This is a genomic window from Micromonospora endophytica, assembly GCF_003236305.1.
Classification (GTDB): Bacteria; Actinomycetota; Actinomycetes; order Mycobacteriales; family Micromonosporaceae; genus Micromonospora; species Micromonospora endophytica.
In genome coordinates, this window is sequence record NZ_POTX01000002.1 from 1 (window position 1) to 56,922 (window position 56,922).

General features: G+C 70.1%; 52 protein-coding genes (1 of these 52 only partly in view). 25 read left to right on the forward strand and 27 right to left on the reverse strand.

The annotated features are described in order from the left end of the window. The 5 genes from C1I93_RS00495 to C1I93_RS00515 all read right to left on the reverse strand — a co-directional run. The coding region (locus C1I93_RS00495; protein WP_258378245.1) for an ABC transporter ATP-binding protein at nt 1-1,083 on the reverse strand (1,083 nt) is incomplete at its 3' end. Continuing rightward, a complete protein-coding gene (locus C1I93_RS00500) occupies nt 1,080-2,015 on the reverse strand; it encodes an ABC transporter permease (protein ID WP_223256298.1) in 936 nt (311 codons plus the stop codon). The genes C1I93_RS00500 and C1I93_RS00495, both read right to left, overlap by 4 nt. Beyond that, complete coding sequence (locus C1I93_RS00505) at nt 2,012-2,956, reverse strand: ABC transporter permease (protein WP_111241184.1); 945 nt, start codon at nt 2,954-2,956, stop codon at nt 2,012-2,014. The genes C1I93_RS00500 and C1I93_RS00505 overlap by 4 nt, the downstream gene beginning before the upstream one ends. A gap of 18 nt (nt 2,957-2,974) precedes the next feature. Continuing rightward, nucleotides 2,975-4,510 (reverse strand): ABC transporter substrate-binding protein, encoded by a 1,536-nt coding sequence (locus C1I93_RS00510; RefSeq protein WP_111241185.1) that lies wholly within the window; start codon nt 4,508-4,510, stop codon nt 2,975-2,977. Nucleotides 4,511-4,586: 76 nt separating this feature from the next. Then, nucleotides 4,587-5,222: a M23 family metallopeptidase gene (locus C1I93_RS00515; protein ID WP_111241186.1), complete on the reverse strand. Its 636-nt coding sequence runs from the start codon at nt 5,220-5,222 to the stop codon at nt 4,587-4,589. A 200-nt stretch (nt 5,223-5,422) separates the two neighbouring features. On the opposite strand from C1I93_RS00515, the gene C1I93_RS00520 reads away from it, so the two are divergent. Then, complete coding sequence (locus C1I93_RS00520) at nt 5,423-6,202, forward strand: SDR family NAD(P)-dependent oxidoreductase (protein ID WP_111241187.1); 780 nt, start codon at nt 5,423-5,425, stop codon at nt 6,200-6,202. Then, a complete protein-coding gene (locus C1I93_RS00525; protein ID WP_111241188.1) occupies nt 6,199-7,185 on the forward strand; it encodes an aldo/keto reductase in 987 nt (328 codons plus the stop codon). The genes C1I93_RS00520 and C1I93_RS00525 overlap by 4 nt, the downstream gene beginning before the upstream one ends. A gap of 108 nt (nt 7,186-7,293) precedes the next feature. On the opposite strand, the gene C1I93_RS00530 is transcribed toward C1I93_RS00525, so the two are convergent. Then, the gene (locus tag C1I93_RS00530; protein ID WP_111241189.1) at nt 7,294-7,749 is read right to left on the reverse strand and encodes a MerR family transcriptional regulator; all 456 of its coding nucleotides are present in this window, start codon (nt 7,747-7,749) and stop codon (nt 7,294-7,296) included. Between the two features lie 41 nt (nt 7,750-7,790). On the opposite strand from C1I93_RS00530, the gene C1I93_RS00535 reads away from it, so the two are divergent. The 5 genes from C1I93_RS00535 (at nt 7,791) to C1I93_RS00555 (ending at nt 11,244) form a co-directional block, all read left to right on the forward strand. Further along, nucleotides 7,791-8,966, forward strand: coding sequence for an MFS transporter (locus tag C1I93_RS00535; RefSeq protein WP_111241190.1), 1,176 nt, complete (start codon nt 7,791-7,793; stop codon nt 8,964-8,966). Between the two features lie 92 nt (nt 8,967-9,058). Then, a complete protein-coding gene (locus tag C1I93_RS00540) occupies nt 9,059-9,517 on the forward strand; it encodes a GNAT family N-acetyltransferase (protein WP_111241191.1) in 459 nt (152 codons plus the stop codon). Then, nucleotides 9,514-10,506, forward strand: a complete 993-nt coding sequence (locus tag C1I93_RS00545) for a phosphotransferase family protein (protein WP_111241192.1) — start codon at nt 9,514-9,516, stop codon at nt 10,504-10,506. Before C1I93_RS00540 ends, C1I93_RS00545 begins: the two co-directional genes overlap by 4 nt. Nucleotides 10,507-10,684: 178 nt before the next feature. Continuing rightward, on the forward strand, nt 10,685-11,053 hold the full coding sequence (locus C1I93_RS00550; RefSeq protein ID WP_111241193.1) for a hypothetical protein: 369 nt from the start codon (nt 10,685-10,687) through the stop codon (nt 11,051-11,053). Next, the gene (locus C1I93_RS00555; protein WP_181444948.1) at nt 11,050-11,244 is read left to right on the forward strand and encodes a hypothetical protein; all 195 of its coding nucleotides are present in this window, start codon (nt 11,050-11,052) and stop codon (nt 11,242-11,244) included. Before C1I93_RS00550 ends, C1I93_RS00555 begins: the two co-directional genes overlap by 4 nt. Before the next feature lie 44 nt (nt 11,245-11,288). Here C1I93_RS00555 and C1I93_RS00560 read toward each other — a convergent pair whose 3' ends face one another. Beyond that, nucleotides 11,289-13,925, reverse strand: coding sequence for a DEAD/DEAH box helicase (locus C1I93_RS00560; RefSeq protein ID WP_111241194.1), 2,637 nt, complete (start codon nt 13,923-13,925; stop codon nt 11,289-11,291). Further along, the gene (locus C1I93_RS00565) at nt 13,912-14,655 is read right to left on the reverse strand and encodes a TetR/AcrR family transcriptional regulator (protein WP_223256297.1); all 744 of its coding nucleotides are present in this window, start codon (nt 14,653-14,655) and stop codon (nt 13,912-13,914) included. The genes C1I93_RS00560 and C1I93_RS00565 overlap by 14 nt, the downstream gene beginning before the upstream one ends. 86 nt (nt 14,656-14,741) lie before the next feature. On the opposite strand from C1I93_RS00565, the gene C1I93_RS00570 reads away from it, so the two are divergent. Continuing rightward, on the forward strand, nt 14,742-15,689 hold the full coding sequence (locus C1I93_RS00570) for a ketopantoate reductase family protein (RefSeq protein ID WP_111241195.1): 948 nt from the start codon (nt 14,742-14,744) through the stop codon (nt 15,687-15,689). A 181-nt stretch (nt 15,690-15,870) separates the two neighbouring features. Further along, nucleotides 15,871-16,293 carry a hypothetical protein gene (locus tag C1I93_RS00575; RefSeq protein ID WP_111241196.1) on the forward strand — a complete coding sequence of 141 codons (423 nt, stop codon included), beginning with the start codon at nt 15,871-15,873 and terminating at the stop codon, nt 16,291-16,293. Nucleotides 16,294-16,407: 114 nt separating this feature from the next. On the opposite strand, the gene C1I93_RS00580 is transcribed toward C1I93_RS00575, so the two are convergent. The 9 genes from C1I93_RS00580 to C1I93_RS00620 form a co-directional block, all read right to left on the reverse strand. Further along, nucleotides 16,408-17,394, reverse strand: coding sequence for a zinc-dependent alcohol dehydrogenase family protein (locus C1I93_RS00580; protein ID WP_111241197.1), 987 nt, complete (start codon nt 17,392-17,394; stop codon nt 16,408-16,410). After that, on the reverse strand, nt 17,391-18,233 hold the full coding sequence (locus C1I93_RS00585) for a carbohydrate ABC transporter permease (protein ID WP_111241198.1): 843 nt from the start codon (nt 18,231-18,233) through the stop codon (nt 17,391-17,393). Before C1I93_RS00585 ends, C1I93_RS00580 begins: the two co-directional genes overlap by 4 nt. Beyond that, complete coding sequence (locus tag C1I93_RS00590; protein WP_111241199.1) at nt 18,230-19,162, reverse strand: carbohydrate ABC transporter permease; 933 nt, start codon at nt 19,160-19,162, stop codon at nt 18,230-18,232. Before C1I93_RS00590 ends, C1I93_RS00585 begins: the two co-directional genes overlap by 4 nt. Nucleotides 19,163-19,214: 52 nt before the next feature. Beyond that, on the reverse strand, nt 19,215-20,576 hold the full coding sequence (locus C1I93_RS00595; protein WP_111241200.1) for an ABC transporter substrate-binding protein: 1,362 nt from the start codon (nt 20,574-20,576) through the stop codon (nt 19,215-19,217). Nucleotides 20,577-20,630: 54 nt separating this feature from the next. Then, on the reverse strand, nt 20,631-21,392 hold the full coding sequence (locus C1I93_RS00600; protein ID WP_111241201.1) for a DeoR/GlpR family DNA-binding transcription regulator: 762 nt from the start codon (nt 21,390-21,392) through the stop codon (nt 20,631-20,633). Nucleotides 21,393-21,612: 220 nt separating this feature from the next. Then, nucleotides 21,613-22,389, reverse strand: coding sequence for a hypothetical protein (locus C1I93_RS00605; RefSeq protein WP_111241202.1), 777 nt, complete (start codon nt 22,387-22,389; stop codon nt 21,613-21,615). After that, nucleotides 22,386-22,892: a sigma-70 family RNA polymerase sigma factor gene (locus C1I93_RS00610; protein ID WP_111241203.1), complete on the reverse strand. Its 507-nt coding sequence runs from the start codon at nt 22,890-22,892 to the stop codon at nt 22,386-22,388. The genes C1I93_RS00605 and C1I93_RS00610 overlap by 4 nt, the downstream gene beginning before the upstream one ends. A gap of 95 nt (nt 22,893-22,987) precedes the next feature. Further along, entirely contained in the window at nt 22,988-23,617 is a 630-nt protein-coding gene (locus C1I93_RS00615; protein ID WP_223256296.1) for an RICIN domain-containing protein, read from the reverse strand. Between the two features lie 169 nt (nt 23,618-23,786). Beyond that, nucleotides 23,787-24,200: a hypothetical protein gene (locus C1I93_RS00620; protein ID WP_111241204.1), complete on the reverse strand. Its 414-nt coding sequence runs from the start codon at nt 24,198-24,200 to the stop codon at nt 23,787-23,789. A 385-nt stretch (nt 24,201-24,585) separates the two neighbouring features. Between C1I93_RS00620 and C1I93_RS00625 the strand changes: the two genes are divergently transcribed. Together C1I93_RS00625 and C1I93_RS00630 are read left to right on the forward strand one after the other, a co-directional pair. Continuing rightward, on the forward strand, nt 24,586-24,939 hold the full coding sequence (locus C1I93_RS00625; protein WP_111241205.1) for a DUF4212 domain-containing protein: 354 nt from the start codon (nt 24,586-24,588) through the stop codon (nt 24,937-24,939). Beyond that, complete coding sequence (locus C1I93_RS00630; protein ID WP_111241206.1) at nt 24,936-26,615, forward strand: sodium:solute symporter family protein; 1,680 nt, start codon at nt 24,936-24,938, stop codon at nt 26,613-26,615. Before C1I93_RS00625 ends, C1I93_RS00630 begins: the two co-directional genes overlap by 4 nt. Nucleotides 26,616-26,852: 237 nt before the next feature. On the opposite strand, the gene C1I93_RS00635 is transcribed toward C1I93_RS00630, so the two are convergent. Both C1I93_RS00635 and C1I93_RS00640 read right to left on the reverse strand, forming a co-directional pair. Continuing rightward, on the reverse strand, nt 26,853-27,917 hold the full coding sequence (locus C1I93_RS00635; protein ID WP_111241207.1) for an LLM class flavin-dependent oxidoreductase: 1,065 nt from the start codon (nt 27,915-27,917) through the stop codon (nt 26,853-26,855). Then, nucleotides 27,914-29,047, reverse strand: coding sequence for an acyl-CoA dehydrogenase family protein (locus C1I93_RS00640; protein ID WP_111241208.1), 1,134 nt, complete (start codon nt 29,045-29,047; stop codon nt 27,914-27,916). The genes C1I93_RS00635 and C1I93_RS00640 overlap by 4 nt, the downstream gene beginning before the upstream one ends. Nucleotides 29,048-29,452: 405 nt before the next feature. Between C1I93_RS00640 and C1I93_RS00645 the strand changes: the two genes are divergently transcribed. The 10 genes from C1I93_RS00645 to C1I93_RS32170 are packed head-to-tail and all read left to right on the forward strand — an operon-like array spanning nt 29,453 to nt 42,422. Further along, a complete protein-coding gene (locus C1I93_RS00645; RefSeq protein ID WP_111241209.1) occupies nt 29,453-31,168 on the forward strand; it encodes an ABC transporter substrate-binding protein in 1,716 nt (571 codons plus the stop codon). Continuing rightward, entirely contained in the window at nt 31,165-32,193 is a 1,029-nt protein-coding gene (locus C1I93_RS00650) for an ABC transporter permease (RefSeq protein WP_212808459.1), read from the forward strand. Before C1I93_RS00645 ends, C1I93_RS00650 begins: the two co-directional genes overlap by 4 nt. A 10-nt stretch (nt 32,194-32,203) precedes the next feature. Beyond that, the gene (locus C1I93_RS00655) at nt 32,204-33,115 is read left to right on the forward strand and encodes an ABC transporter permease (protein WP_111241210.1); all 912 of its coding nucleotides are present in this window, start codon (nt 32,204-32,206) and stop codon (nt 33,113-33,115) included. Then, the gene (locus C1I93_RS00660; protein WP_111241211.1) at nt 33,112-34,791 is read left to right on the forward strand and encodes a dipeptide ABC transporter ATP-binding protein; all 1,680 of its coding nucleotides are present in this window, start codon (nt 33,112-33,114) and stop codon (nt 34,789-34,791) included. Before C1I93_RS00655 ends, C1I93_RS00660 begins: the two co-directional genes overlap by 4 nt. Before the next feature lie 11 nt (nt 34,792-34,802). After that, nucleotides 34,803-36,026 (forward strand): LLM class flavin-dependent oxidoreductase, encoded by a 1,224-nt coding sequence (locus C1I93_RS00665; RefSeq protein WP_111241212.1) that lies wholly within the window; start codon nt 34,803-34,805, stop codon nt 36,024-36,026. Continuing rightward, on the forward strand, nt 36,023-36,994 hold the full coding sequence (locus C1I93_RS00670; RefSeq protein WP_111241213.1) for an LLM class flavin-dependent oxidoreductase: 972 nt from the start codon (nt 36,023-36,025) through the stop codon (nt 36,992-36,994). The genes C1I93_RS00665 and C1I93_RS00670 overlap by 4 nt, the downstream gene beginning before the upstream one ends. Then, entirely contained in the window at nt 36,991-38,190 is a 1,200-nt protein-coding gene (locus C1I93_RS00675) for an acyl-CoA dehydrogenase family protein (RefSeq protein ID WP_111241214.1), read from the forward strand. The genes C1I93_RS00670 and C1I93_RS00675 overlap by 4 nt, the downstream gene beginning before the upstream one ends. Nucleotides 38,191-38,207: 17 nt before the next feature. Next, nucleotides 38,208-39,248, forward strand: coding sequence for an aldo/keto reductase (locus C1I93_RS00680; RefSeq protein ID WP_111241215.1), 1,041 nt, complete (start codon nt 38,208-38,210; stop codon nt 39,246-39,248). Further along, entirely contained in the window at nt 39,245-40,276 is a 1,032-nt protein-coding gene (locus C1I93_RS00685) for an aldo/keto reductase (RefSeq protein WP_111241216.1), read from the forward strand. The genes C1I93_RS00680 and C1I93_RS00685 overlap by 4 nt, the downstream gene beginning before the upstream one ends. A gap of 1 nt (nt 40,277) precedes the next feature. After that, complete coding sequence (locus tag C1I93_RS32170) at nt 40,278-42,422, forward strand: NtaA/DmoA family FMN-dependent monooxygenase (protein WP_223256295.1); 2,145 nt, start codon at nt 40,278-40,280, stop codon at nt 42,420-42,422. 135 nt (nt 42,423-42,557) lie between these two features. On the opposite strand, the gene C1I93_RS00700 is transcribed toward C1I93_RS32170, so the two are convergent. From C1I93_RS00700 to C1I93_RS00730, 7 genes are all read right to left on the reverse strand, one after another. Continuing rightward, on the reverse strand, nt 42,558-43,271 hold the full coding sequence (locus tag C1I93_RS00700) for a GNAT family N-acetyltransferase (protein ID WP_111241217.1): 714 nt from the start codon (nt 43,269-43,271) through the stop codon (nt 42,558-42,560). Between the two features lie 13 nt (nt 43,272-43,284). Further along, complete coding sequence (locus C1I93_RS00705; protein WP_111241218.1) at nt 43,285-44,253, reverse strand: ABC transporter substrate-binding protein; 969 nt, start codon at nt 44,251-44,253, stop codon at nt 43,285-43,287. A gap of 14 nt (nt 44,254-44,267) precedes the next feature. Continuing rightward, nucleotides 44,268-45,032, reverse strand: a complete 765-nt coding sequence (locus C1I93_RS00710) for an amino acid ABC transporter ATP-binding protein (RefSeq protein ID WP_111241219.1) — start codon at nt 45,030-45,032, stop codon at nt 44,268-44,270. Then, entirely contained in the window at nt 45,029-46,033 is a 1,005-nt protein-coding gene (locus C1I93_RS00715) for an amino acid ABC transporter permease (protein WP_111241220.1), read from the reverse strand. The genes C1I93_RS00710 and C1I93_RS00715 overlap by 4 nt, the downstream gene beginning before the upstream one ends. 98 nt (nt 46,034-46,131) lie before the next feature. After that, nucleotides 46,132-49,062 (reverse strand): glycoside hydrolase family 2 TIM barrel-domain containing protein, encoded by a 2,931-nt coding sequence (locus tag C1I93_RS00720; protein ID WP_111241221.1) that lies wholly within the window; start codon nt 49,060-49,062, stop codon nt 46,132-46,134. 92 nt (nt 49,063-49,154) lie between these two features. Further along, entirely contained in the window at nt 49,155-50,099 is a 945-nt protein-coding gene (locus C1I93_RS00725; RefSeq protein WP_111241222.1) for a hypothetical protein, read from the reverse strand. Further along, on the reverse strand, nt 50,092-51,252 hold the full coding sequence (locus C1I93_RS00730) for an ROK family transcriptional regulator (protein WP_111241223.1): 1,161 nt from the start codon (nt 51,250-51,252) through the stop codon (nt 50,092-50,094). The genes C1I93_RS00725 and C1I93_RS00730 overlap by 8 nt, the downstream gene beginning before the upstream one ends. Before the next feature lie 165 nt (nt 51,253-51,417). On the opposite strand from C1I93_RS00730, the gene C1I93_RS00735 reads away from it, so the two are divergent. The 4 genes from C1I93_RS00735 to C1I93_RS00750 all read left to right on the forward strand — a co-directional run bounded on the left by C1I93_RS00735 (nt 51,418) and on the right by C1I93_RS00750 (nt 56,617). After that, nucleotides 51,418-53,193, forward strand: coding sequence for a hypothetical protein (locus C1I93_RS00735; protein ID WP_111241224.1), 1,776 nt, complete (start codon nt 51,418-51,420; stop codon nt 53,191-53,193). A gap of 165 nt (nt 53,194-53,358) precedes the next feature. After that, nucleotides 53,359-54,660 carry an ABC transporter substrate-binding protein gene (locus tag C1I93_RS00740; RefSeq protein WP_111241225.1) on the forward strand — a complete coding sequence of 434 codons (1,302 nt, stop codon included), beginning with the start codon at nt 53,359-53,361 and terminating at the stop codon, nt 54,658-54,660. A 105-nt stretch (nt 54,661-54,765) separates the two neighbouring features. Beyond that, a complete protein-coding gene (locus tag C1I93_RS00745; protein ID WP_111241226.1) occupies nt 54,766-55,734 on the forward strand; it encodes a carbohydrate ABC transporter permease in 969 nt (322 codons plus the stop codon). Between the two features lies 1 nt (nt 55,735). Then, nucleotides 55,736-56,617 (forward strand): carbohydrate ABC transporter permease, encoded by an 882-nt coding sequence (locus tag C1I93_RS00750; RefSeq protein ID WP_111241227.1) that lies wholly within the window; start codon nt 55,736-55,738, stop codon nt 56,615-56,617. A gap of 20 nt (nt 56,618-56,637) precedes the next feature. Here C1I93_RS00750 and C1I93_RS00755 read toward each other — a convergent pair whose 3' ends face one another. After that, a protein-coding gene (locus tag C1I93_RS00755) for a GntR family transcriptional regulator (protein WP_111241228.1) crosses the window boundary here: on the reverse strand, nt 56,638-56,922 show its final stretch. The gene runs 453 nt beyond the window's last position; the window shows 285 of its 738 coding nt (coding positions 454-738); its start codon lies off the right edge, out of view — the gene reads right to left on this strand; the stop codon is at nt 56,638-56,640.

The following is a 56,922-nucleotide window of genomic DNA, read 5'->3' on the forward strand; positions in this document are numbered from 1 at the left end:
CCCGCTCGACCCCGCCGCATCGCTCGGCCCCGCCGCATCGCTCGGCCCCGCCGCATCGCTCGGCCCCGCCGCATCGCTCGGCCCGCTCGGTGCCGGACCCTGCGGGTCGGTCTGCTGCTGCGGGTAGAAGGTACGGACGTGGTGCTGCGCGGAAACCGGCACCAGCGGCGGCAGTTCATGCTCGCAGCGGGCGTCCCCACGTACCGGGCAACGCGGCCAGAAGGCGCAGCCGGCGGGCAGCTCCAGCGGGCTGGGCGGCGAACCCGCGATGGTGACCAGGTCACCGCCGCCGGCAGCCGGGTCGGGCCGGGCCGCCAGCAGGGCCACCGTGTACGGGTGCGACGGTGCGCCGAAGACGGCGTCGACGGGGCCCTGTTCGACGATGCGGCCGCCGTACATCACCGCCACCGTGTCCGCGATGCCGGCGACCACCCCGAGATCGTGGGTGATCCAGACGACCGCGGTGCCCAGCCGCTGTTGCAGGTCGGCGACCAACTCGACGATCTGGGCCTGGGTGGTGACGTCGAGGGCGGTCGTCGGCTCGTCGGCGATCAGCAGGTCGGGTTCGCAGGCCAACGCCATGGCGATCACCACACGCTGGCGCATGCCGCCGGAGAACTGGTGCGGGTACGCGTCCACCCGCTGCGCGGCCGATGGAATGCCGACCAGTTCGAGCAGCTCGATGGCGCGGGTCCGGGCGGCGCGGCGGGTCAGGCCGAGGTGTTCCTCACCGGCCTCGGTGACCTGCCGGCCCACCGGCAGCACCGGATTGAGCGAGGTCATCGGATCCTGGAAGACGAACCCCACGTGCCGGCCGCGCATCCGCCGACGGCGTTGCGCCGACAAGTCGGTGAGGTCGGTGCCGAGCAGCCGGACTTTTCCGGTCACCCGGGCCGTACGCGGTGCCAGGCCGGTGGCGGCGAGCACGCTCATGCTCTTGCCGCTGCCCGACTCGCCGACCAGGGCCAGGGTCTCCCCCGCCCGGACCGACCAGTCCACCCCGGCCACCGCCCGAGCCTGGCCGCTGCGGGTGCCGATGGTGACGGTGAGATCCTCGACGGCCAGTACGACGTCGTCACTCATCCGGAACTCCTGCGGGATTCGCTGACGGTGAGCTGGCGCGGGTCGAGCACGTCCCGCAACGCGTCGCCGACCAGGTTGAACGCCAGAACGGTGAGGAAGATGGCGGCACCGGGGAACACCCCCAGCCACCACGCCTCGGTGACGAAGCCCCGGCCGTCGTAGAGCATCCGGCCCCAGGCCGGCTCCGGCGGCTGCACACCCAGCCCGAGGAAGGAGAGTGCCGCCTCGGAGAGGATCGCGAAGGCAAGCGACAGCGAGGTCTGCACGATCAGCGGCGCGGCGATGTTCGGCAACACGTGCCGGACGATGATCCGCAGGTCGGAGGCGCCGATCGAGACGGCCGCCCGGACGAACACCTGCTCCCGGACCGACAGCACACCGGCCCGGGTGACCCGGGCGAAGATCGGGGTGTAGACCACCCCGATCGCGATCATCGCGGTGAGCAGTCCCGGCCCCAGCACCGCCACGATGGCCACCGCCAGCAGCAGCACCGGGAACGCGAACAGCACATCCATGCAGCGCATCAGCACGTTGTCCAGCCAGCCCCGGTAGTAGCCGGCGAACAACCCGAAGGTCACCCCCACCACCAGGGCGATGCCGACGCTGACCAGGCCGACCTGGAGCGATACGCGGGCGGCGACCATCACCCGGCTGAGCACGTCCCGGCCCAACTCGTCGGTGCCGAAGGGATGCGACCAGCTGGGCGCCTCCAGCATCCGGTCGATGTTCACCTCGTTGATGCCCGAAGGCGCCAGCCAGGGACCGGCCACCCCCACCACGACCAGCAGCGCGAGCACTGCGGTGCCGGTCAGGGCCAGCGGGTCGTGGCGCAGCGCCGACAGGGCCCGACGCAGTTGGCCGTCGCTCCGGCGGCCCGCACCGCCACCGCCGGTTTCCTCGCCGCTGCGGGTGGCTTCCGTTTCCTCACTCATTTGACGGTGATCCTCGGGTCGAGGCGGGCGTAGAGGATGTCCACCAGCAGGTTGACCAGCAGGAACAGCGCCGCCACCAGCAGCACGGCACCCTGGAGCACGGGATAGTCACGGGCCTGGACCGCGTCGTAGGTCAGCCGGCCGATGCCGGGCCAGGCGAACAGCACCTCGATCACGATCACGCCGCCGAGCAGGCTGGCCAACTGCACCGCCACCACCGTCACCACCGGGATCAGCGCGTTGCGCAGCACGTGCCGCAGCACCACCACCCGGGTCCGCAGCCCCTTCGCCTCGGCGGTGCGGACGTAGTCCTCGGAGAGCACCTCCAGCATCGAGGACCGGATGAACCGGGTCAGGATCGACGCGGTGACCAGCCCGACCGTCGCCGCCGGCAGCGCCACGTGCGAGGCCCATTTGCCCGGATCCTCGGTGAGCGCCACATAGCCCGACGGCGGCAGCCAGCCGAGCACCCCGGCGAAGAGCAGGATGCCCATGATGCCCATCCAGAAGTCGGGCACCGAGACGCCGAACTGGCTGAACACCCGCGCCGCGTGGTCGATCAGCGAGCCGCTGCGGATGGCCGACAGGATGCCCAGCGGAAAGGCGACGAGCATCGCGAACAGCACCGCGGTGACCGCCAGCGACAGCGTCGCGGGCAGCCGTTCCAGCACGATCTCGGTGACCGGCCGTCCGCTGCGGAAGCTGACCCCGAGGTCGCCGGTCAGCGCCCGCCGCAGGTAGTCGAAATACTGCACGACCAGCGGCTGGTCCAGCCCGGCGCGGGCCCGCAGCGCCTCGTACGTCTGCGGGTCGAACCGGGTGCCGAGGGCCACCCGGACCGGATCACCCGGCACCAGTTGCAGCAGCAGGAACACCACGAGGGTCACGCCGAGCAGGACGACACCCGACTGCAACAGCCGACGGAGCACGAAGCGGGCCATCTGAGGTCCCCTGCCGACTCACCGGGCGAGTGCCACGTCGCGGAACCGGATCGCCCGGTCGGTGCGTACCTCGTAGCCGCTGACCTGCCGCGACCAGCCCTGGGCGACGTCCGGGTTGTAGAGGTAGATGTAGCTGGCGTCGTCCACGATCTGCTTGGCCACCTGCTCGTACTGCTGCTTGCGCGCGCCCTGGTCGGTCTCGGTGCGGGCCTGGTCGAGCAGCCGGTCCACGGCGGGGTTGGCGTACTTGTGGAAGTTGAACGTGCCGCCGCTGTGGTGCTGGGCGTAGTAGAACTCGTCGGGGTCGATGTTGCCCAGCCAGCCGAGCATGAACGCGTCGAACTTGCCGCTGCTCTGCTCGTCGAGCCACTGCGCGAAGTCCAGCGTACGGATCTTGACGGTGACGCCGATGGCCTCCAGTTGCGAGGCGATCACCTGCGCGGCGGTGACGGTCTCCGGGTACTCGCTGGTGACCATCAGGTCCATGGTCAGGCCGCTGACGCCGGCCTGATCGAGCAGTTGCCGGGCCTGGTTCGGGTCGTGCCGGTACGGGGCGTACTCGTAGTAGAAGGCGCTGTTCTGCGGGATCGCGGTCTGGTTGACGGTGGCCAGCCCGAACTTGGCGGCCTTGGTGATCGCCTCGCGGTCCAGCGCGAACGCGACAGCCCGGCGCACGTTCACGTCGTCGTACGGCTTGCGGGCCTGGTTGAGCGCGAGGTACCAGTAGTCGCTCGACGGCACCGACTGCACGGTCGGATCGTCGCCGTCCCGCAGCGCGGGGACCTGCTGCGGCGGCAGATTGTCGGTCCACTGCACCTCGCCACCGCGAAGATTCTGCAGGGCCACCGTGGGGTCGCTGACGAAGGTGAACCGTACCCCGTCGAGTTTGGGCTGCTCACCCCAGTAGTTGTCGTTGCGGACCAGGCTGATGTTGTCGCCGGAGGTGTAACTGCCCAGGGCGAAGGGGCCACTGCCGATCGGCTTGGTGGTGATCTCGCCGGACTCCACGTTGGCCTTCTGCACGATCGCCACGCCCTTGAACCCGCCGAGGTTGGCCAGCAGATTCGGCGTCGGCGCGGAGAGGGTGACGACCACAGTGGTCGGATCGGGCGCGGTCACCGACTTCACGGTGGCGAACCGGTACGCGTTGTTCAGCTTCTCGTCGATGATCCGGGTGTAGGAGTAGACCACGTCCTCGGCGGTCAACGGCGAACCGTCGGAGAACTTGAGCCCCTGCCGGAGTGTGAACGTCCAGGTGAGCTGGTCGTCGCTGGTGCTCCACTCGGTGGCCAGCGCCGGCTTCATCTCCAGGTTGGCGTCCGGCTCGACAAGCGTGTCGTAGACGTTCTCCAGCACCTGGAAGCTGTAGTAGGCGGAGGTCTTGTGCGGGTCGAGTTGGTCGGGTTCGCCGCCGATCGCGGCGTTGAGGACCCCGCCGGCGGCCGCCCCGTCCGCCCCGTCAACGTCGACGCCCTCGCCCGTGCTGCACCCGGCCACCACGGCCAGCGTCAACGCGAGTGTGGCCCCGGCCAACCGGAATCTGGTGCTGGACATGGTCCTCCCCCTGGATTCTTGCTGCCTCGTGCCGAACCCACGCTAGTCGCAAACCCGGCGATCGGCAGGACGGCGACTATCCGGCAGGGCAGTTGTTGCTGGTCAGTCGCAGGGTGTACTCGGCGTCGTCGTGGGTGATGCCGGAGGGCTGACCGTCGAACCAGGTCTGCACCTTCTGCCAGCCCTGGCGCTGCTCGTAGTGCAGATGCGGCGCGCCAGAGTTGCCGGTGCTGCCGATCCGACCGATCTGCTCGCCCTGGGCGACCCGCTGCCCCTCCGCCACCAGCGGCGGTTCGAGCAGGTGCAGATACTGGGTCTCCCACTTGCCGCCGTGATCGATCTTGACCCAGTAACCGCCACCGCGACCCCGGGGACCGTCCGGATTCTCCGGAGTACGACCACCGAGCGAGCCGTTGATCCCGGACACGGTTACCGTGCCCGCGGCCGAGGCGAGCACCGGCTGCCCCCACGGGTCACCGTCGAGGGGGAAGAAGTCCACGTCGTACTCGCCGTGACCGGGATAGGTGCCGATCTGCCACGTCTCCCCACAGCCGACGGGCATCTGGAACAACGGTCGCGGCCCCGGCGGCAGGAGCTGCGGCACCACGAACACGGCAGCGGCGGCGAGCACCCCCGCCACACCGACACCGAGCAGCAGGCGCAGGGAACGCGTGCGGCTGCGGCGGTGGGATCGGGGGTGGCCGGTCGTCACGGCCAGAGCATGGCAGATGCCGACAAGTCCTCGACCGCCCGGCCCCCGGGCGGCGGGCGATCGATCGATGACCTTGTGAAGCGTCACGATCACCTGATAGACATCGGATGTCTTTCCGGTTCATTGCCGTTCGGTGTCTGGGGGCGACGGGTGAAGCTGCGACGAGCGGACACGTCGGGACATCCCCGGCTGGCACCGACATGACCGGCGGCTACGCGCCCGAGTTCGCCGGGCTGGCGGCGGTGGTCACCGGCGGCGCGTCCGGCATCGGCCTGGCCACGGCCACCCTGCTCGCGGAGCGAGGTGCCCGGGTGGCGTGCCTCGACCTGAACCCGCAGGCCGTACCGGAACCGATGCTCGGCCTGGCCGCCGACGTGACCGACGACGATTCGGTACGCGCCGCGATCGCCGCCGCACACCAGGCGCTCGGCGGCATCGACGTGCTCGTCAACAACGCCGCCATCGGCGCGGTGGGCACCATCGAGGCCGACTCCGACACCGAGTGGCACCGGGTGCTCGACGTCAACGTGGTGGGCATCGTCCGGGTGACCCGGGCCGCGCTGCCGCACCTGCGCGCCTCGGCGCACGCCGCGATCGTCAACATCGGCTCCATCGCCGCCTGGCTCGGGCTGCCCCAACGGGCGCTCTACAGCGCCAGCAAGGGCGCGGTCCAGGCGCTCACCCTGGCGATGGCCGCCGACCACGTCGCCGCCGGCATCCGGGTCAACTGCGTCAACCCGGGCACCGCCGACACCCCGTGGGTGCGCCGCCTGCTCGACGCCACCGGCGATCCGGCGGCGGCGCTGGCCGCCCTCCGGGCCCGCCAACCCACCGGCCGCCTGGTCACCCCGCGGGAGGTGGCCGCCGCCGTCGCGTACCTGGCCAGCCCACTGGCCGGATCGACCACCGGCACCGTGCTCGCCGTCGACGGCGGGATGCACGGCCTGCGGCTGCCGCAACCGCCAGCGGGCGCGACATGACCTGCGTACGCCTGGGACGGTCGACGGTGGCGGTGAGCCGGCTCGGGCTCGGCTGCGCCCAGCTCGGCAACCTCTACCAGGTCATCGACGACGCCGAGGCCGACGCCACAGTGGCAGCCGCCTGGGACTGCGGCATCCGGTACTTCGACACCGCGCCGCACTACGGTCTCGGGCTCTCGGAGCGTCGGCTCGGCGCCGCGCTGCGCAACCGGCCACGGGACGCGTACACCATCAGCACCAAGGTGGGGCGGCTGCTGGTGCCGGACCCGGCCGGGGCCGGTCGCCGCGACCCGGAGGGCTTCCAGGTGCCCGCCGACCACCGCCGGGTGTGGGACTTCAGCGCCGACGGGGTACGCCGCAGCCTGGAGGCGAGCCTGACCCGGCTCGGCCTGGACCGGATCGACCTCGTGCTCGTCCACGACCCGGAGGGCCATCAGTCGGCGGCGCTGACGCAGGCGTACCCGGCCCTGCACGAACTGCGGGCCCAGGGCACGATCGGCGCGATCGGGGTCGGCTCGAAAGACTGGCCGGTGCTGCACCGCTTCGTCACCGAGACCGACATCGACGCGGTCATGCTCGCCGGTCGGCACACGCTGCTGGCACAGCCGGCCCTGGCGACGCTGCTGCCCGAGTGCCAGCGTCGTGGCGTGTCAGTGCTCAACGTGGGCGTCTTCAACAGCGGACTGCTCGCCGAGGCGCGGCCGCACACCGGCCTGCACTACGACTACGCGCAGGTGCCGCCGCCGGTGTGGGACCGCGTACAGGCGATCGTCGCGGTCTGCGACCGGCACGGCACCACGCTGCCCGCCGCCGCGCTCGCCTACGCCGCCGCGCATCCCGCGGTCGCCGCCGTGGTGGTCGGCGCCGACCACCCGGATCAGGTACGCCGCAACGCCGCCCTGCTCGCCGCCCCACCCCCACCAGCGACCTTCTGGTCCGACCTCGTCAGCGCCGGCTTACTGCAAGGAGGGGCCCCCTATTAACGCCTCGTGCATATAAGGGGCCCCCTCCTAACACCTGCCCCGCGACGGCGCGTACGAAGCGGCGGCGGGTGTGGAACGGCGGGGCGGGTGTGGAGCGGCGGCGGGTGCTCAGCGGGTCGGGCCGAGTGCCGGGCCCGCCTTGCGGACCGCGCGGCGCACCACCGCGCCGCCCGGGTCGCCGGGGTGCCCTGGTCCCACCACGTCACCGCGTACGTCGGCGACGATGGTGGCGAGCAGATCCGCGCTGTGTCGCAGCGACTCGATTTTCGCGGTGAGCAGGTCCAGCTCGCCCTGAAGGGTGTCGGCGATCCGGGCCCGGTCGGCCGGTTCGTCGGGGATCGCCGCCCGGCCGTCCAGCAGGAACTTGAGTGCCTGCCCGACCACACCGGAGGGCAGCGCGGCTGACAGCATGCACCGGATGCGGGCCACCCGGTCGACGTCTGCCTCCTGGTAGATCCGATATCCCGAGTCGGTGCGTACCGGCGTCAGCAGGCCCTGCTCCTCGTAGTAGCGCAGCATCCGCACCGAAGCGCCGGTCCGCGCGCTCAACTCTCCGATCCGCATCGCTTGACTCTAACGTCGATGTCAGGCTTTAGCGTCCGCCTGTGATCCTCTACGTGCTCTTCGTGTGCTCCTTTGCCGTGGCCACCGCCGAGTTCGTGCTGGTCGGTCTCCTCCCCCAGGTCGCGGCCGACCTGGGCGTGTCGGTGCCGGCCGCCGGGCAACTGGTCACCGCGTACATGATCGTGGTGACGGTGGGCGGCCCGGTCGCCGCCGTGCTGACCCGCCGGCTGCCGCGCCGGGAACTACTGGCCGCCACCATGGCGCTGGCCACCGTGTCGGCGGTGGCCAGCGCGATGGCCACGTCGTACCCGATGCTGTTGACGGCCCGGCTGGGTTCGGCGCTGGCGCAGGCGCTGTTCATGGCGGTGGCGTCCCAGGTCGCCATGGCCGCCGTGCCACCCGAGCGGCAGACCGTGGCGGTGGCCCGGGTGTTCGGCGGTTTCGCCCTGGCCACCGTGCTCGGTCTGCCGGTCGGCAGCCTGATCGGCGAGGCGTACGGCTGGCCGGTCACCTTCGTGGTGGTGGCCGGCATGGCCGCCGTCGGGCTGCTCGGCGTGATCGTCTTCTGCCCCCGCATCGCCGCACCGCCACCGGCCGGCGTCCGGGACAGCGTGGGCGCGCTGACCCGGCCCGCGATCCTTGCCGGGCTCGGCGTCACCCTGCTGGCGCTCACCGGCTTCGTGGCCGCCTTCACCTACGTCGCACCGATGCTGCGCGACGTCACCGGACTCAGTCCCGGCTGGGTCAGCATCGGCCTGGTCGGCTACGGTCTCGGCACCATCGCCGGCAACCTGCTCGCCGGCCGGGTACGCCCCGACAGCATCACCCGCCGCCTGCCGCTCGCCGTCGGCGCCCTCGCCCTGATCCTGCTCGCGCAGCCGCTCCTGCTGCCGGTGGCACCGCTGGCCCTCGTCGGTCTGGCACTGCTCGGCGCGGCGACGTTCGTGGTCGTACCCCTGGTCCAGACCTGGCTGATGGGCCAGGTCGACGCGGCCACCACCGGCCTGGTCGCGGCGGTGAACATCTCCGTCGCCGGTGCCGCCGGCGCGCTCGGCGCGGCGCTCGGCGGCGCGGTGCTCACCGTGGGTCTCGGCCCGGCCTGGATCGGCCCGGTCGCCGCCGTCTCGGTCCTGGCCGCGACAGCCGTCGCCGCCGGCATCGCGCGGGCGTCAGCACCAACAACCGGGCGTACGTCAGCAGCGCTGCTCAGGCAGTGAGGCGGGTGGCAGCCGACCCGGCGACCGGACTCCTCGCGCGGGTGGCGAGAACCCGGTCGCCGGGCACGCCGCAGACCGCTATCGTCCGCCAGATGCGGCTGGAGCGGATCACCCCGGAGAACTACGAGGCGGCGCTCGCGCTCTCCGTCCGTCCCGACCAGGAGGATCTGGTCGAGCCGGTGGTCAAATCGCTCGCGGAGGCGTACGTCTATCCGGAGCACGCCTGGCCGCGACTGATCTATGACGGTGACGTCCTGGTCGGTTTCCTGATGGCCTTCCTGGACATCCCGTGGGATCCGGACCGTGATCCCGACGACCGACGCTCCGGTCTGTGGCGGCTGAACATCGCCGCCGACGCCCAGGGACGCGGCTACGGCAGCTTCGCCGTCGACGCCGTCTGCCAGGAGATCCGGGCCCGGGGCGGCACCCGGGCGTACGTCACCTGGGAGCCCCGGGCCGGCGGACCGGAACCCTTCTATCTCAAGCTTGGTTTCCGACCGACCGGCGAGCAGAGCGGCGGCCAGACGGTCGGCGTGCTCGACCTGTCATGACGCGGACGTTCCTGACGCCGGACGACGTGCGTCACCTGGTCGCGGAGCAGTTCGGCGGTGACCGCCGGGTCCTCGCCCTGGACCGGCTGGCCGGCGGCAGCAAGAAGGGCGTCTACCGACTGCGGCTGGACGACCAGACCACGGTGATCCTCTACGTGTGGTCGGCCGAGGAGAACTACTGGCCGCCGTCGCCGACCGTCCCCGACGACCCGTTCACCGACGCGTCCGGCGCGGAACTCTTCGCCACCAACCACGCGGCCCTGGCCGCCGTCGAGGTGCGGCTCCCCCAGCTGCTGCTGCTCGACCGGGACCGCCGCCACCTCGATGCCGACGTCGCCCTGCTGGAGGACGTCGGCGCGGTGACGCTCGAAGCGCTGCGGGAACGGGATCCGGCCGCCGCGACCGGACCGCTGTCCGCGCTCGGTGCGGCCCTGCGCCGGATGCACACCACGATCGGCCCGAGCTACGGCAAGCTCGCCGCCATCGCCAGCGGCGCGGCTACCCAGAGTCGACGCACCGAGGACGTCATCGTGGACCGGGCGCTCCGCCACCTGGACGCTGCCGCCATCCGCGACCCCCGACTGGCCGACGCGCACGATCGGATCGCCGGACACGTACGCCAACTCCGTGACGCGGTAGCCGAACGCCAGACGTACGGGCTGGTGCACGGCGAACTCGGGCCGGATCACGTCCTCGTCACACCCGACGGCGAACCCGTCATGATCGATATCGAGGGCCTGACGTACTTCGACGTCGAATGGGAGCACGCCTGGCTCCAGATGCGCTTCGGCGACGCGTACCCACTGCTGCACCCCGTGGACCTCGACCCGCACCGGCTGGAACTCTACCGATACGCGCAGGTGCTCGCCCTGATCGAAGGCCCGCTGCGGATCGCGGACACCGACTTCCCCGACCGCCAATGGATGCGGGACCTGGCCGAGTGGAACATCACGAAGGCACTCGCCGTCCTTGCGACTCCCGGCTCATGACCTCGGCGGACGACGCCACTCTCCCCAAGCCGATCTTGTTGCAAAAGTGCCCCTATAGGGGCCGAAATCGTCCAAGATTCCCTTGACGAGGGCCTTGGCGGCGACGTTTACCAGATGAAGCAGTTGGGAACGCAGCACCATCGCCCTGCGCGAGGCGGCCGTGTCACGGTCACTTCTCTTGGCCATCAGCTTTCAGCATGCGCGCTATCCGGCCCTGATCGAGCTGCTGCCCGGCCTGCTGGCCGACGCGCAGCGCGGCCACGCGCACGATCCGCGAGCGGGACGGGTGCCGCTTGTGGAGGCGTACCGGGTGACGGCGTCCCTGCTGGTGAAGCTCGGCGAGACGGAACTGGCCGCCCGCGCCTACCTCCAGCTCGACGACCCGGCCAACGCCGCGCGGAGGTTGCTCGACGCCGACCTCATCGCACCCGCCGAGGTACGCCATCGGCCGGCCGCCCGGGACGTGCTCGCTCACGCCGCGGACCATCCGGAGGCACCCAGAGCGCTGGTCGCGCTCGCCGCCATCGTCGAGGTGAGCCGGACATGACCGCGCCGTTTCTCACCCTGGCGCAGATCCTCAACCGGCTCACCCTGACCGCAGGGCGGACGTTGCGTGAGCATCATCCCGACCCGGAGGGCTGCTGCCCGCTCTGCCGTGCCCCTGACTGTGCGGTGGCGAGCGCCGCCCGTGAGGTGCTTGCCACCATCAGGCTGATCCGTTGGCGTCCGGGCCGTTGAAGCTCCGGCGGATCCGCTGACCACGATGAGGCGACAATGGTCGGTCACGTGGACAGGCGTTGGCGCTCGGCGGCCAGCACCTCACGGACGAGTTCGGCCTCCGACAGGTCCACGGCCTCCGGGCTTGAGTCGGCCGTGTCGCTGACCCGGGCGAAGTCGTCGAAGATGCGCCGCTTGCCGGCCAGCAGTTCGGTGATGCGTTTGTCGACGCCGTCCTCGGAGAGCAGCCGGTGCACCTGCACCGACTGCACCTGGCCCATCCGGTGGGCGCGGGCGATGGCCTGGGCCTCGGTCGTCGGCTTGAGCTGCGGTTCGCAGATGACCACGACGGACGCCGACTGGATGTTGAGTCCGACGCCACCGGCGACGATCTGGGCCACCAACACGGCACCGTGTTCGGCGGCGGAGAACTGATCCACCATCTGTTGGCGGTGGTTCGCCGGCACCGACCCGGTCAGCGGCCCGAACACGGGCTCGGGCAGGGCTTGGGCAACCAGGTCGAGCACCTGCCTGAAGTGGGAGAAGACGATGACGCGGCGGCCGTTGTCGGCCGCCTCGCGAACGATCTCGATCAGGCGCTGGACCTTCGTGGACCGGGCGCCCTGAAGCATGGCCGCCTGGCGCATCTCCATGAAGTTGCCGCGTACGACCGCCTCCCGATAGCCGGTGGTGTCCGCCGCCGACATCGGCAGCCACTCCTCGACCTCGATGAGTTCGGGAAGCTCGGTGAGCACGTCCTCCTGGTTGCGGCGCAGGTACGCCGGTGCGATCTGCCGACGGAACCGCTGGGGCGACAGGTCGGTGACGTCGACGGTGAGATCGGGGCGTACGTAGGAGGCAAGGTTGCCGAACTCCTCGACCCGGTTCTCCAGCGGCGTACCGGTCAGCAGGATCGCCCGGTCGGCGCGCGCGACGATCTCCTTCGTCCTGGCCGTCCGCTGGGCCTGCGGGTTCTTGATGTAGTGGGCCTCGTCGACCACGACGCACGCCAGATCGTGGTGGTCCCGCAGCGTCGACTCCCACCAGGCCAGCGTTTCGTACGTGGTGACAGCCACTCCCCCGTCACGCAGCCAGGCGCGGGCGGCGCGGTCGCGTTCCGGGCCGTGCACCCGGTGCGGGCGCAACCTCGACTTGGCGGTGATCTCGCGGACCCAGTTGGTCACCACGGCGGCCGGGCACACCACCAGGAAATGCGTGCTGCCCCGACTGCGCAGGTGCGCCAGGACGGCGATCGCCTCGACGGTCTTGCCGAGGCCCATCTCGTCGCCGATGATCACCTTGCGTTGGACGAGGGCGAAGCGGGCCGCGAAGCTCTGATAGCCGCGCAGCGACGCGGTCAGGTGGGCGCCGTCGAGCGCCTGGTCGCGTACGGCTTGGATGATCTCCTCGGGGAGATCGCCGTGCACCGCGTCCGCGTCGTCGGTGACGAACCCCAGCTCGGCGAGCATGGCGAAGTAGTCGGCGGGGCGGGCCAGGAAGTCGTCCCACGGGTCCGCCGGCACGCTGCGGCGACCGGATCCGGACGACATGCCGAGCAGTTCGGCGCGCCGGATGACCATCCGGATGCTCTCGCCCAGCCCGGCGGCGGCCAGCCCTCGGGTCGGGATCACCAGCAGGTGACTCGTCCTGCGGCTGATGGTTGCGCCCAGCGGGGCAAGCTCGGCGGCACGTTCGAGATCGGCGGCGGCACCACGGGTCTGCCGGTACGCGTCCCACTCGGCGAGGCAGCGCAGCAGGTGGGTGGCCTCCGGGTGGCGGTGGTCGATGTCGATGCGGATCGGCATCTCGTCGTACGTGTTCTGCCAGAGGGTTCGGGCCGCGCCGATCATGCGGCGGGCGGAGGTCTCCCCCACCCCCGGCAGCGCTTGCAGGGACGCGCCCGCGTGCAGCACCTCCTGCACCGTGCCGATCCGTGCCTCGGCGAGGGGCCCGAGCCGGAGTCGGTCGCGGGTGGCGGTCTTCAACACGTCCACCGGCATGTCCCGCAGGATGCGGTGCACCTCGGCCCGTCTGACCTGTTCACCCGCGTCGCGTGCCGCCGAGCGGTAGGAGGCTTCGCCGGCCACCACCTTGTCGATTGCGGCCAACGCCTCCGGCAGCCCCTCGAAGACCGATCGGTCCATCAGCTCGGGCGCGGGGCTGGTCCGTTCGGCGAGCAGGTCGAATCGGAGCATCGGGTCGAGCAGGTCCTCGACTTTGGGCGGCCCCAGGGGGTTGGTGGGGGCGCCGAGCTGCGTCAGGCGCTCAGGCACCCCGGCCGCGATCAGCTCCCCGTGGTGACCACGTAGGAAGTCGGACGCGGTGACCGCCGACTGTTTCCGGGCCGCCCCGGCGAAGAACCGACGCACGCCGAGCAGGGGGGCCACGTCGGCGACGGCGCGGGGCACCTCGCCGGTGAGCAGGCGCAGCAGCGCACGGTCGTCGGCGGTCGGCACGGGCAGCAGGGCCCGCTCCCACAGTCGCCGCACGACGTCCCGATCACTCGCCCCGAGGGCCAGCACCCGCCACGCGGCCCGGCCGGACCGAGCGACCACGACGCTGCGCGTACGCATGGCCCGTTCGTCGCTGCCAGCCGCGTCCTGCACCGTCTGATGCCAGACTCGTACGCCCTCAGCGAGGCGACTCCACTGCCGGAAGTCCGCAGCGAGGCGCCGCATCTCGTCGCGTTCAGTCCTGTCCATGCCCACCCTCAGCGTCGATGACCGGCTGTCTGAGAGCGGTGCGGTGGGTGGTGATCGTTGACGTTCTGGCTGCTGGTTTCTCGGCGTGTCGAGTCGCTCCGACGTCAACGATCATGTGGGTGGGTGCCGGCCGGCGGAGGCCGGCGAGGACGAGGGTGATGACGCCGTCCGCGTCGGTTCGGTGGGTCGGGTGGCCATAGGTCGCGCAGATGCCCTGGAGTGCCATCAGGACCGCGCCGGCGCCGACGTCGCCGCGGATGCGTCCGGTCTCGACGGCGGCGGCCAGGAGGTCGGTGACGGCCTGGCCGATGGCTTGCACGCCGTCGGCCAGTGCGCCCGAGCGGGTGGCCATGAGCGAGGCGAAGGTGCGGGCGATGCCCTCGTTGGCGTGTAGGTAGTCGACCAGCCCGCGCAGGAATGACTCCAGCGCCTCGTCGGCGGGGAGGGTGGCCCGCAGCTCGCGGGCGCGGTCGCACATCGCGGTGATTTCGTCCCGGTAGACCGCCTCGGCCAGGGCCTCCCGGGTGGGAAAGTGGCGGTAGAGCGTGCCGGTGCCCACACCGGCCAGCTTGGCGAAGTCGTCGAAGCGCAGGTTGAAGCAGCCGCCGGCGAAGAGTTCGCGGGCCTTGGCGATCAGGGCGTCGCGGTTGCGGCGGGCGTCGGCGCGCAACGGCTTGGCCTCGGCACGCAACGGCTTGGCCTCGGCACGCAACGGCTTGGCGTCGGTCACACGGCCTCCTTTGTTGACAAGTGGAGACTGTCTCCATATCTTTCCGAAGTGGAGACAGTCTCCGATTGTAGCGTGCAAGGAGCCGCGTGAAGATCTTGATGTTCGGCCGAGGCGTGATCAGCACCGCATACGGGTGGGCCCTGGAACGGGCTGGGCACCAGGTCGAGTTCTACGTCCGGCCGGGGCGAGCGGCGGCGTACGGGGAAGCTATCGACCTTGACCTGCTCGACGCCCGGCGGCGGCCGTGGGGAAAGCGGATCGCCGAGAAGTGGCCGGTGCGCTACCGCGAGACGCTGGAGCCGGACCATGACTTCGACCTGATCGTGCTCAGCGTGCAGCACTACAGCTTCGCCGAGGCGGCGGCCTACCTGGGGCCGCGCGTGGGTGGAGCCACGGTGCTCGTCTTCAACAACCTCTGGGTCGACCCGCTGACCGCGACAGCAGACCTCCCCACCGATCAGCTGGCCTGGGGCTTTCCCGGGGCCGGCGGCGGCTTCGGCGACGACGGTGTGCTGCGGGCGGCTCTGCTGCCCATGGTCTTCTTCGGCACCCTCGACCAGCCGGCGAACGAGCGCGAACGGGCCGTACGCCAGGTGTTCCGCGAAGCCGGGTTCAGAATCCAGGAAAACTCCGACTTCCGTGGCTGGCTGGCGATCCATTTCGTCCAGAACGCCGGTCTGCACACGCAGACCCTGCGGAGGGGCACCCTGGCCAAGCCGTCGACCGGCGACATGCGCGAGATGATCCTCGCCACCCGCGAGCTACTGCCGCTGGTCGAGGCGCGCGGCGTCGATCTGCGGCGGCACCGGACCGAACTGCTGCCCCTCAACGCACTCGCCTGGCTGACTGCACCGGCACTGTCCTGGCTGTTCAATCACTTTCCGCCGATGCGTACGGTGGCGGAGGCCCACGCCAACCCCGAGGAGCCGCGCGCGGTCTGCCGCGACACCCTGGCGGAAGCACGCAGGCTCGGCGTGCCGGCACCCCGGCTGGAGGCAGCCGCGCCCCACTTCACCGGCGCAAGAACGGCCTGACACCCCGCGGCGGCCGCAATGATCACCTTGCGCGATACCGTTCACCGAGCTGATCGCGACCATGCTGCCGCGAGAACTCGACTGCGTCCGGGACACCGCCGGCCTGGCCGCAGTGACGTGGCACCCCGACCGAATCGGTCACCCTATCCGCCCTCTTACCGGTGGTGGATACCGTGCGGGCATGGATCGCCGACCTGCGGCACCATGGGCGCCAGCCATCGTCGCGCTGCTGACGGTGGCATGGCTCGGCGGCGCGCTGCTGCTGATCGGGGGGCTGTTCGCCGTCGGCATCGAGGGCTGGGCACACCAAACCAGCAACAGCGACGGCGCCGCTGCCGCTCTGACGCGTAAGGGAAACCTGGTGATGCTGGCCCTGGCCACCGAGGTGGTGGCCGGCCCGATGGCGATCGCCGTCGTGGCCGTCAGCGGCCTGTTACGCCGGACCGCCGTCGTCTACCTGATCATCGCGCTCGGTCTCGGCATACTCGTAGCGCCGTTCGCCGTCGCCGTGCTTCGGGACGTCGTCCCGTCCCCGCCTCCTTCACCAGCACCGACGCGCTGCCAGGAGTACAGCGGCGGCGATAACCGCTGCCCCGGCGGGTAGCCCGGGTTTCAGGGTTCGCTGCCCTGCTCGTCGATCATGGAGTTTCCGTCGGGACAAAGGTGGCTTTCCACCTCATTACGGCGACCAAAACTCCATGATCGACGAGAGTTCGGGCTAGGTGATGAGGAGTTTGCGGCCTATGCCGGCGCGGAATTGGGACATGGCGTCGGCGTACGACGCCAGCGGGAAGCGGTGGCTGATGAACACCTCCGGGTCGAGGACGCCGGCGGCGAAGAGTTCGGCGGCGCGTTCGAAGCTGTGCAGGACCGCCATCGAGCCGGTGATGGTGACCTCCTGGTTGTAGACGCGATACGGCTCGATGGGGACCCGGGTGGCGTATTCGGAGACACCGAACTGGAGGAAGGTGCCGGCGGGGGCGACCCGGCGCAGGCCGTCGGAGATGGCGGCTTCGACGCCGGTGCAGTCGATGACCACGTCCCAGCCGCGCGGGCGGTCCAACTCGTCGGCGTTGGCGGCGCTCGCCGAGCAGCCGAGCCGGACGGCGGTGGCGAGCCGGTCGGAGTTCGGGTCGACCACGCTGACGGTGGCCGCGCCGCAGCGTTTGGCCAGTTCCAGCATCATCAGGCCCATGGTGCCGGCACCGTAGATCAGGTAGTGGTCGGCCAGTCGCCGGGGCAGCACGTCGAAGCCGCGTACCGCGCAGGAGAGCGGTTCGATCAGCGCGGCGTCGGCCGGGGCGACGCCCTCGGGGAGGACGACGCAGTTTCGGACCGGGGCGAGGGCGTACTCGGCGGCGCCGCCGGGGACGGTGACGCCGATGGCGTTCCACCGTTCGCAGAGGTTTCCTCGGGCGCGCCGGCACTGGTAGCACTCGCCGCAGTGCAGCGACGGGTCGACCGCGACCGGGTCACCGACCCGCAGTTCGGTGACGTCCGCGCCGACCTCGACGACCGTGCCGGCGAACTCGTGGCCCGGCACGATCGGGTACGCGGGCGCGAACTCGCCGTCCATGATGTGCAGGTCGGTGCCGCAGATGCCGCACCCGGCCACGTCGACGACCACGTCCCGGGGGCCGGGCGTGGGATCCGGCACGGACTCCACGCTGATCTGACCCGGCGTGACGATGACTGCTGCTTTCACTTGACCGCCCCCATGGAGAGTCCTCGGACGAGTTGTTTCTGGGCGATCCAGCCGGCCAGCACGACCGGCAGCGACACGATCGTCGCTGCCGCGCAGAGCCGGGCCAGGAAGAGCCCTTCGGAGGTGATGAAGCCGACCAGGAAGATCGGCGAGGTGCCGGCCCGGGTGGCGGTCAGGTTGACCGCGAGGAAGAACTCGTTCCAGCTGAAGATGAAACAGATCAGCGCGGTGGCGGCCAGGCCGGGCGCGATGATCGGCAGCAGGATCCGCCGGATGGTGACCAGCAGGTTGGCGCCGTCCATCGCCGCCGCCTCGATCAGCGCGGTCGGCACCTCCAGCAGGAAGGAGCGCATCATCCAGACCGCGATCGGCAGGTTCATCGCCGTGTAGAGCACGATCAGGGTCCAGACGTTGTCCAGCATGCCGAGGTTCTGCACCAGCAGGTAGATCGGCAGCAGGGCGGCGACGACCGGCAGCATCTTGGTGCTGATGAAGAAGAACAGCACGTCGCGCCACTTGGCGACGGGCCGGATGGAGAGCGCGTACGCCGCCGGGGTGGCCAGCACCAGCACCAGCAGGGTGGAGACCAGGCTGGCCATCAGCGAGTTGAGCAGGTAGGGCGTGAGGTCCCGGTCGAAGACCTGCCGGTAGCCGTCAAGGACCGGGGTGAAGAACCAGGACGGCGGGTTGCTGGCGGCGTCGACCTCCCGTTTAAAGCCGGTCAGCATCATCCAGAGCACGGGCAGGAAGAACAGCAGGCCGGCGAGCCAGGCCAGCACGGTCCAGACCGCCCCGGTGAGGCCCGCGCTCCGCCGGGCCGGGTTCGACGTACGGGTCATCGGGGGTCCTCCATCCGGAACAGGCTGGAGATCAGCCGCAGCGCGAAGGTGGCGACCAGGATGGTGCCGATCACCACCACGACGCCGGCCGCGGCGGCCTCGCCGTACTCGAACTTGCGGAAGGTGGTCAGGTAGATCTCGTACGGCAGGTTGGTGGTGGCCCGGCCGGGACCACCCTGGGTGATGGTGAAGACCGCGTCGAAGGTCTGCACCAGGTAGATCGAGCCGAGCAGCGCACCGAGTTCCAGGTAGGGCCGCAGGTAGGGCAGGGTGACCCGGGTGAAGGTCTGCCACGGTCCGGCGCCGTCGACCCGGGCCGCCTCCAGCGTCTCCAGGGACTGACCCTGCAAGCCGGCCAGGATGATCAACATCATGAACGGGGTCCACTGCCAGACCAGCGCGGCCACCACGGAGACCATCGGGTACTGCGACACCCAGTCGGTGTTGCCGCCGAAGATGCCGTTGATCAGCCCGTACGACGGGTTGTAGATGGCGTGTTTCCAGAGCAGCGCCGCCGCCATCGGCATCACCAGGAACGGGGTGATCAGCAGGGTACGCACGATGCCCCGGCCCGGGAACCTGCGGTCCAGCAGGAGGGCCAGACCGAGCCCGAGCAGCACCGAGACCAGCACCGACGAGGCGGTCAGCACCACCGTGTTGACCAGGGCGGCGCGCAACCGGTCGTCACTGAGCACCGTCGCGTAGTTGGCCAGCCCGATGAACTCGCGGCTGCCGGGCCGCAGCGCGTTCCAGCTCTGGGTGGACAGGTAGAGGGTGAACAGGAACGGCAGTTGGGTCACCACGATGGCGAAGAGCAGGGCGGGCAGCAGCGGGGCGCGGCGGGCCCAGCGTTGCTTCCGGTCCGGCCGGGTGGGACGTACGGTGCGGCGCGGTGTCGCGTCCGCACCGGTGGTGATGGTCGTGGTCATCGGTCCACCTCGGGGCAGGGTCGGGGCCGGACGAGCCGGCCCCGACACGCGACTACCGGTGTTTGCTCGCGGCTTCCTCGGCCAGGCGTTGGCCGTCGGCGAGCGCCTCCTCGACTGTCGACTGGCCGGCGATGGCGGCCGACACCTCCTGGGAGACCTTGGTGCCGAGGTCGGCGAACTCGGGGATGCCGACGAACTGCACACCGAGCGCGGGTCGCGGCTGCACACCGGGGTTGACCGGGTCGGCTTCCTGGATGGACTTGAGGGTGATGTCGGCGAAGGCGGCGGCGGACTCGCGGTACTCCGGGATCTCGTACGTGGACTGGCGTTTGCCGGCCGGCACCCGGGACCAGCCGAGCGAGGAGCCGACAAGCTTCTCGTACTCCTTGCCGGTGGCCCAGGAGATGAACTTCCACGCGGCGTCGGCGTTCTTCGTGGTCTTCGGCATGGCCAGGGCCCACACCCAGAGCCAGCCCGACGAGTCGGTCTTGCTGACCGGGGCGTACGCGTAGCCGACCTTGCCGGCGACGGTGCTGGAGTTGGGGTCCTCCAGGGTGCCGGCGGCGGAGGTGGCGTCGTACCACATGGCGGCCTTGCCCTGGCCGAAGGTGTTGAGGCACTCGGTGAAGCCGGACTGCGGCGCACCCGGCTGGCCGTGGGCGCGCAGCAGGTCGACGTAGAACTTGGTGGCCTCGGTGAACTCGGGCGCGTTCACCTTCGGCGTCCAGTCCTGCTCGAACCAGGTGCCGCCGAAGGTGTTCACCACGGTGGTCAGCGGGGCGAAGAGTTCACCCCAGCCGGGCAGGCCGCGCAGGCAGATGCCGGCGACCCCGGCGTCCTTGTCGTCCAACTCGGCGGCGAACTGGGCGACCTGCTGCCAGGTGGGCCGCTCCGGCATGGTCAGGCCGGCGGCGTCGAAGAGTTCCTTGTTGTACATCAGGAACGACGACTCGCCGTAGAACGGCGCGGCATAGAGCTTGCCGTCCGCCCCGGAGAGCGAGGCGACGGCCGGGCCGAGCAGGTCACCCTTGTCGTAGGCGCTGTCGGCGTCGGCGTACGAACTGAGTTCGTGCAGCCAGTCGTTCTGCGCCCAGATCGGTGCCTCGTACGCCCCGATGGTGGCCACGTCGTACTGGCCGCCCTGGGTGGCGACGTCCTGGGTGACCCGGTCACGTAGTTCGTTCTCCGGCAGGATGGTGAACCGCACGGTGATGCCGGTGTCGGCGGTGAACTTGTCGGCGGTGATCCGGGCCAGGTCCTCCATCTGCGGGTTGCCGACCATCAGGACGGTGATGGCGGTGCCGTCGCCGGAGGAGCCGCCGCCGGCTCCGGAGCAGGCGGTGGCGGTCAGCCCGACCGCCAGCGCGGCGGCGAGCGCCCCGCGCCATCGGCGAGGAGATCGTGTTCTGGGCACAGCGAACCTCCGTGGTGGTGTCGTGGTGAGGTGAGAAGTGGTCGGTGGCGGCGGTCAGACCCGCAGCACCACCGGTCCGAGAAGTGAGTACCGGTGTGCTTCGGACGCCGGCAGCGCGGCGTCGGTGACGATGGTGTCGACGTCCGCGACGTCGGCGAAGCGGCAGAAGCTGTGACTGCCGAACTTGGTGTGCACGCCGCAGAAGACCACCCGCCGCGACACCTGCATCACCTTGGCCTTGACCGCCGCCACGGCGGGGTCGGGTGTGGTCAGTCCGTGCTCGCGGGAGATGCCGTTGGCGCCGACGTAGGCCAGGTCGATGACGAAGCCGGCCAGCATGCCGGTGGCCCAGTGGTCGACGGTGGCCAGGGTGCGTCCCCGGACCCGGCCGCCGAGCAACAGCACCGTGACGCTGGGGTACGCGGCCATGGCCGCCGCGGTGTGCAGGGAGGCGGTCACCATTGTCAGGGGCCGGTGGGTGGGCAACGCCTCGGCGATCAGTTGCGGGGTGTAACCCTCGTCGATGAAGATCGACTCGGCGTCGCCGAGGTGTTCGACGGCGGCGGCGGCGATCCGCCGCTTCTCCACCACCATCCGGGTGGCCCGGGTCTCCAGCGTCGTCTCGAAGCGGGCGGTCTCCACCGGGTACGCGCCGCCGTGGGTGCGGCGGACCAGCCCCTGCTGGGCGAGCAGGCTCAGGTCGCGCCGGATGGTCTCCGGTGCGGTCCCGAGGTCGGCGGCGAGGGTACGCACGTCGACGTCGCCCTGGCGGCGAGCCAGCGTGAGGATGTGGTGTCGGCGCTGGTTCGCGTCCACTGTGCACCTCCCGTCGGCTCGTGTGTCTTTTTGTAACACTGTCGCCGGGGCGGTGACTGCTGTCACATCTCGGTCAATCGGGTGGTTTTGCTGCCCGCTTCCCACCGCCGAATGGGCAGTCGACAACGGGCAAATGACGTGTTGCCCACATATCGACTGCCCGATTCGCGCTGCGACTCGCCCGTTTTCCACCCGGGACGCCCGGTCGGGCACTCGGCGGTCACTCCGGGGCGGCTCCGTTGTCGACAAGCCGGAACGTCTCCGTCACGGGCACGTCGCCAGTCTCCTCGAGGATCAGTCCCCGGGTCGGCGAATTCTGCAGATAGGCCGAGTTGTTGCTGATCACGTACACGTCACCATCGCCGTCGTCGTCGGGGGCCACTGTGAACTGCTGTCGCGGTTCGTCCGGCGCGCAAGGGGCCCCCTCGATCCGCAGCGGCTCGCTGCCCGAAGAACGCACCTCCCAGCAGGTGTCGGTCAGGTCGGTGCCGGGCTCGGCGGTGCGGATCTGGTATGTGCCGGGCCCCTGCGGCGAGAACACGAACAGTTGGCGTCCCTCGTCGCCGTCGACCTCACCCAGTTGGCCGTCGTCGAGCAGCGACAGCCCGCCCTCGAAGGCAGCCACCCGCACGATGGCGACCTTACGTTTCCCGGACAACAGCGGATCGTCGCTCTTCGCAATGGTGGGCTGGCTGGCGGACGGGCTGGCCGGCGGACTGGAGCTGCCGCCGGGTGACGGGCTCGCCTGTGCGGATGTGACGGTCGGGCCCGCCGGCCCGACCGGGTTGGTGTGCGGCGTCGCGTCGGGGCGGGTCAATGCGACACCGGTGCCGATCGCCACGACAGCGACGGCGGCCAGCGCCACCGACGCCGCCCGGCGACGGCTCCGGCGAGTGTCGCCGCGTCGCCGGATGTCGGCCACGGCCGGGACTCTCCCCTGCCCGCCGTGGCCCGCCAGCGCCCGTAGGGCGTCGTCGAGCTGGTGGTCAGAACTCATGGCTGCCCTCCTTCCACGCTCGCGTACCCCGGTTCGGCAAGCTTCGCGGCGAGCGCCCGGCGGCCCCGGGCCAGCCGCGTCTTGACGGTGTTCTCACTGGTGCCGATCTCGGCCGCGATCTCGGCCACGCTCAGCCCGACCAGGTGGTGCAGCACCACGGCCCGACGCTGCTCGGCCGAGATGTGCCGCAGCGCCGTCACGACTGCGACGTGGTCGACCGAGGTGGCCTCCACCCGCTGCTCGGACGCCTCCCGGCGATGGGCGCGCAGCCGGTTCACCGCCTTGCGCCACGCACTCACCGCCACCCGGTACGCCACCCGACGTACCCACGCCTCCGGGCTGTCGCACTGCCGCACGGCAGTCCAGCGGTCCCAGGCCCGGGCGTACGCCTCCGCCACCGCGTCCTCCGCCTCGGCCCGGTTGCCGATCATGGCGTACAGATGTCCCAACACCCGTTGCACGGACGCGGAGTAGAAAGCGTCGAACTCCGCAGCGTCACGCATCGGTCAAATTCTCCGCCCGACCTGGTTGGTTCCGGAAATCGGCACTCTACCGGCGGCCCGGCCGAAATCTTGCCAGCCGGGCCGCCATCGGGTCACTACTGGCGCGGTGCCGGTCCGTTGTCGTTGAACCGGAAGCTGTCGAACGGCGTGGCGTCGCCCAACTCCTCCATGGTCAGGCCGTTGCGCGCGGTGGTCCGCAGGAACGCCGATCGGTTGCTGATCACGTATTCGCGGGGGCCTGCCTCATCGGCCGGGGAGATCTCGAACCGCTGCGCCGGGTCGTTCGTCCGGCAGGTGGCGCCCCGCACGAACAGCGGATTCGTGTCACCTGGGTTGTGCACCTGCCAGCAGACCGGCTTTCCGGTGCCGCCGCTCTGGTATGCCTTGATCAGGTACTGTCCCGAGCCGATCGGAGTCGGTACGAACACCTGCCGTCCCTCGTCGCCGTCGACCTCGGCGAGCCGCCCGCCGTCGAACAGGGACAGCCCGGATTCGAACGCACCCACCCGGACGATCGTGATCCGACGCTTGCCGGAGAGCACCGGATCCACCGCGGCTGCCGGCGCCACTTCGGCCGCGGGTCCACCTTTGGCCACCGGCACCAGTTCGGCCGCCGGTCCCGCCCTGTCGGCCGGGGCGTCGTCTGCGGATGCCAGCGTCACGCCAAACGCCGCTGCGCCGCCGATCAATGCCACCAGGCCCGCACCGGCGAGCCACCTACGCACCAACACAATTCCTCCCGGCTGTCTCGACGCCGAGGCCCGCAGCCGCGCCGGCTGGCGGTCCTCGGTGTGTTCAGCCTGGTTGACGCCGGAGAACAGCACCGGGTTTCACCGATCCGCCAGATTTCCGGGAAGGCGCGCACAGGCAGCGCTGCGGCGGTACGCAGTGGAGTCAGCGCAGCGAGAGCAGACGTATCCCGGTGCGGATCAGGACGACCGCGCCACCGGCGGCCATGACCATGCCGATGCCGGGCATCAACTGTCCCCAGCTGCCGGTGCTGGCGCTCAGGCTGATCAGGCGGGCGGCCTGCCAGCCGACGATGAGGGCCACTGTCGCCCCGGGGATCAGGCTGTGCGCGATGGCCACCTTGCGGTGCGGCAACAGGGCGCCGGCGATGGCGAGGAACGCCACGCTGAGTGTCCACAGGCCGGGTCCGGCCATGCCGTTCAGCGTGCCGAACGGAGTGATCACCCACGGCAGCAGCGAGCCGACGAGCGCGAGCAGGCCACCGACGATCATGCCGAGACTGCCGGCGTGCAGGATGCGTCGGCGGCTCGGGACGGCGGTGGTTGCGGTGTCAGCCATGTCCGGATGCTAGGGGGCTGGCGGCCCACGACCAGCCGGCAATCGGTGAACGGTCATTCGGCATCGGTGAGCGGACCGCGACCCCTCCCGGGACCATCCCAAACCGGACGTGAATGCCGCTCGTAAGGCGCGATCGACCGCTCGTGGACGCTGCGGTACCGCTTACCGACCAGTAGCCGCGCTCCACAGATCAACACTTGCCCGACCAGGCCGGTTCACGTTCGCTGTCTGCACACCAAGGGTGTGATCGACCGCACATCCGTCGGGCAGGACCGCCGACGGATGTGCAGCTCGAACCGCGGCACCACCACCACGACCACCTGGTCGTCGTGTCGCAGCCCCTCGCCGGATCTACCGATTTCGCACCGACCAGGAGGCTTCAGACATGACCGAAGTTACCCCGGATAACGAAGCGCGTGGGGGCGCACCGCCACCGTCGTCACCACCGCCGGCGTCGCCGCCGGACAACGGCTGGCGCAAGGAGTACTGGAGCCGGAACCTGCGGCTCATGGTGATCCTGCTGGCCATCTGGTTCATCGTCTCGTTCGGCTTCGGCGTCCTGCTCGTCGAACCGTTGAACAACATCGTCATCGCCGGCTTCCCGCTCGGCTTCTGGTTCGCCCAGCAGGGGTCGATCTACGTCTTCGTGATCCTGATCCTGGTGTACGCCAAGATGATGGACCGCCTGGACAGCCAGTTCGGTGTCGACGAGCCGGAGACTGAGGGGGCGGCCAAGTGACCGACATCCAGCTCTGGACCCTGATCTTCATCGGTGCGTCCTTCGCCGTCTACCTCTACATCGCCTGGCGCAGCCGGGTGAAGGAGACCGCCGGCTTCTACGTGGCCGGCCAGGGCATCCCCACCATCGCCAACGGCGCCGCCGTGGCCGCCGACTGGATGTCCGCGGCGTCGTTCATCTCGATGGCGGGCCTGATCGCCTTCCTCGGCTCGGACGGCTCCATCTACCTGATGGGTTGGACCGGCGGCTATGTGCTGCTGGCCCTGCTGATCGCGCCGTACCTGCGCAAGTGGGGCAAGTTCACGGTGCCCGAGTTCGTCGGTGACCGGTACTCGGAGATGGTCCGCACCATCGCCGCCGTCGCCGCGATCATCATCTCCTTCACCTACGTGGTCGGGCAGATGCGTGGAGGCGGCATCGTCTTCAGCCGCTTCCTGGGCCTGGACGTCACCGGCGGCGTCATCGTCGCCGCGGTGATCATCGGCCTGTACGCGGTGCTCGGCGGCATGAAGGGCATCACCTGGACCCAGGTCGCCCAGTACACGGTGTTGATCGTCGCCTACCTGATCCCCGCGGTGGCGGTGGCTCAGCAGATGACCGGCATCCCGATCCCGCAGGTGTCGTTCGGGCAGATCCTCGACGAACTCAACGCGATAAGCGCCCAGATGGGGCTGGCCCAGTTCACCGACGCGTTCGCGGCCCGACCGCAGATCGACGTCTTCCTGGTCACCATGTCGCTGATGATCGGCACCGCCGGTCTGCCGCACGTGATCGTCCGGTTCTACACCACGAAGAGCGTGCGGGGCGCCCGCTACTCGGCGTTCTGGGCGCTGTTCTTCATCGCCCTGCTCTACACCACCGCCCCGGCGGTGGGCGCCTTCACCAAGCTCAACCTGCTCCAGGGGGTCAACGGCGTCTCGGCCGACGCGCTGCCCGCCTGGGTCAACAACTGGGCGGCCACCGGTCTGGTCACCGTCGGCGACGGGGTGACGACCATCAGTTCGGTGAGCAACAGCCCGGCCTCCGGCGCCGACCTGGTCGTCAACAACGACATCCTGGTGCTGGCCAGTCCCGAGATCGCCGGCCTGCCGGCGCCGATCGTGGGTCTGGTGGCCGCCGGCGGCCTGGCCGCCGCGATGTCCACCGCGGCCGGTCTGCTGCTGGTCATCTCGTCGTCCTTCTCGCACGACCTGTACTTCCGCCGGGTCAAGCGGGACTCGACCGACGCGCAGCGGCTGCTCGCCGGCCGGATCGCGATGGGCCTGGCGGTACTGATCGCGATCTACGCCGGCATCAACCCGCCCGCGTTCGTGGCCCAGGTGGTGGCGTTCGCCTTCGGACTGGCTGCGGCGAGCTTCTTCCCGGTCATCGTGCTCGGCATCTTCTGGAAGAGATGCAACGCGACGGGCGCGGCGGCCGGCATGATCACCGGCATGCTCTTCACCGCCAGCTACATGATCTACACGCTGCCGGTGTTCGGCACCGAGGCCAACCCGCACATCCTCGACATCAGCCCGGAGGGCATCGGCACCATCGGCGCCATCGTCAACTTCGTCGTCACGATCGTGGTGTCGAAGATGACGGCACCGCCGCCGGCCGAGATCTCCGAGATGGTGGAGAACATCCGCTACCCGTCCGAGCGGCGCGCCGTGACGGCCGGCAACACCCCGGCCTGAGCCGAACCGTCCACACCACCACCGGTCGCCGGTCCCACCATCGACGTTGGGGCCGGCGATCCGGCTCGCCCGTCAGTGTTCCCGATGGGCGCAGACCTGATCGGTCGCTAGGCGAAGATCCTCGCTGGGCTCCGTCACCACGCTGCGCGGGTCATTGAGCGCGTCGGCATGCCACATCAGCACGGGAATGGTGTGGTTCGCCAGCGCCCTACGGTGATCAGGGACGCACCGCGGGCGTCACTCGCGCAGCAGCGGCAGCAACTGGTCGCCCTGCCGCCTTATCTCGGGCAGGTACGGCGTGTCGGAGAGCACGAAGTGGGTGACGCCGAGACTCTGATATCTGCGCAGGGACTTCGCCACGTCCTGGGCGGAACCGACCAGCCAGGTGGTGCCCGCACCACCACCGCCGAACCGGCCCGGCGTGGTGTAGAGGTTGTCGTCGAGCACCTCACCCCGGGCGGCGAGGTCGAGCAGCCGTTGCTGACCGACGGCGGCATGCCGGTTCGGGTCGCGCGCCAGGATGCCAGTGCCCTTCGCCATCTGCGCGACCTTCGCCTCGGCGTCAGCCCAGGCCTGTTCGGTGGTGTCCCGCACCAGGGTGGTGATGCGCAGCCCGAACTCCAGCGGCGGGTGCTCCCGACCGAGTCGCTCGCTGAGCTGCCGCAGCCGGTCGATCCGCTCGGCGACACCGTCGAGCGGTTCACCCCAGAACAACTGCACGTCGGCCTCGGTGGCCGCGACCTGCTCGGCCGCTGCCGAGGCACCGCCGAAATAGAGCCGGGGATGCCGGCGGCCGGCCCGGACGACGGGCCGGGGCACCACCGTGGAATCGGTGACGCGGAAGTGCTCGCCGTGGTGCGTCACCCGTTCCTCGGTCCACAGTCGGCGGACGATCCGGATGAACTCCCGGGTGCGCGCGTAGCGATGCGCCTGGTCACCTTCTTCGTCGCCGTACGCGGCCAGGTTGTCCTTGCCGGACACGATGTTGACCAGCACCCGCCCCCCGGTCAGGTGGTCCAGAGTGGCGGCGGCCGAGGCGAAGTTGGCCGGCCGCCAGTAGCCGGGACGGATCGCGATCAGCGGCTGGAACGTGGTCGTCCGGGCGGCCAACGCGGCGGCGACGGTGAAGGTGTCCGGCCGCCCCCAGCCGGTGCCGAGCAGCGCTCCGCCCCAACCGTGGTCCTCCAGGGCCTTGGCCTGAGCGCTGAGCGTCTCCAGGCTGTTGTGCTTGTCGATGACGTCGTCGCCCCGGTGGCCGGGTTGCACCTGGTTGGGGATGTACCAGAGGAGTTCGAGAGTCATGTCAGTTCTTCCTGTGCGGGAACGGCGCGGGTGAGGTGGGCGAGTTGGGCCTCGCGTACGGTCGACGACTGTCCCTGGAGCAGGAAGAACAGCGCTGACCGGGCATGTAGTTGGGCGGTGTCGTCGGCGCCGAGGCCGTGCCCGGAGCGGGCCACGAGCAGAGCCCGGGTGAGGGTGCCGAGCGCCTCCAAGGTGACGACCTTGAGGGCGAGGCGCTGGTCGAGCCGGTACGAGGCGTCGGCGGCGGCGGTTGCCTCGTCGGTGAGGCCGTAGGCGTCCGCGCGCCACTGCGCGATCCGTGGCGCCCAGGTCGCGGCCAACTGCCGCGCCAGCGGGTCCGGCGCTTCGTCCAGTTCCCGCAGTACGGTCTGCGCCAGCCCGAAGTGGTACGGCCGGGCATCGCTGGCGATGGCGAGGTCGGTATGTCGCCACTGCGCGATCGGCTGGGTGCCCAGGACGTACTCCGTAGGCACGACGACCTGATCCAGCCGTACCCGTTGGGTGCGGCTGCCACTGACGGCGGCCAGGCGCAGCGGCGTGGCCCGGATGCCGTCGCCGACCGGCACCAGCGCGGTCACCACCGTGCCGGTGGCCGCCTCCACCCCGGCGACCGTGAGCACCTCGTTGAGCCCCCAGCCGCTGACCCAGGAGATCGTGCCGTCGAAGACCCAGCCAGCCGCTGTGGGTGTGGCCGAGACGTAGCGGTCCGGGAAGCGCCGTACGTCGCTGATGCCAGCGCCGACGAACAGTTCGCCCCGCAGCAGCTTCTCGGCCAGCGCAGTGGGTGGCTGCCCGCTGGCGAGACCGGCCGCGACCCGGCTGACTATCGGCGCATGCTGCGCCCAGACCAGCCAGGTGTTGACGCACGCTCCGGCGAGCAGTTCGTGCAGTCGCCGGTCGGCGGCGCGGTCGAGCCCGGCGCCGCCGTAGCTGACGGGTGCCAGATGGTTCAGCGCACCCAGTTCGGCGAGGCGGCCGATGGTCGCCTCGGGTACCTCGGTCCGGTCGGTCGCCAGCGCGGTGGGTCGCAACTCCTGCTCGGCATATCGCTGGAACCGGGCGACGAAGGGATGCCGGTCAGCCGCTGTCACGGCCTCGGCCGCGCCGGTCCGCGCCGCGCTTGCTGTCATGGTGCTCCTCGTTCCGACCCGTGATGGGTCCGCTTCGTCCGCTCGATCACCGGATGGCGCTCGACCTATGGCCGAGATCACGGTTATTTCCTATCGAGCCTATAGGTATTATAGGGCTTATGGCTGGGACGCACCTCTACTCCCGGCGCGAGATCGACTTCGCGCTCTTCGCCAGCGCGCTCTGTCTGCGCTGAGCGACCGCTACACCGCCGCCCTCCCCTGGCGGCCCACCCGCCGTTGCGGGCGACGTCGTCGTCGCCACCGGCTCCTACCGCTCGCCCACTCACTGCCGCCGTCCGGCACGCCTCGCCCCACCTGGGACGACGCGCCGGGTCGGCGGCGTACGCGCATTCCCCCCACCGGCAGCCGGGCTGCCGCAGCCCCCCTTGACCATGAAAGAAGCCGATGTCTGACCTTCGAAGTTCCATCGAGAACGCCACACCGGGCCGCCGCATCTGGCCCTGGATCGCTGGACTCGCCGTACTGGTGCTCATCGCCGGGATCGGATTCGCCGCCACTCGCGGCAGCGACTCCGCCGACCAGGCCGCCGGCGACGGCGACCCGGTGCGCGGCGGCACCCTGGAGTTCGCGCTCATCGACTACCAGCGCAGCCCGGACCCGCACTGGGGCACCAACTACGCCGAATCGTTGATCGGCAACAACGTCACCGACAAGCTGACCTGGCAGGACCCGGACACCGGTGAGATCACCCCGTGGCTCGCGGAGTCCTGGGAGTACAACGCCGACCTGACCGAGTTCACCTTCCGGCTGCGCAAGGACGTCACCTTCAGCGACGGCAGTCCGTTCAACGCCGCGGTGGTCAAGGCCAACTTCGATCAGTACGTGCGCGGCGACGAGAAGCTCGGCATCAACCCCAACGGCGCCGTTCTGCTGCCCGGCTACCTGGAGACCCAGACGCCGGACGGGTACACCGCGGTGGTGCGCTTCGCCAAGCCGCTGGCCAGCTTCCTACAGGCGTCCGCGTTCACCGCCAACGCCCAACCCGGCTTCCTGTCGCTCGCCACGCTGAAGCTCAGCGCCGAGGAACGGACCGACCCGACGAAGATCATCGGCACCGGCCCCTTCGTCTACGAGTCGTGGGAGGAGCAGGTCAAGACGGTCCTCGTCAAGCGCAAGGACTACCGCTGGTCACCACCGGCGATCGGCCACGACGGCGAGGCGTACCTGGACCGGATCGTCTTCAACACCATCCCCGAGGCCAGCGTCCGCACCGGCTCCCTGGCCTCCGGCGCCATCGACGCCACCCTCGACGTCGGCACCACCGACGAGGCGCCCCTGACCGCCCAGGGCTTCAAGATCATTCATCGCGGGGTCTCCGGCACCGCCATCTTCTTCAACCTCAACTCCCAACTGTTCCCGACCAACGGCATCGCGGTACGCAAGGCGATCCAGCTCGGCTGGAACCGCGAGGCCGTCAAGCAGACGGTGCTCACCGACTCGTACTCCGTCGCGACGTCGGTGCTCGCCCCCTCGGTGCCCGGTTACGCCGACTACAGCGGCTCGGTGCTGCGCTACGACGCGGCGGCGGCCAGCCGGCTGCTCGACGAGGCCGGCTGGACGCCGGGGCCGGACGGCATCCGGGTCAAGGACGGCAAGAAGCTGGTAGTCAAGCTGCTCGGCATCAGCAACCTGGTGGTGAACAAGCCGGCCTACGAGTCGGTCCAGCAGGACCTGAAGAAGATCGGCATCGACCTGCAACTCACCGTCGTACCCATCCCCGACTACGCGGCCCACGCGGGCAACGCGAAGGCCGAATGGCACATCACCGCCGCCAACCGGTCCCGCAACGACCCGGCCGTGCTCAATCTGCAGTACAGCCCGCTGCTCGGCAACGGCGCGTACGTCACCGAGGACTCCACCGGGGTGGACGTCGCCGAGGTCACGGAAACCCTGGGCAAGCTCGAACTCACCCTCGACCCGGCCCAGCGCAACCAGTACGCCAAGGCCGCCCAGGACCTCCTGCTGGAGAAGTACGCCCTGGTCAACCCGATCTACAACCCGTCGCAGGTGATCGCGCACGCGGACTACGTGCACGGAATCATCTTCGACGCCCAGTCCCGCAACCACTTCGTCGATGCCTGGAAGAGCAACGGCAAGTGACGGTCGGTGGTCGCCGGGAGCTTCCCGTTCCCGGCGACCACCCCGACGCCCTGGGAAGGAAGATCGTGCTCCGCTACATCGCGCTGAAGGTCGGCCGGGCCCTGTTCGTGGTCTGGGCCGCGTTCACGTTGACCTTCGTTCTGCTGTTCGTGCTGCCGGCGAACCCGGTGGATCTGCTCTTCGACCCAGCCGAGATCAACACCGTGCCGCCCGAGGTCCGCGAGCAGGTGGCGGCGAACTACGGCTTCAACAAACCGGTCTCGTTGCAGTACCTCGACCGGCTCGGCCACGCCCTCGTCGGTGACTTCGGCAACTCGGTGCAGTCCGGCCGGCCGGTGACGACCGCGATCCTCGGCGTGCTGCCGAGCACCCTGGTACTGGCTGCCGGCGCGCTGGTGCTGGCCCTGCTCATCGCCTTCGTGATCGCGCTCGTCGCCACCGCGACCCGGCACACCTGGGTACGCAACCTGGTCGAGGCGCTGCCCTCGGCGGCGGTGTCGGTGCCGGTCTTCCTCTCCGGGATCCTGATCCTGCAGGTCTTCTCGTTCCGGCTGGGCTGGTTTCCGGCCTTCGGCGACGACGGCCTCGCAAGTCTCGTGCTGCCGCTGATCACATTGGCGATCCCGGTGGCGGGACCGATCGCCCAGTTGCTCGTCCGCAGCTTCGGCACCGAGTTCCACTCCGGCTACGTCACGACGAGTTGGGCCAAGGGTGCCACCCGTGGCCGGATCATCATCGGCGACGTCTTCCGCAACGCCAGCCTGCCGGCGCTCACCATCGCCGGCATCACCTTCGGCAACCTGATCGCCGGCTCCGTCATCACCGAAACCGTCTTCGCCCGCCGAGGCATCGGCCGGATGACGCAGAACGCGATAAACACCCTGGACGTCCCGCTGGTCCAGGGAATCGTCGTGCTGGTGGCGGTCAGCTTCGCGTTGATCAACCTGATCGTCGACCTGATCTATCCACTGCTGGACCCGCGGCTGCGGGCCACACTCGCCGCGCCCGGCGCCCCGGCGGCGTGAGGAGACCGCGATGACCACCGAACTGGACACGCTCGCCCCGCCACGCCCGTCGGCCACGATCCGGAGCGCGACGGCAACCGGCCGGCGGGTCACCGCCCGCGCGGCGCTGCGGAGAGTCGGAGAACTCGCCCAGCAACCGACCCTCGTGATCGCCTGGGCGATCGTACTGGTGGTGATCGGCTGGGCGATCGCGCCGTCGTTGTTCACCTCGTACGGCCCGTACGACGGCGACCCCGCCGCGAGCTTCGCCCCGCCCAGCGCCGAACACTGGTTCGGCACCGACCGACTGGGCCGGGACCTCTTCGCCCGCAGCGTCTACGGTGCCCGCACCACCCTGACCGCGACGCTGCTGGCCATCCTGATCGCCTTCGGGGTCGGCACGCTGATCGGTCTGATCGCCGGCTTCGCCAAGGGCACCGTGGACACCGCGATCATGCGGGTGATCGACGTCTTCCTGGCCATCCCCGGCCTGCTGCTGGCCATGGTGGTGGTGTCGGTGCTCGGCTACTCCACGCACAACATCGCGCTGGCCGTCGGCATCTCCTCGATCGCCTCGTTCGCCCGGGTGATGCGGGCCGAGGTGTTCACCGTGCTGACCCAGGACTACGTCAAGGCGGCCTACGGTCTCGGGGTCAGCCGGCTGGGGGTGCTGGCCCGGCACGTCGTACCCAACTCGCTCAGCTCGGTGATCGCGCTGGCCGCCCTCGAGGTCGGTGCGGCGGTACTCGCCGTGGCCTCGCTCGGCTTCCTCGGCTACGGCGCGCCACCTCCACAACCGGAGTGGGGCCTGCTGGTCGCCGAGGGCCGGGACTACGTCGCGGTCCACCCGTGGACCTCCATCCTGCCCGGTGCGGCACTCGCCGTCGTCGTCATCGCCGCGCACCGCATCAGCACCTCGTTCCGGAAGGGCCAGCGCCGATGACCGAGACCGCGCCCGACGACAGCACCGCAGCGGCTGATCCGCTGCTGCGGATCAGCGACATCACCATCGAGTACCGGACCGGCCGCCGCCGGTGGACCCCCGCGGTGCGGGGCGTCAGCCTGCACGTCGAGCCGGGCGAGTTCGTCTCGCTGGTCGGCGAGTCCGGCTCGGGCAAGACCACCCTGGTGCAGGGCGCGCTGGGCCTGCTGCCGGCGGCGGCCCGGATCCGGGCCGGCACGATCGCGTACTCCGGGGTCGACGTCACCGGCTGGAACGACAGGCGGTTGGCGCTGGTCCGCGGCAACTACGTCGGTTTCATTCCGCAGGACCCGAACACCGCGCTCAACCCGGTCAAGAAGATCGGTCAACAGGTGATCGAAGCGGTCCGGTTCAACCAACCCCGCTCGAACAAGGCGGCACAGTATCGCGAGGCGGCGCTGAGCAGTCTGCGCACCGCCGGGCTGACCGACCCCGAGCGGGTGTTCCAGCAGTACCCGCACGAACTCAGCGGCGGCATGAAACAACGGGCGCTCATCGCGATCGCGCTCGCCGGCCAACCGAAAATCATCATCGCTGACGAGCCCACCAGCGCCCTCGACGTCACCGTGCAGAAGGTCATCCTCGACCACCTGATCCGGTTGCAGGACGACCTCGGCATCGGCATCCTGCTGGTCACCCACGACCTCGGGGTGGCGTTGGATCGCTCCGACCGGCTCCTGGTCATGCGCGACGGCGAGGTCGTCGAGCAGGGCCCGGTACGCCAGGTGCTCACCCAACCGGCGAACGACTACACCCGTCGGCTGCTCGACGCCGCCCCGGCCCGGCACCACGGCCGCCTCGAACCAGCCACAGGCGTACGCACGGTGGCCGCCGACGCGCCGGTGGCGCTGCGGGCCCACGCCCTGACCAAGACCTACCAGTTGCGGGGTCGGCGCCCACACCGTGAGCTGCGCGCCCTGGACGCCGCCGACCTGCTCGTCCGCGCCGGCACCACACATGCCATCGTCGGCGAGTCCGGGGCGGGAAAATCCACCCTGGCCAGCATTCTGGTCGGCTTCACCACCGCCGACCACGGCACCGTCCAGGTCGGTGACCGGGAGTTGACCAGCCTGCGGCACACCCAACTGCGGGAGCTGCGCCGCGACCTGCAGTTCGTGTTCCAGAACCCGTTCACCTCGCTCGACCCCCGGTTCCCGGTCAGCCGGATCATCGCCGAGCCGCTGCACGCCTTCCGGCTGCTGCCGGGCAAGCAGCAACGGCGGGCCCGGGTGGTCGAGCTGCTCAGGTCGGTGGCGCTGGACGAGAGCTACCTGGACCGGCTGCCCAGCCAGCTCTCCGGGGGGCAGCGGCAGCGGGTCGCCATCGCGCGGGCGCTCGCCCTCAACCCCCGGATCCTGGTGCTCGACGAGGCGGTCAGCGCGCTCGACGTGTCGGTGCAGGCACAGATCCTGCAACTGCTCGTCGACCTGCAGGCCGAACTCGGGCTCAGCTACGTGTTCGTCACCCACGACCTCGGTGTGGTCCGGCTCATCGCCGATGACGTCACGGTGATGCAGGACGGCGTCGTGGTCGAGACCGGCGAGGTCGAGCAGGTGTTCCACGCCCCACAGCACGCGTACACCCGGCAGCTGCTGGCGGCGATGCCGGGCACCCGGCTCGCCGCCGACGCCCGTTAAGGAGTGAGGCCATGTCCCGTCAGCTGCACCTGAACGTCAACATCCTCAACGCGGGGGTTTTCGGTGGCTCGTGGCGCTTCCCGGGCACCGACGCCACCGCCAGCTACACCATCGCGCACTACACCTCGATCGCCAAGAAGGCCGAGCAGGCCAAGCTGGACGCCGTCTTCCTGGCCGACGGCCCCGCCCTCGACCCGAGCATCGCGCACCGTACCGGCAACAACCTGGAACCCAGCACCGTGTTGGCGCGCATCGCCGCGCAGACCGAACGGATCGGCCTGATCGCGACGCTGTCCTCGTCGTACAACGATCCGGTCGAGGTGGCCCGCCGGCTCGGCGACCTCGACCACGTCAGCGGTGGCCGGTTCGGCTGGAACGTGGTGACCACCGCCGGCTCGGTGGCGGCGCGCAACTTCGGCCGCGCCAGCGAGCCGGAGCACGCCCAGCGGTACCGACGCGCCGCCGAGTTCGCCACCCACGTGGTGGCAAGTTGGGCGGCCCGGACCGACCTCGTCTCACCGCAGGGCCGACCGGTGGTGGTCCAGGCCGGCGGCTCCCGGGACGGCCGCCGGCTGGCCGCCCAGGTCGGCGAGGTCATCTTCTCCGCCGACCAGGATCTTGCGCACGCCCGGGCGTTCCGCGCCGAGATCCGCGCCGGTGCCGCCGAGTTCGGCCGGCGACCCGAGGAGGTGGTGATCCTGCCCGGGATCTCCACGGTGGTGGGCAGCACCGAGGCCGAGGCCCGGGCCCGTCGGGCACTGCTCGACGACCTGCTGCCCGACGCGTACGCCCGCGCCCGGCTCGCCGGCCAGCTCGGCTTCTCCCTCGACGGGCTCTCCGACGACGAGCCGATCCCGGCCGAGCTGCTGGTGGAACCCGACGCGGCCGGTGGCTCGCAGACCTTCTTCCGGATCGTCAAGACGATCATCGACACCGAGAATCCGACGCTCGGTCAGCTGCTGAAGAAGCTCTCCGGAGGTGCCGGTCACCGCATCGTCGTCGGCACCCCGGAGCAGATCGCCGACGACATCGAGACCTGGTTCCGGGCCGGCGCGGCGGACGGCTTCAACGTGATGCCCGATGTCCTGCCGTCGGGCTTCGACGACTTCGCCGACCACGTCGTGCCCGAGCTGCAGCGGCGCGGCCTGTTCCGGACCGAGTACGACGGGCGGACCCTGCGCGAGCACCTCGGGCTGCCCCTGCCATCCGCACATCTGGAGGTCACTGCTTCATGAGTACCGCTGTTCAACTCGCGCTCGGGGTCGGCGTGCCCGATCCACACCGGTCCGACGGTCCGACGGTGGTGTCCCTCGCCGCGGCCCGCACCATCGCGGCAGTGGCCGAGCAGGTCGGGCTCGCGGCGATCCGACTCGTCGACGGCGGACCGTCCGGGCGTACCCTCGACCCGACGGTGGTCGCCGGCTACCTCGCCGGTGTGCACGGCGGCGTCGGATACGTCACCGAGATCCCGACCACCCGGCATGCGCCCTACAACGTCGCCCGCCGGGTGCTCTCCCTCGACCGGGCCACCGCCGGCCGCGTCGGCATCGCGTTGCAGGCGGGCCAGGGCGACGAGGTGAGCGCGGTGACCGCGCCGGTTCCCGACGCGACCGACCCGACCCGACGGTGGACCGAGTACGCCCGGGTGCTGACCCGGCTGTGGGAATCGTTCCCACAATCCGCGCTGATCGGCGACCAGCAGGCCGGGGTCGTCGTCGACACGGCACGCGTCACGCCGATCAACCACGAGGGCGTGTTCTACCGGGTCGCCGGCCCGTTGGACGGCCCGTCGTCCCGGCAGGGACGTCCGGTCATCGTCGCCGACCTCGGCGCCCTCGACGCGACGGCGGTCGCCGAATCCGTAGACGTCGTCGTGGTGGACCGGTCGTCCGCCGCCGACGCGGACGCCACGGTGACCGAGGCTCTGGGCCGCGTCGGCCGGTCCCGCCACGACGTCGCGCTGCTCGGCCGCGCCGACCTCGCCGGGTACACCCCGGCAACCGCCGGCACCTACGGCGACGAACTGCGCGACTGGGCCGCCGAGCATCGGCTCGACGGCGTCGAACTGGTCGCCAAGGGCGGCAGCGACGCGATAGTCACCGCGCTGCGCACGGTGGTGCCGCGGCTGACCGATCCGGCCAGCACGCCGGCCACGCTGCGCGCCGCGCTGGGCCTGTCCGAGGTCGCGGCGGTACTGGCATGAGCGCCGTCGCCGCCGCCGTCGAGTACACAGTGGCCGGGATCCGGGCCGGCAGCGCGCCGATCCTGGCCCGGCTGGCCGCCACTGCCGCCCGCCGCGAACAGGGCCGCGACTACGCCTTCGACGACGTGCGGGCCCTGGCCGAGCAGCGGATCACGCTGACCGGGATAGCCACCGCCGACGGCGGCGCGGGCGGCGCGGTGCGGGACGTGGCCGATCTGATCATCGCCATCGCCCGCGCCGACTCCAACGTCGCCCAGGCGCTGCGGGGCAGCTTCCTCACCGCCAATCAGGTAGCCACCCGCGCCGACCTGCCGAACCGGGCCACGACCCTGCGCCGACTGCGCAACGGCGACCTCTTCGCCGGCACCGGCAACGAACGCACCGGCGGGGCCAGTGGATCGGTGCACACCACCATCCGGCCCGACGGCGACGGGCACGTGATCAACGGCGAGAAGTACTACTCGACCGGCGGTCTCTACGCCTCCTGGTTCTCCGGCTCGGCAAAGGACGCCGAGGGCAAGGTGTACGGGTTCACCGTGCCGGTGGACCGTCCGGGCGTGCAGCGCCTCGACGACTTCGACGCGGTCGGCCAGCGCCTCACCGCCAGCGGCACCACCCGGCTGGTGAACGTACGGGTCTCCGCCGACGAGGTGGTGCTCCGCGACACCACTCGGCTGGACAACCCGTGGCTGGGTTCCTTCGCCCAGCTGTACCTGGCCGCGATCGAGGCGGGCATCGCCGCCGCCGCACTCGACGACGCGGTGCGGTTCGTCCGCGAGCGAGCGCGGCCGATCAAACACAGCACAGCGACCAACAGCAGCGACGACCCGTACGTGCGGCAGACCGTCGGCGAGATCGCCGCCCGGGCCCAGGCCGCCCGATCGGTGGTGTTGTTCGCCGCCGAGGCCCTGGACGGCCTGTCCGCCGTACGTGGTCCGGCGGCGCGGGCCGCGGGCGCCGAGGTGGCGGTGACCGTGGCGCAGAGCGGGGTGGTCGCCATCGAGTCGGCGTTGCGCGCCGCCGAGTTGCTCTTCGACGTCGCGGGCGGGTCGATCACCGGCCGCCAGTTCGGTCTCGACCGGCACTGGCGCAACGCCCGCACGGTCGCCAATCACAACCCACGGCAATGGAAGGCGGCCGTGTCCGGCGCGTACCACCTGGTCGGCGAGGAGCCGCCGACCACAGGTCTGTTCTGAGCAGCGAAGGGAAAACCATGACCATCAAGGTGAACCGTGTCCTGGGACGCAGCGGCGTGCCGGTCAGTCCGTTGGCGCTGGGCGCGATGAACTTCGGCCGGTGGCAGGAGGAGGCGGAGAGCATCCGGATCATCCAGGCCGCGCTCGACGCCGGCATCACCGTCGTCGACACCGCCGACGTGTACGCCCAGGGCACCTCGGAGGAGATCGTCGGCAGGGCGTTGCAGGGACGCCGCGACGATGTCTTCCTGGCCACCAAGTTCCACGGCCAGATCGGCGACAATCCGCAGCACGCGGGGAACTCGCGCCGCTGGATCGTGCGCGCCGTGGAGGACAGCCTGCGCCGGCTCGGCACCGACTATCTGGACCTGTATCAGGCGCACCGGCCGGATCCCCACACCGACCTGCTGGAGACGTTGCAGACCCTCACCGACCTGATCCGACAGGGCAAGATCCGCTACTACGGCACCTCGGTGTTCCCCGCCCATCAGCTTGTCGAGGCGCAATGGCTGGCCGACAAGCACGGCCTCATCGCACCGCACACCGAGCAGCTGCCGTACTCCCTACTCGTGCGCAGCGCCGAGCGGGAGGTCTTCCCGGTCACCCGCAAGTACGGCGTCGGGGTGCTCAGCTACGGCCCGCTGGCCGCCGGCTGGTTGTCCGGCGGCTACCGGGTCGGTGGCGAGCAGCCGCAGTCGGCCCGCGCCGACCACATCCCCGGTCGGTTCGACATCGGCCTGCCCCGCAACCAGCGCAAGTTGGCGGCCGCGGACGCCCTGGCGCAACTGGCCGAGGCCAACGGCCTGACGCTTATCGACCTGGCGTTGGCGTTCGCGCTGAACCATCCGGCGGTCAGCACCGTCATCGTCGGCCCGCGGACCCTCGATCACCTCGACAGCTACCTCAAGGCCGCCACTGTCGAACTCGACGGGCAGATCCTCGACCGGATCGACGAGATCGTCGAACCGGGTACGCATTTCATCGAACGCGACACCGGCCGGGACACCCCGTCCCTGGCCCCGACCGCGCTACGGCGCAACCAGGGAGCGACCGCATGAGCTATGGCACCTTCGAACAGACGTACGCGGCGGCCGAGGACCGCTACCAGCAGGTGGCGTACCGCCGCACCGGCAACTCCGGTCTCGACCTGCCCGCGTTCTCCTTCGGGCTGTGGCAGAAGTTCGGCACCGACCACCCGTTCGACACCCAACGCGAGATCGTGTTGCGCGCCTTCGACCTGGGCATCACCCACTTCGACAACGCCGACCGGTACGGCCCGCCGCACCGCGCCGCGCAACAGTTCTTCGGCAAGGTGCTCAAGCGGGACCTGGCTCCGTACCGGGACGAGTTGATCCTGTCCACCAAGGCCGGCAACCCGATTGGTCCCAGCCCGTACCTCAGGGGCGGCTCCCGCAAGTCGCTGCTCACCTCGCTGGAGCACAGCCTGCGCGACCTCGGCACCGACCGCGTCGACATCTTCTACAGCCACAGCCCCGATCTGAGCACTCCGCTGGAGGAGACGGTCGGTGCGCTGGTCAGCGCCGTGCAGCAGGGCAAGGCGCTCTACGTCGGCATCTCCAACTATCCGACGGAACGGGCGCAGGAGGTCGTCGCGCTGTTGCGCCAGGCCGGCGTCCCGCTGCTGCTGCACCAGCCGCGATACTCGATCTTCGATCGGCGTCCCGAACAGAACGGTCTGCTCAAGCTGGCCGCCGAGGAGGGCTTCGGGCTGGTCGTCTACTCGCCACTGGCCCAGGGTCTGCTCACCGACAAGTACCTCACCGGCATCCCGGAGGGTGCCCGGGCCAGCAACAGCGCCTTCCTGAAGCCCGACGTCATCGACGACACCTACCGGCAGCGGGCTGCCGCGCTCAACCGGATCGCCGAGGAGCGGGGCCAGTCACTGGCCCAGTTGGCGTTGCAGTGGGTGCTGCGGCAGCCGCAGGTCACCTCGGCGCTGCTCGGCGCCAGCTCGACCTGGCAGTTGGAGCACAACATCCGGGCGCTGGACTTCCCGCCGCTGACCGAGCAGGAACTGGCGCTGATCGACGAGCACGGCGTACACGGGACGGGACTGAAGCTCTGAGATGGCCGGCTTCCACCTCAACGTGTCCCTGATGACCCCCGGTCATTTCCGGCACGCCTGGCGACTACCGCACGTCGACCCGCTGGCCTATCTGGACATCGATCACTTCCGGCGGTTGGCCCGGATCGCCGAGGACGCGAAGATCGACGCGGTCTTCCTGGGCGACGGGCCGGCGCTGGGCGCAGAGGTCGGCCAGGCACCCGGCACCGGACTCGATCCGCTCGTCCTGCTCGGCCACCTGGCGGCCGTCACCACCCACCTCGGCGTGGTGATCACCTGCTCGACGACATACAACTCGCCCTACAACCTGGCCCGCCGCTTCCAGGCGCTCGACCACGTCACACGGGGTCGGGCAGCCGTCAACATCGTCACCACCGGCACGCCGGCCGCCGCCGCCAACTTCGGCCTGACCGCACACCCCGACAAGCAGACCCGCTACCGCCGGGCGTACGAGTTCCTGGACGTGGTCACCCGGCTCTGGGACGCCTGGGAACCCGAGGCGGTGGTCGCCGACAAGGCCAGCGGCCGCTACGCCGACCCGAGCCGCATCCATCGGCTCGACCATGTCGGTGAGTTCTTCTCGGTGGCCGGACCGCTGCCGGTGCCGGCCGGTCCGCAGGGCCGGCCAGTCATCGTCCAGGCCGGTGGCTCCCCCGGTGGGCTGGCGCTGGCCGGTGCCTTCGCCGACGTCGTGTTCACCGTGGCGCAGACCCAGGCCACCGCTGTCGCGTTCCGTGACGAGGTGCGTCGGCACGCGGTGGCGGCCGGGCGGCAACCCGACGACGTGCAGGTCTCCCTCGGCGTGGTGGTGCTGGTGGCGGCGACCGAGGAGGAGGCCCGACGCCGGGAACGGGAACTCTACGACACCCTCCCGGTCGAGCAGTTGACCGTCGGCCTCACCCGCAACCTGGGGCTACCCGATGGCGTGTTCGGCCCGGACGACCCGATCACCGTCGACGACCTGCCCGACCTGATTCCCGGCGACGCGTTCTCCACCGGGTTCAGCACCGCCGTCCGGGCGCTGATCGCGGCCGGTCCGCGTACCCCGCGCGAGCTGATCCAGCGGGGTGCCGGCGGGGCCGGGCACCGGCTGCTGGTGGGCACGCCAGAGCAGGTCGCCGACGACCTGGAGTCGTGGTACGCGGCCGGCACCGCCGACGGCTTCACCGTGATGCCGGCGGACACCGCCGTCGATCTGGAGAACTTCGCCCGGTTGGTGGTGCCGATCCTGCAACGGCGGGGCCTGTTCCAGCGCGAGTACCACCATCCCACGCTGCGGGGTCGGCTCGGCCTGCTCGGGCCCCGCCCGACGTCCCCGCGCCCGGGGATCGACGGCACCGGGGAGCTGTTCTCCGCCGCCGCGCGCTACGGCGATCCGTCGGTGGCGCTCGGCGTGGCCACCGACGTCATCCGGCTGCAACTGGCGCACCGCTCGGTCCGCAGGTTCGGCCCTCGCGACGTCACCGACGACGAGCTGACCGCGCTGATCGCGGCGGCGCAGTCGGCTGCCACCTCCTCCAATCTTCAGCCGTGGAGCGTGGTGGCGGTACGCGACCCGGACCGCCGGGCACGTCTCTCGGCACTCGCCGGTGGCCAGGAGTTCATCGCCCAGGCCCCGCTGTTCCTGGTCTGGATCGCCGACCTCGGTCGGGCCCGCCGGCTGGCCGACCACGCCGGGACGCCGCTGGCTGCCACGGACTACCTGGAGAGCACCCTCATCGGTTTCGTCGACACCGCGCTGGCGGCGCAGAACGCCGTGCTGGCGGCGGAGTCACTCGGTCTGGGCACCGTCTTCGTCGGGGCGATCCGCAACCATCCTGAACGGGTCGCCGCCGAGCTGGGCCTGCCCCGTCACGCGGTGGCCACGTTCGGGCTGGCCATCGGCGCGCCGGACCCCTCCGAACCGGCCGGCGTCAAACCACGGCTGCCCCTCGACGCGGTCCTGCACCGGGAACGCTACGACGTCGACGCCGCCGACGCGCACCACGCGACGTACGACGAGCGGCTGGGCGCATACCAGAGCCGGTACGGGCTGTCGGGCACGTGGACCGAGCGGGTGCTCGCCCGACTCAGCGGACCGGAGTCCATGGCCGGACGACACCGCCTCCGGGAGGCGCTGGAAGGCTTGGGACTACCGTCCCGCTGACGCTGCCGGGGCCGACCTGATCCGGGCCGCACAGCGGGCCAGGCGTTGAGTGCCAGCTCCGCGGTCCCGGTCAGTTCGGCCACCGTGGCCCCGTCCCGGGCGGCGGCGGTGGCCGCCCCGGGACGGGTCGGGATGTCACGGTGCGGCGGCGGAGTCGGTAAGCAGCGGCGCCGGGTCGGGGGTGCGGTAGGCGCTGAACATGGTGTGCTGCCGTAACGCGAAACCGAGTGACAGGTACAGCCGGATGGCCCGGGTGTTGGCGGCCGACGTGTGCAGGAACGGCGTCTCCCCCCGGGCCACGATGCCGGCGGCCACCGCCCGCACCAGCCGGGACGCCAACCCCATCCCCCGGTACGCCGGATCGGTGCAGACCGCACTGATCTCCGTCCAGCCCTTCGGGTGCAGGCGTTCACCGGCCATCGCCACCAACTTGCCGCCGATCCGGATCCCCAGGTAGGTACCGAGTTCGATGGTTCGCGTCTTGAACGGTCCCGGCTCGGTACGGGCCACCAGGTCCAGCATCTCCGGCACGTTGCCCGCACGCAGCCGCACCGCCTCCTGGTCGGGCGCGGCGCGCAGGTTGGTGGCAACCATCTGCACACCCGGAATCTGCGCCACCGTGTCCCACCCGGCCGGCGGGGTGCTGATCACTCCGGCCACCACGACCTCGGTCCCCGGGCCGATCAGCGCGGCGAGGTCGGCCCAGGCCCGTTCGTCGTAGTCGGCGGCCAGGGTGGCGAAGGGTGCGACGTCCGGGTGGTAGCGAGCCGCCTGGCCGTTGACCTCGGCCAGGTGGGCGTGTGGGCCGGTCAACGCCGCCCACACCGGGCTGTCCAGAATGTGCGTCACAGTGCCCCCATGTTCAGGATCGCGGGAGACCCGGCGGGTTGACCTCGGAGGTCGGGATGGCCTCGTCGCCAAGCCCCCACCGGTTCAACACCTCCTGATATTTACCGTTCTTGATTACCACGTTCAGCGCCTCACTGAGCGCCGGCACCAGGTTGTTGCCCTTCTGGGTCATCGCGGCGATCTGGGCCGGCACCTCGCCGCCGCCCGGCACCACCCCAACGATCTTGGTCTCGCCGCTGACGGTGGCGTGGTAGACCAACGCCGGGTTGGGCCCGAAGTACGCGTCGATCCGCCCGGAACGCAACGCCAACTGGTACTCCGTCGGACGCTGGCAATAGACGATCTTCGCCTCCGCCAGGCCGGCGGCCTTGTTCTGCTTGTTCCAGTTGAGCAGCACCTGCTCCTGGTTGGTGCCGGAGCCGACGGAGACGGTGAGCCCGGCGATGTCCGCCGGCTTCTCGATCTTCTCGATCTTGCCGTCCTTCTTCACCTCCCAGCCGAGCGAGTCCACCCGGTACGAGGCGAAGTCGTAGATGTCCTTGCGCTCCTCGGTGACGGTGATGTTGGAGAACCCGACCTCGTTCTGCCCGGAGCGGATGACCAGGAAGAGGTTCTCCCAGGAGGTGGGGTTCAGCTCCAGTTCCAGGCCGAGCACGTCGGCGACCAACTGGGCGATGTCCGGTTCGACGCCGATCAGGGTGCGGTCGTCGTCGGCGCGGAACGCCAGCGGCGGGGCACCCTCACCGCTGACACCGACCGCGAGTTTGCCGTCGGCGCGGATCGGCTCGGGCACCTTGGCGGCGATCTCGTCGACCTTGTCAGCCCGGATCCGCTGCTGGTCCGGACTGGTGTTGATCACCTGGCTGCCGGTTCCGGCGGAGGGGTCGGCGACCACCTCCCGTTCGGCGTCCGGCGTACCGCAGGCGGCCAACGCCAACACACCGGCCAGGGTGAACACGACAGCATGGTGCCATCGAGGCATGAAGACTCCTTAACTCAGAGGACTTTTGCGAGGAAAGCGCGAGTGCGTTCGTGCTGCGGGTCGTCCAGGACCTGGCCGGGTGGGCCCTGCTCGACGATCCGGCCGTCGTCCATGAAGACCACGGTGTCGGCGGCCTCGCGGGCGAAGCCGACCTCGTGCGTGACAACGATCATGGTGGTGCCGCCCCGGGCAAGGTCCCGCATGACGTCGAGGACCTCGCCCACCAGCTCCGGATCCAGGGCCGAGGTCGGCTCGTCGAAGAGCACCACCTTCGGTTCCAACGCGAGCGCCCGGGCGATGGCGACGCGCTGCTGCTGGCCGCCGGAGAGCTGGCGCGGATAGCTGCGCGACTTCTCGGCCAGGCCGACCCGGTCCAGCAGGCGGACAGCCTGCTCGGTGACCTCGCGTCGCGGCCGGCCCTGCGCCGACACCGGCGCCTCCACGACGTTCTCCAGCACGGTCAGATGCGGGAACAGGTTGAAGTTCTGGAAGACGAAACCGATGTGCGTACGCTGCCGCAGCACCTCGCGTTCCTTGAGCTCGCGTAGCCGCCCGCCGACCTGCCGGTAGCCGACGAGTTCACCGTCGATGCGGACGTACCCCCGGTTCACCTTCTCCAGGTGGTTGATGCTGCGCAGCAGCGTCGACTTGCCCGAGCCCGACGGGCCGAGGATGACCACCACCTGGCCGGCCAGCACCGTCAGGTCGATCCCGCGCAGCACCTCCAGCGGACCGAAACTCTTGTGGATGCCGCGCAGTTCCACCATCGGCCGGCTCATCGGGGGGCCTCCTGGTCGAGCGCGGCGGCGAGCCGGGCATGGTCCTCGCGTCGCTGGCGGCGGGCCTCGGCGAGGGTGGTCAGCGCCCGGCGGATGCGCTGCCAGGGCGTCGGTGCCAGGACACGCACGGCACCACGGGCGTAGTAGCGCTCCACGTAGTACTGGACGATGGAGAGCACGGTGGTCAGGGCCAGATACCAGATCGCCGCCACCAGCAGCAGGGCGATCACCCGCCCGTTGCGGGCGTAGATGATCTGGACCTGGTAGAACAGCTCCGGGATGGCCATGATGTAGACCACCGAGGTGCCCTTGACCAGGCCGATGATCTCGTTGCCGGCGGTCGGGATGATGGTGCGCATCGCCTGCGGCAGCAGAATGCGCCGGATCTGGCGGCGGCGCGGAATGCCCAGCGCGGTCGCCGCCTCCAGTTGCCCCTGGTCGACGGAGAGGAATCCGGAGCGCACGATCTCCGCGCAGTACGCCGCCTGGTGCAACGCCAGGCCCAGCGCCGCCGCGGTCAGCGGCCCGATCAGATCCTGGGTGCCGATGTCGAAGAACGCCGGCCCGAACGGGATGCCGAACGAGATCCGGTCGTAGAGCAGGGCGAGGTTGAACCAGAAGAGCAGCTGCAGGATCAGCGGCACCGAGCGGAACAGCCAGACGTAGCCCCAGGAGACCGCCTGCAGCAGTGGGCTGCGGGACAGCCGCATCAGCGCGAGCACCGTGCCGAGCGCGAAGCCGAGCACGATACCCAGCACGGTCAGTTGCAGGGTCACCCCGACCGCGCGCAGCACCGTCTCGTAGAAGAGGTACTGGCTGACCACGTGCCATTCCCAGGCCGGGTTGGTGATCAACGCGTTCAGCGCCATCGCCAGCAGCACCGCGACCACCGCGCTGGCCGCCCACCGCCACGGATGCCGGGCCGGCACCACCGTGAGCGACCGCAGTTCATCCTGGGCGGGACGCGTCCCACTGGCCGGCGCGTCAGAGACCGCCGTCATTCCCGACTCTCCACATTGCCTAGTATCCCTATAGGAAATACAGGAAGCAAGGGAATGTGCGGTCGGACCCCGGCGACTTGGTCTGAGCTGTGGTGGGTTCAGCCGGTCTGCTGCAGGAGCACGTGCAGGTGCTGCGTTGCGGGAGCCAGCCGGTATTGCGGTAGCACACCCTGACCGCAGGAGGCGCTGCCGACTCCGCTGACCGTCGCGTCCAGCGAGATCCACGTCTCGGTCGGCACCGGCAGCTCATGGTCGTGCCCGGTCGCCGCAACCACGCCGCGGGACCAGGGGCGTACGGTCAGCGGCAGCGCGCTCCCCCGTACCCGCAGGGCCGATCCGCCCAGGTCGATCGTGGCGTCGTCCACGCGACGTGCGCCGTGCTCCTGCGGACGGACGGTACGCACCGCGTAGTCGTCGCGGTCGGCGACGAAGGTGCCGTACCGGGCGCCCTGGCCGGTGTCCGGGTACTGGGGGCCCGGCCCCCAACCGGTCCAGCGAACCTGCGTGGTCGGCGCGGCCAGGCGCAGGTCGATCCCGGCCCGACCCCAGTCGCACGGCCAGCGGCCGTAGGGCTCGATGGTGCACTCGAGCGCCACCGAGTTGCCGTCGCTCGTCCAGCGCCAGGTCACGTCGACACCGGCGTCGAGCACGGGCGGTCCGTTGCGGGTCCGCACGACGAGTGCGGGTCCGTCGGCGGTGACCTCGATCAGACGGGTACGCAGATCATCCAGCCGGGCTGCGGCCCACTGCTCGGCGACGGGGGGCAGTTCCGGCTCCTCCGAGGCCATACCGCGATCGTTGTCGGTCGGCGCCCGCCACAGGCCCACCGCCACGTCGTGCAACGCGAGAGTGCCGAGCCGCACAGGCATGCCGGTGTGCTCATCGAAGACGGCCGGTCCGAGGTGGATCAGACCGTCGCTGTCCCGGCGCGGGGCCACCGGGGCGGCGGCGAACGAGGGGATCGGGCGGGCCGGGACCTGCTGGGTCCAGGCGACCTCGTGGCCGGCCGGGCACCCGTCACCGGCCGTGCGGCGACGCAGCACCACGGTCACCGTGGCCGAGGGCGGCAGCCGCAACGGGACGACGGCGCTGCTGCCGGCAGGGATCTCCGGCAGGGGGACGGGAACGCTCGACGCCGGCTCGGGGCCGTCGAACGTACAGCTCGCCTCCAGGTGTGACAGGTCCAGGCTGTGGTAACGGTTGACCACAGTGAGGGTGGACCGGTCCGCGGCCAGTTCCAGGCTCACCGGGGAGAACACCCGGGCCAGGTCCGCCAGGCCCGGCCCGGGCGTCCGGTCAGCGTGCACGAGCCCGTCCACCACGAAGTTGCCGTCGTGCACCCGCTCGCCGAAGTCACCGCCGTACAGCTGTCCGGGTCGCCCGTCGGGGCCGGTTGGACCGTCGAGGGTGTGCTCGACCCATTCCCAGATGAAGCCGCCGGCCAGCCGCGGATACCGGTGGAACAGATCCTGATATTCGCTGAGGCCACCCGGGCCGTTGCCCATGGCGTGTGCGTACTCGCACAGCAGGAACGGCAGTCGTCGCCGATGCTGCTCGTCCGGGTCGGTGAAGGTCTCGGCGGGTGGCTCGGTGGCGATCGCCTCGACCTCGTCGACGAGCGCGTACATCCGCGAGTACAGGTCGACATGGCGGGATCGACGGTCGCCCTCGTAGTGCACCAGCCGGTCGGGGTCGCGGTCGCGGGTCCAGCACGCGATCGCGTCGAGGTTCGCGCCGGTGCCGGCCTCGTTGCCCAGCGACCACACCAGGACACTGGGGTGGTTCTTGTCCCGCTCCACGGTCCGCTGCATTCGATCCTGGTAGGCCGCCAGCCAGCGCGGGTCGTCGCTCGGGTTGCTCCGCCAGCCCACCCGCTCGAAGCCATGCGTCTCCAGGTCGTTCTCGACGATGAGGTAGAACCCGAGTTCGTCGGCGAGGTCGAGGAAGTCGGCCTGCGGCGGGTAGTGCGACGTCCGGATGGCGTTGATGTTGTGCTGCTTCATCAGCAGCAGTTCGGCGCGGGCCGCCGCCAGGTCCACGCGGCGGCCCTGCCGGGGGTCGTGCTCGTGCCGGTTCACCCCCTTCAACAGCAGCGGTACGCCGTTGAGCAGCAGGCAGGCGTCCTCGATGCCGACGGTGCGGAAACCGATGCGCAGGTTCACCGTCTCGGCGGGGGTGTGTACCTGCGCGTCGTACAGCGTGGGCGTCTCGGCGGTCCACGGTGCGACCGAGACAACGTGGTGCGGCACGCCCACCGCGACGTCGTGCAGTCCGAGCGCCGGCACGCTGAGCGTGGCCGGCGCCTCGGCACCCGCGCTGAGCTCGACGTCCACCCGCAGCGTGCCCGAGCCGTCGCGGTGGTCGAAGCCGGCGTGGACGAAGACGTCCCGTACCCCGCCGCGCGGGCGGGCCAGCAGCGTGACGCTGCGGAAGAGGCCGGGCAACCACCACATGTCCTGGTCCTCGAGATAGCTGTGCGCGGACCATTGCGCCAGCCGAACCGCCAACACGTTCGTTCCCGGCTGGAGCACACCCGTGCAGGCCAGCTCGGTGGTCAGGCGGCTGCCCCGCAGCGTGCCCAGTTCCACTCCGTTCAGCCACACCGTCGCCGCGCCATCGACGCCCTCGAAGCGCAGCACGCAGGGATGGGCGAGCAGCTCGGGCGCGGCGACCAGCACCAACCGGTGCTCGGCGACCGGGTTGTCGTCCGGTGGAAATGGCGGGTCGACCGGAAACGGGTAGTCGACGTTGGTGTAGCTGGGCGAGCCGTGTCCTTGCAGGGGCAGGTGCCCGGGCACCTGCACGGGGGTCCAGTTCGCCGGGTCGAGTCGGGCGTCGAGGTGTTGCCAGCCGTCGTCGGCGACGTGTCGCGGTGACGGGCGCAGCCGCACCTGCCAGGTGCCGTCGAGCACCTGCCGGGGGGCGTCGGAGTGCAGGTGCGCGCGTGGCGGAAGTGCCCCGCGCCCGGGTAGCGGTGACGCGAGGTCGGTGAGCAACCGGGTCGCCGTGGGGGTCGTCGGCGTGGTCATGGTCAGTCGGCTCCTCGCGTCGAGTCAAGGGTCACTGCGGCGGCCAGGCTGGGCCGGGTGCGTCCGGTCGCCGGCTACCGCGCCCGGGATGTTCACCCGGCGGCAGCAAGGACAAGCGCGCCCTCGACCGGGGCTGCGGTGAGCACCTGGAGGGTCAGCTGCGGCGCGTGCACCCGCAGGCGTTCCCGCAACCGGTCCTGTAGTTCTGGCTGTGCCGTGAGCACTCCCCCGGCGCCGACGACCACTGATCCCAGTGCACCGCGGCGACCCAGAGCCGCCAGGTTGCGCGCCAGGATGTCCGCGGCCTCGTCGACGACCGCGCCGGCGGCCGGGGAGCCCTGCCGCAACGCGTCGAACACCAGTGGCGCGTGCCGCCCCCACGCGTAGGCGCTCTCTGCGCAGACGGCAAGCGCCAGGTCCGCCGGGGTCCGTACGTCGTACGCCGCACAGAACAGCGCCATCGCCGGGTCGGCGACGGCCGCCTCCGGGCCCTCCTCGTCGGCGTACCGCAGGCACCTGCGGATGGTGTCGCGCACCAGGGCGGGGGCGCTGCCGTAATCGGCGATCAGGGCACCGTACCCGTCAGCGGACAGGCCCCTTCCCTGCTCGTCGCGGCCTAAAGCGATCGCGCCGGTGCCGACGATGAGTTGCAGGCAGCGTTCCAGCCCGGCAGCCGGTCCGAGCAGTTCCGCGTCGTTGACCACGCGCACCACACCCGGTAGGTGGCGGCTCAGCTCGGCGGCAGCCACCGCCCGCTGTTCGGGCGTGTCCAAGTCGTGCAGGCCGATGACGATCCGACCGTAGGCCGGGGACAACTCGCCCACGAGGGCGGCGAGGCGTTCGAAGTTCGCCAGGTCGGAGAACATCGCTCCGCGGCGCCAATCGGCGGAGGGAACCACGACATCCCGGCGGTTGCCGTCGGCACCCACCACGGCCACATGGGTCTTGGTCCCGCCGACGTCGACACCGACGATCGCGGTGCGGGTGGGGGCACCGTGCGGCGGGCGGGGCCCGGACCTGGTGTCGTGCTCAGACAAGGTAGACCGATCCCTTGGTCCGGCGGGCCATCAGTTCGCCGACACCGACCAGCGGGGCATCGTCGCCCAGTTGGCCGCAGACGACGCGCGGAGGCAGCGGGATACGCCCGGTCAGCCGGTGTTCCAACGCGCGTACGACACCGGCCGGGTCGCGCGGAAGTTTCCCGGACAGCACGACGATCTCCGGATCGAAGACCGTGGCCAACGCGGCGACGGCCAGGGCGAGGTAGTCCAGCAGCACCTCGGCGAGTTCACCGGCCTGTGGGTCGCCGGTGGCAACGGCGTCGAGCAGCCCGGCCGCGCCGGATGTGCGCTGGTCTGGCCGATAGCGGGCGGCCGTGTCGTTGATGCGCGATTCCAGATCACCGTGCTGGGCGAAGAGCGTGCCGAGGGAGTCCCGCCCGGTGAGCAGATAGCCGATCTCGCCGGCACCGGCCCGGGCACCCCGGATCAGTCGCCCCCCGGCGACCAGTCCGGCGCCGACACCGATGCCGAGAACCAGGGACGCCAGGCTCTCGGCGCCGATGCCGGCACCCTGCGTCCATTCGCCGAGGGCGATCGCGTTCGCGTCGTTCTCCACCAGGCATGGCAGCTCGAAGCGGCGCTCGACGATGGCGCCGACGGCGAGACGCTGCCAGCCCAACTCCGCGGAGTTGGACACCTGGCCCTCGTCGTCCACGACGCCCGGCACGGAAAGTGCCACCCCGAGTGCGACTCGCTGGTCGGCGCGGGCCCGGTCGAGTAGCTCGCCGATGAGTTCGAGCGTCGCCTGCAGCCGGGCATCGGGGCCGGTACCGGGCTCGACCGGGCGGCTCGTCCGGTCGAGGTGGGAGCCGTCGACCCCGACGAGTACGCCGCGCAGGCTGTCGGCGCTGACGCTGGCCGCCACGACGACCCGCCGTTCGCCGGCGAACCGGAACAGCGTCGACGGACGTCCGCCCCGGGACTTTTCGGTCCCGCAGCGTTCGATGATCCCCGCGTCGGCGAGCGCCGAGCACAGCCGTTCGACGGTGGCCGGGCTCAGCCCGGTGTGCTCCCGTAACGCGCTGCGGGTCAGCGGACCCCGCTGGGCGAGGGTGTCGAGGATGGCCGTGCGGTTGATCTCCGTGACGTCCCTCGTCGTCGCCGTCCGCGCGGTCGTTCTGCTGGTCATCCGCCCCTCGCTACTTTTCGCTTAGTACGAGATGAAAGCATGCCGTGACCGACCGATCAAGGCCACGCTTCGGTAGCTTCACCCCTACCGCAGCTATGAAGATCATCCAGAGGAGGCGACCATGACAACGCGGACGACAGTCCGGCCCGGCCCGAGGTGGCCCCGATGACCACGCACCAGGACGCCCTGTTCGTCGCCGAAGTGCGCGCCGCCCTGGCCGAACGGATCCGGTCGATCGACCGCGAAGCAACGGCCGGGCCGGACGCGTGGCGGGAACTCCAGCATCGCGCGCTGGCTGAACGGATCAAGGCACTGGCGGCGGCGACGCACCGCGTTAACGATCCCACCGGCGCCCTCGACGGTGTCGACCTACTCGGCCACGCGACTCGACTCGCGGTCCGGCTGACCGAGTTGCAGGGCCCGAGCGGACTGTTCACCGGCGGGGACAACGTCGACTCACCACCCGACTCCGCCTTCAGCATCAACGACCTCGCCGACGCGCTCCTGCTGCTGCGGCACGCGGAGAACCCGGTGCCCGGCGAGCCGCCCCTCACGCAGCTTCTGCAACGCCTGCTGCTGGCCGCCAGCCCGGCGTTGACCGAGGGCGGCGTGCACACACCGAACCACCGCTGGGAGATCGCGGCGGCCCTCGCCCGGCTGTTCCTGGTCACCCCGCAGCCGGCGCAGGCCGACCGGGTCGACCAGTGGCTGGCCGAGGGGATCGACATCGACGACGACGGGCTCTACTCCGAACGCAGCGCCAACTACGCGGCACACGTGTCCAACCCGTCGTTGCTCACCGTCGCCTCGGTCTTCGATCGGCCGGACCTGGTCGACGCCGTCGAACGGAATCTGGACGCCACCCTCGACCTGCTCCTGCCGGACGGGACGGTGGAGACGGTGCTGTCCCGACGGCAGGATCAGAATCGACCGATTCCACTGGCCGACTATCTGCTTCCGCTGCGCCGCGTGGCATTGCTGCGCGGGCGCGGCGACCTGGCCTGGGCCGCCGGGCTCGCGCTGGAGCAGGGGATCAACGCACCGACGGACGCCGCCGCCCGGCTGGTGCTGGACCCCGACATCGCGGACACGCTGCCCGCGCCAGTGCGGCCGCAGCGACCACGCCGCCGCGTTTTCGGGGCTGCCGGGCTGCTGATGGTGCACCAGCCGAGCACGACGACGGTGATCTTCGGCGGTTCGGACTATCCACGCCATGGGCGGATCCGGTCCGGGTTGGCCAACTCGCCGACGTTCCTGCGACTGTTTGCCGGAGCGGCGGTGCTGGACAGCGTACGCCTGTCGCGGGTCTTCTTCGGGAAGGGCCCGTTCCGTCCCGAGGGACTGACGGTCGAGTGGGACGCAACGGCAGAGCCAGCCGTGCTCCTGGCCGAAACCGTGTCGGCGTCCTACTACCAACCCCTGAACACCGCCGACTGCGACCCGCGCGGGGACTACCGGCTCGGCGACGAGGGCCGGTTCAGCGCAGCCATGGACTTCGACCGGCGGACCCGGGACGACCGGGTGCTGAACACCGCGATTCGGGCCCAACCCACCGCCACGGGTGTGGAGTTGACGGTCGACCTGACCGGAGCGGTGGTCGACTGGACGCTCGAGTGGGCGTTCCGTCCCGGAGGCGTTCTCACCGGCGCACGCCCGATCGGGGTCGACCGGTGGCAACTCGACCTGCCGGCGGCGGCCGAGGCGGGGCCGGTCAACGCCAGCTACCAGTTCGGTCGCGACAGCATCACGGTTTCGGTCCTCGAGGCGTCGGGCGGGCAGGATCTCCCCTGGTCAGAAGCGTTTTCACCACCGGCGTACGAGCCCGGCGAGGAGTACCGGTTCCTCGGCGGCACGGACGCCGCGGCGGGACCACGGCTGTACCTCTCGGGACGGGTCCCCGCCCGCGTCCGGGTGCACATCAGCGCGGAGAGCGCCGGCTAGGCGCCCGCCGCGGTGGCTGGCCCCACCCATTGGCACCCCGATAGGACATTCGTTTGTCAGGACAACAGGACAACCGATGCGAGCTGTACGTCTGACCGTTGACCGGAAAGCGCTTACCCGTTAACGTCCCTCGCCACTAGGACGCAGATCACCAAGGAGACGGTCATGAATGCTTCCATAACGGGCCGGAGAGGACTACGACGTTGGCAGTGGCTGCCGATCGCGGTCGCCACGGCGGTGGCCGTCACGGCCTGCGGTTCGGACTCGGGCTCTGGCGACGAGGACGCGAAGGTCGATAAGATCACGTTCTGGCTCTCCACCTCGGCCCAGCTGGACGGTTACACCGACCTGGCCAAGGCGTTCGAGGCCAAGGAGGGCGTCTCCGTCGAAATCGTGAACCTGCCCTACGACGGCTACCAGGACAAGCTGCGGCAGTCCGCGCAGGCCAACTCCCTACCCGACGCGGCCAGCGTGCCATCGCTGGACCCGATCTGGATGAACCAGCTCCAGGACCTGAGCCAGACGGCGAAGAACCCCGACTACAAGATCATTGAGAGCCTGGTCGCCGAGTTGGACGGCAAGGTTCTCGCCATCCCGTCCGACGTCACCGCGGCCGGTCTGTTCATCAACAAGAGCCTGTTCGACGAGGCCAAGGTCAGCTACCCGACCGATCCGTCCAGCACCTGGACCTGGGACGAGTTCCTCGCCGCGGCGACGCAGGTCCGCACCGCGACGAAGGCCAAGTACGATCTGGTCTACGACAACTCACCAGCGCGGATCCGGGCCTTCATCTACGGCCACGGCGGCAAGGGCTTCCAGCTCGGTGACGATCTCAAGTACACGATGCCCGACGCCGCCACCGTGGAGGCGTTGAGCAAGTTCAAGTCGCTCAACAACGACCAGGTCATGCCGAAGTCGGTCTGGACCTCCGGCGCCGACCCGAACGCCCTGTTCAAGAGCGGCCAGGTGGTCGCCTACTTCTCCGGGGTCTGGCAGGTCGCCGACTTCGCCGAGAGCATCACCAACTTCGAGTGGGTCAGCGCGCCGACGCCAGCCCAGCCGGTGCACGCGACCGACATCAACACCGGCGGCAAGATGGTCGCGTTCAACAACGGCGCCACGGCGGAGGCAGCCAAGAAGTGGATCGACTTCATCTTCCAGCGGGACAACTACACCAAGCTGTCCGAGGTCAACGGGTACCTGCCCGTCGAGACCGGCCTGGCCCTGAACTACCCGTTCGAGCAGAAGGCCGCGCTGGACGCGTTCGCGCTCTACAACAAGGAGATCGAACTCGCTGACCCGATCTCCTCCTCCGGTCAGGCGAACGGCACCAAGCTCAATCTTGCCGGCAAGGCGATCCAGGACGACCCCACCAAGGCCGAGATGGCCAAGTTCATCAACGGTGAGCAGGACGTCCAGAAGACCGTCGAGAACATCGTCAACGGCCTCAATTCACAGGTGAGCTGACGCCGCGACGCAGGTCCCGCTGGCATCGAGCGATGCCAGCGGGACCCGTACGTCAGTCGAGCCAGGCGACTTCGCGCGAGCGCTGGAGTTCAAAGGAGAGCACCAATGGTGGACAGCATCCGCCCGCCGGCCAAGGCACCGCGCACCGGCGACGTACCGCGCGGACCGGAGCCGGCGCGACCACGCCAGCGCAACTGGCGCCGGCGACGGCTCAACAGGTACACCGGCGCACCCCTGGTGCTGATCTCGGTCAACCTACTGCTGTTCGGCACGTTCTTCGTCTGGCCGGCGATCACCGGCCTGATGTATTCGTTCACCAGCTACACCGGCGTGGGCCCGGCACCCTTCGTCGGCCTGGACAACTACCAGCGGCTGCTACAGGACGAGGCGTTCTACTCGGCGCTGATCCGCACGTTGATCTTCACGGCGGGCGTGGTGCCGCTGACCATCGTGCTCTCCCTGGCCACAGCCGTTCTGCTGGTCACCCCGTACACCAAGGGCAAGGCGGTGGCCCGGGTGGTCTTCTTCCTGCCATGGCTGATCTCGCCGATCATCGCCGGTGTCATCTGGCGCTGGCTGTTCGGCGAGAACTTCGGGTTCGTCAACTACATCATCATCTCGCTGGGTGGCAGCGAGTTGCCGTGGCAGTCCAACGCCAACCTGTCGCTGATCGTCGTCATCATCGCCGGGGCGTGGGCCAACACGGCGTTCAACATGCTGCTGTTCGTCGCCGCGCTGAAGAACGTGCCGACCGTGTACTACGAGGCGGCGTCGCTGGACGGGGCGGGTTCCTGGGCCAAGTTCCGTCGCATCACGCTGCCCGCGATCGCGCCGACGACCTTCATCGTGGTGCTGCTGACAATCCTGAACTCGATGAAGGAATACGCGCTGTTCAAGACGCTCAACGACGGCGGCCCCGGCACCGCCAACAACCTGCTCGTCCAATACATCTACACGAAAGGCTTCGAGCGGGCCCAGATCGGCTACGCGAGCGCGGCGTCGTTCGTGCTCATGTTGATTCTCATGATCGTCGCGATCGTGCAGCTCGTCATGAACCGCCGGAAGGAGTCCTGACATGGCCGCCACCACCACGACACCCCGCTTCTCGGCGCTGCGGCGCAAGCGGCCGAACGCACCCGGTGAACTGTCCAAGAAGTTCTGGGCGAGCGCCGTCATGTGGCTGCTGGTCGTCGTGTACGGCTTCCCCGTCCTGTGGTTCCTGCTGAGTTCGGTCAAACCCGCCGGCGAGTTGTTCTCGTACCCGCTCACGTTCTTTCCCGAGGACGTGACGTTCAAGGGGTACACCGAGGCGTGGACGAGCTTCGACGTCGGGACGTACTTCGTCAACACCATGATCGTTGCGGTGTCGGCCACGCTCCTCACCATCGCGGTCAGCGCAGCATGCGGCTACGCGCTGGCCAAGTACAACAACTGGTGGGTGAAGGCGTTCACCATCTGCATCCTGGCCACCACGATGCTGCCGGGGGAGGTCCTGCTGTCCCCGCTGTTCGTCGTCGTACGCGACCTGGGCCTGTACAACAACCTCGCCGCTGTCGTGGTGCCGGCGGTGATCACCGCGACCGGCACGTTCATGTTCCGGCAGTTCTTCCTCACCGTGCCGAGCGACCTGCTGGAGGCGGCCCGTATCGATGGATCGGGCGAGTTGTCCACGTTCATCAGGATCATGCTGCCGCTGTCGCGGCCGATCATGCTGACCCTGGCGATCTTCTCGTTCCAGTGGCGTTGGAACGACTTCCTCTGGCCGTTGGTGGTGCTCAACGACCCGAACAAGTTCACCATCCAGATCGGTGTCTCGTCCATCGTGGGCGCCCAGAACGTCAACTGGTCCGTCCTACTCGGCGCCTCGGTCCTGTCGATGATCCCGCTCGTCGCCATCTACCTGCTCCTGCAGCGGTACGTGATGAACGCTGACATCAACGCCGGCCTGAAGGACTGAGTCCACTGCGTCCGCCCCGGTCAACGGTTGTAGACGGTGACCTCGATCGCGTAGTGGTCGGCGCGGTACAGGTTGTCGGCGTACTCGACCGCACGCCCCTCGGCGTCGAACGCGGTGCGCTGCATGCTGATCAGAGGCGCGTTGTGACCGATCTCCAGCAGCCGGGACTGGGCGCTGGTCGCCGGCCGCGCGGTGATCCTCTGGCGGGCTATCGTCGGCCGGCCGTTGCGCTCGCCGAGCAGCCGGTAGAGGCCCTGCTCGGCGAGATCGTCGGCGGTGATGTCGTCGAACCGGGCGGGCAGCCA

Bases quoted from the DNA above. Each gene is read 5' to 3' on its own strand.
- C1I93_RS00655 (WP_111241210.1), top strand. From the start codon at position 32,204: ATGACCACCGAACTGGACACGCTCGCCCCGCCACGCCCGTCGGCCACG.
- C1I93_RS00610 (WP_111241203.1), bottom strand. From the start codon at position 22,892: ATGCGTGACGCTGCGGAGTTCGACGCTTTCTACTCCGCGTCCGTGCAA.
- C1I93_RS00715 (WP_111241220.1), bottom strand. From the start codon at position 46,033: ATGACGGCGGTCTCTGACGCGCCGGCCAGTGGGACGCGTCCCGCCCAG.
- C1I93_RS00675 (WP_111241214.1), top strand. From the start codon at position 36,991: ATGAGCGCCGTCGCCGCCGCCGTCGAGTACACAGTGGCCGGGATCCGG.
- C1I93_RS00680 (WP_111241215.1), top strand. From the start codon at position 38,208: ATGACCATCAAGGTGAACCGTGTCCTGGGACGCAGCGGCGTGCCGGTC.
- C1I93_RS00710 (WP_111241219.1), bottom strand. From the start codon at position 45,032: ATGAGCCGGCCGATGGTGGAACTGCGCGGCATCCACAAGAGTTTCGGT.
- C1I93_RS00645 (WP_111241209.1), top strand. From the start codon at position 29,453: ATGTCTGACCTTCGAAGTTCCATCGAGAACGCCACACCGGGCCGCCGC.
- C1I93_RS00640 (WP_111241208.1), bottom strand. From the start codon at position 29,047: ATGACAGCAAGCGCGGCGCGGACCGGCGCGGCCGAGGCCGTGACAGCG.
- C1I93_RS00555 (WP_181444948.1), top strand. From the start codon at position 11,050: ATGACCGCGCCGTTTCTCACCCTGGCGCAGATCCTCAACCGGCTCACC.
- C1I93_RS00585 (WP_111241198.1), bottom strand. From the start codon at position 18,233: ATGACCCGTACGTCGAACCCGGCCCGGCGGAGCGCGGGCCTCACCGGG.
- C1I93_RS00540 (WP_111241191.1), top strand. From the start codon at position 9,059: ATGCGGCTGGAGCGGATCACCCCGGAGAACTACGAGGCGGCGCTCGCG.
- C1I93_RS00745 (WP_111241226.1), top strand. From the start codon at position 54,766: ATGGTGGACAGCATCCGCCCGCCGGCCAAGGCACCGCGCACCGGCGAC.
- C1I93_RS00735 (WP_111241224.1), top strand. From the start codon at position 51,418: ATGACCACGCACCAGGACGCCCTGTTCGTCGCCGAAGTGCGCGCCGCC.
- C1I93_RS00560 (WP_111241194.1), bottom strand. From the start codon at position 13,925: ATGGACAGGACTGAACGCGACGAGATGCGGCGCCTCGCTGCGGACTTC.
- C1I93_RS00635 (WP_111241207.1), bottom strand. From the start codon at position 27,917: ATGACTCTCGAACTCCTCTGGTACATCCCCAACCAGGTGCAACCCGGC.
- C1I93_RS00685 (WP_111241216.1), top strand. From the start codon at position 39,245: ATGAGCTATGGCACCTTCGAACAGACGTACGCGGCGGCCGAGGACCGC.
- C1I93_RS32170 (WP_223256295.1), top strand. From the start codon at position 40,278: ATGGCCGGCTTCCACCTCAACGTGTCCCTGATGACCCCCGGTCATTTC.
- C1I93_RS00545 (WP_111241192.1), top strand. From the start codon at position 9,514: ATGACGCGGACGTTCCTGACGCCGGACGACGTGCGTCACCTGGTCGCG.
- C1I93_RS00670 (WP_111241213.1), top strand. From the start codon at position 36,023: ATGAGTACCGCTGTTCAACTCGCGCTCGGGGTCGGCGTGCCCGATCCA.
- C1I93_RS00520 (WP_111241187.1), top strand. From the start codon at position 5,423: ATGACCGGCGGCTACGCGCCCGAGTTCGCCGGGCTGGCGGCGGTGGTC.
- C1I93_RS00500 (WP_223256298.1), bottom strand. From the start codon at position 2,015: ATGAGTGAGGAAACGGAAGCCACCCGCAGCGGCGAGGAAACCGGCGGT.
- C1I93_RS00625 (WP_111241205.1), top strand. From the start codon at position 24,586: ATGACCGAAGTTACCCCGGATAACGAAGCGCGTGGGGGCGCACCGCCA.
- C1I93_RS00750 (WP_111241227.1), top strand. From the start codon at position 55,736: ATGGCCGCCACCACCACGACACCCCGCTTCTCGGCGCTGCGGCGCAAG.
- C1I93_RS00730 (WP_111241223.1), bottom strand. From the start codon at position 51,252: ATGACCAGCAGAACGACCGCGCGGACGGCGACGACGAGGGACGTCACG.
- C1I93_RS00530 (WP_111241189.1), bottom strand. From the start codon at position 7,749: ATGCGGATCGGAGAGTTGAGCGCGCGGACCGGCGCTTCGGTGCGGATG.
- C1I93_RS00525 (WP_111241188.1), top strand. From the start codon at position 6,199: ATGACCTGCGTACGCCTGGGACGGTCGACGGTGGCGGTGAGCCGGCTC.
- C1I93_RS00505 (WP_111241184.1), bottom strand. From the start codon at position 2,956: ATGGCCCGCTTCGTGCTCCGTCGGCTGTTGCAGTCGGGTGTCGTCCTG.
- C1I93_RS00575 (WP_111241196.1), top strand. From the start codon at position 15,871: ATGGATCGCCGACCTGCGGCACCATGGGCGCCAGCCATCGTCGCGCTG.
- C1I93_RS00605 (WP_111241202.1), bottom strand. From the start codon at position 22,389: ATGAGTTCTGACCACCAGCTCGACGACGCCCTACGGGCGCTGGCGGGC.
- C1I93_RS00510 (WP_111241185.1), bottom strand. From the start codon at position 4,510: ATGTCCAGCACCAGATTCCGGTTGGCCGGGGCCACACTCGCGTTGACG.
- C1I93_RS00665 (WP_111241212.1), top strand. From the start codon at position 34,803: ATGTCCCGTCAGCTGCACCTGAACGTCAACATCCTCAACGCGGGGGTT.
- C1I93_RS00705 (WP_111241218.1), bottom strand. From the start codon at position 44,253: ATGCCTCGATGGCACCATGCTGTCGTGTTCACCCTGGCCGGTGTGTTG.
- C1I93_RS00740 (WP_111241225.1), top strand. From the start codon at position 53,359: ATGAATGCTTCCATAACGGGCCGGAGAGGACTACGACGTTGGCAGTGG.
- C1I93_RS00660 (WP_111241211.1), top strand. From the start codon at position 33,112: ATGACCGAGACCGCGCCCGACGACAGCACCGCAGCGGCTGATCCGCTG.
- C1I93_RS00620 (WP_111241204.1), bottom strand. From the start codon at position 24,200: ATGGCTGACACCGCAACCACCGCCGTCCCGAGCCGCCGACGCATCCTG.
- C1I93_RS00720 (WP_111241221.1), bottom strand. From the start codon at position 49,062: ATGACCACGCCGACGACCCCCACGGCGACCCGGTTGCTCACCGACCTC.
- C1I93_RS00590 (WP_111241199.1), bottom strand. From the start codon at position 19,162: ATGACCACGACCATCACCACCGGTGCGGACGCGACACCGCGCCGCACC.